A 56,190-nucleotide genomic window follows, 5' to 3' on the forward strand; every position below is an offset into this window, starting at 1 on the left:
AGCATCCACGTCTTGTGATGCTCGGCAATCGCGGTGTCGCAGGACTCGCAGATGTAGGCTGCGGTTTCCGGTTGCCCCTTGTCCCAGCGCAGTTGCTCGAAGCGCAACCACTGCGGGTGGTTGCAGTGCGGGCACGGCACGAAGTAGCGGCGCTGATCGCTGGCCTCGTACTCGCGCTCGATGGCCGAAGCCCCCGAGATGGTGGGCGTCGAGACGATGAAGATCTTGCGCCGCGCGAAGGTGCGCGTGCGCGCCTCGGCCAGCGAGATCGCATCGCCTTCACCTTCGACGTCCAGCGGATAGCCGTCGACCTCGTCGAGGAACAGGTAGCGCACCGGCATCGAGCGCAAGCCCACCGCGCTGTTCGCCCCGGTCATCACCAGCACGCCGCCCCGGAACTCCTTGGCCAGGATGGTGTTGCCCGAGTCGCGCGAGCGCGCCGGGGCAATCAGTTCGGCCAAAGCCGACGACTCCTCGATCAGCGGGTCAATCCGCTGCTTGGAGTTGCGCTTGGCCATCTCCACCGTAGGCCAGACGGCCATCATCGGCCCCGGCGCGTGGTGGATGACGTAGCCGATCCAGTTCGAGCCCATCTCGGTCGCACCGAGTTGTGCGGCCTTCATGAACACCACCCGCTCGACCGGAGAGGTAGGCGACAGACAGTCCATGATCGCCCTCAGGTACGGCGTGCGGCTGGTACGCCAGCGCCCCGGCTCGGCAGACGCCTTGCTGGAGAGCATCCGGTGGCGATCTGACCATTCCGATACCGTGAGCAGCGGGTCGGGAGTGAGTCCATCGCGCCACGCCCGTTCGATTTCCTGGGCGCCTTCGTAGTCCATGGTGATCAATCCCCAGTCAATCAACTCTGGGGCGCAACTCGCCCAACTCAATCAAGTGCTCGCGCACGGCAGCTTCGAGCGCCACGTGCATCTGGTGCGCGTCGATGCCAAGCGTGGACGCCATCTGGCCGGAAACCCGCGCAGGCCAGTTCAACCACGCGTCACGCTCGATGCGTGCAAGGTGAAACACGTGGGCAATAGCCTGCGCACGGTCGACCACTTCTCTCTTTTTCTGGGCCAACACCAAGTTGGCGAGCTTTGCCTTGAGAACTTCGTTGACCGTGCGCGCCTGCAAGAGCGAGGTGCCGCTCGCCGACATCGGCGCTGTGCTGGCGTCGACAGCATCGCGCTGCGTTGCTGGTTCGTCCGTAGCGGCCACGCGCCGCACCCTCGCGGGGCTGACCTTCGCTGGCGCAGCGGCTCCGCGTGGCTGCAATGTGTTCTGTGCCCACTGAGCGTCCGCCGCGTCCGGATCAATCGTGCCGTCAGACAGCGGCGTGATCCGTCCGGTGTCGATGGCCTTTTTCACGGCCACGTGCGACACGCCACGGTGGCGCGCGTAGGCGCGAATCGAGAGTCCGTTCATGGCCTTCAGGGTCACCTTTACTCATTTGTTCGCCAATTTTTCAAATTCGTCCGCAGATTGAGCTTGGCTTCCATCGGGAACAGCGCGTTCATCACGTCAGGCAATCACCCACCCGAAAGGAACACGCCATGAGCCAGATCGACACCATCCTGACCCTGATCGCCCAGAAGCATCTCGGCATCGAAACCCTGGAAACACGCCGCTCGGACCGCCTGGACTTCCACGACACGGCGGTGTGGTGCCTCAAGGACGCGCTGGCAGCGGCCTTCCAGGCGGGCGTCGAGCATGCAAAGAAGACAAGGAACGCCAAGAAGTCGGTACCGGCCAAAAGCTGATCAAAAACCATCGAAGCCAAGCCGAAAGCGCTTGGCTTCACTCCTGAACAGCGCGTTCATCACATCGTCATCACCACCCCGAAGGAGCAGCAAATGACCACCACCCAACTCACCCCGGCCCAACACGCCATCCTTGCCTACGCCATCAACCACACCGCGGGCAAGATCGACTGGTTCCCCGAAAACATCAAAGGCGGCGCGCGCAAGAAGGTGCTCGACGGGATGTTCAACCGCGCCCTGATAACGCCCGATGGCGAGGGCTGGTGCGTCGCCGCCGAGGGCTACGACGCCTTGGGAATGAAGCGCCCCAAGATCCCGCAGCCGAAGCCGGAAGTCGATACCGAACTGGAGCAGGCTGTTGCCGCAGCCGAAGCGACGTGGACGCAAGCGCCGACACAGGCCAAGCCGCGCACGCGCGACAACAGCAAGCAGGCCGACGTGATCCGGATGCTGCAACGCCCCGAGGGGGCGACCATCGGCCAGATCTGCACCGCCACCGGCTGGCAGGCGCACACGGTGCGCGGTACCTTCGCCGGAGCATTCAAGAAAAAATTGGGCCTGACCATCGTCTCGGACAAGCCGCAGGGCGGCGAGCGGGTCTACCGCATCGCCTGATCAGAAAGATCGAGAAAGAGGCCAAGCGGCGCTTGGCTTCTCAATCGAACAGCGCGTTACTACCGGTGTCGAAACGATCAACCTCAAGGAGGGCCACAATGACCACCAACCAAATCCCTGCCACCCAGAACGAAGCCTGGGGCTTTTGGGGCACGATGAACGAGAACGCCAGCGCTGCGTGGCCGCTTGCCATGAACGCCATATCGGACGCCACCGGCCAGCCCCTGGAGTCGGTGCGGATTTTTCTTGACAGTTGCCACGGACGCCACTTTGCCGACGACGTCCAGAACGGGCTTTACGAGGGCAAGGCACTGGCGGACGCGATCAATGCCGCCACCCAACGCTGGATGGGCTGGACGATTGGCCGCCAGACCAGCAAGCAATACGGCATCCCGCGCGGTATGGCCTACCTCACGGGCTTCGTGATCCACTGCGCAATCATCGATGAGAGGGAAGCCGCCTGAACCCGCGACGCACTGATTTCCCTGCTCTGACTACACAGGCAGGACACAAACTCAGAACAGCCCTGGTAGTGTTCGGCCTTAGTACGAAGATCGTCTGAGAGAATGAGCACTGGACACTAACCAGAGAAGCAGGAGGGCGAGTGGCAATTGAACTGTGCCTGTTTGACTTGGACAACACACTGTTGCGAACGAGCGACTTGGAGCCTTTTAGAGGTAGAGACAACGTGGGCGTGACTTCCGCTGTGTACACCCAGAAATTGCGTGAGGCAGCATTTGGCCCGAATGCATCCAAGCGCCACCTCTATACAGCGGAACAACTGATTGCTCTTAGAACTCGGTTTCCTGGAATGCGTTGGGGAGTGTTTACACGATCACCCCGGCACTACGCAAACACCTTGCTGGACTTCGGATACCCAGAAATCAAATGGGACATTGTTATTGGCTACGAGGATGTCAGAAATACGAAACCGCATCCGGATGGAATCTGGATTGCAGCACGAGAGACTGATGTCGATTCTGTAGACAAGATTGCACTCATTGGTGATGAGAAAGTTGACGTCGTTTGTGCGTTTAGGGCAGGGTGTTGGTCATTCATCGATCAAACCACTTGGGAGCCGCGAACTAGCGAGCACTGGTGGGCTCTGGAGCGAGTGCCAGATGCTTTATTTAGAGGGGCAGACGAACTTGCCAACCTACTGGAAGCGCCCCTACTTGGCGCTCCGGAGCTTGAGTACCTTCTTGCGAATGAGGAGCTTGATGGACGACGGCAGCGGATCGACCAGATTAACCATTTTTTTCCAAGGTTCCTCGGAGGAGGATACGTTCCCATTAAAATAATGGGGCGTCTGTTCGGGGATCACGTGGATATCCAGCATAGGCGGAACTCGCATTTGCTGACCCAACAAATTCACGCCCTTAAGGAAGCCGCGACCTTTCCAGAGATTTGGGTAAAAGCCATCCAGCGTTTTTTAAATGCGGAGACGAGAGCGGGTGGCGAAGTGCTTGTGACCGTCATACCATTCAAGCCGGGGAGAAAGCCACGGCTCGAGTCTTTGCTAGCTCAGGTCGAAAAATCCTACCGTCCACCTGAAATCAGCTTCCGCCGACCTGCGACGGTTGAGTTTCTCGCTGATGTTCTGGCTTTCCGAAATGGCGCGGTATCCAGCCACGGCCACCACCTCAATGCTGACGAACGTTTCGCCAATGTGGGAGAAAATCTATACGTTAAGCGCCCCCTAGACATCAAGGGTAAGCATGTCATCGTGATCGATGATGTAGTTACCTCGGGTGCCACCCTCCTTTGGGCCAATCGCTATCTGATTCAAGCTGGTGCAAAGAGGGTCAGCTGCATGTCTCTATCTAAAGCCATAGGACCAAATTGAAAGAAATATCTGACGCCACTGGAAAGCTACTTGCGATGTCCATGTTGCCGGGGGTTGGTCCGGCCACGCTTCGAACCGCCTCGCAGGTATTTGGCTTCCATACTAAAACCGTTGCGCAAATAGCTTCGGAAGTACCTCGACTGCAATCTGCGATGTCGAGCAGTGCCTGGAGCGATGCGCTGGATAAGGCAGGTGAGCAAGCTGAGCTGGCTGAGCGAGAAGGATGCCAGATCTATTCGCCACTTGATGCGGAATACCCGGGACTTCTTGCGGCATCCAAGGATGACCCATTCCTCATATGGGTTCGCGGAACGCTTTCACCCACGCCGGAGAAGTCTGTCGCCATCATTGGCACTCGTGAACCTACAGATCATGGAAGGTTAATCACTCAACGAATTACCCGTTACTTCGTCGAACAAGGATGGAGCGTCGTCAGCGGCCTGGCTATTGGGTGTGATGGCATTGCTCATCAGGAAGCGTTGAATGCAGGAGGTCACACCGTAGCGATCCTAGCTCATGGGCTGCAGACCATTTCTCCTTCGAAAAATCGAAAATTAGCAGAAGATATTCTTAATGCTGGCGGCGCTTTACTCAGCCAATATCCGATTGGCCGCGAGGCGATTCCTCAACAATTCGTCCAGCGAGACAAGACGCAAGCTGGTATGGCTCAAGGCGTTGTGATGATCCAGTCCGATTTGCAGGGAGGTAGCCTTCACGCCTCGCGGGCTGCTTTGTCATATGGACGGTGGCTGGCAGTCCCATACCCCACCGAACAGGACCGCGCGAAAAACGAACCCAAGATTCAGGCCAACCTGCTGTTGGCTGATGGTACCGTGGGGGAGCGAGGAGAATTGCTGCGACTAAAAAATGGCGGTGGCTTAGACCGTGTACTCATTCTGCGCAGCAAGGAAGACTACACGCGCTGTCTGTTGTCCAACACAACGCCGAAACTCGAATTGCCGACTTCTCAGGGCAGTATATTTTAGCGAGCGAGAATTGCAGCATCACCAGTCATTTGGTTCTGCGAAGATCTTTCCATTTTCCTTTCGGGATGCCTGCTTTCCAGTCCAGTCTTGCCAGCGGCGCACGATCACGTCGACGTACTTGGGGTCGAGTTCGATCAGCCGCGCAATGCGGCCTGACTTCTCAGCGGCGATCAGCGTTGTTCCAGAGCCACCGAACGGGTCGAGAACCACGTTGCCAGGGCGGCTCGAATTGCGCATCGCGCGCTCGACCAACTCCACCGGCTTCATCGTCGGGTGCAAGTCGTTCTTCTGCGGCTTCTTGATGTTCCAGACGTCCCCCTGGTCGCGATCACCACACCAGTGGCGTGTCGCCCCCTCGGGCCATCCGTAGAGGATCGGCTCGTATTGGCGCTGGTAATCGGCACGACCCAACGTGAAGGTGTTCTTGGCCCAGATGATGAAAGTCGACCATTTGCCACCGGCGGCGCGGAAGGCAGCCTGCAGCACATCCAGTTCGCTGGAGGACATCGCCACGTAGATACCGCCCCGGCAATGGGCCACGGTGGGCGTCAGTGCCGCCAGCAGGAAGTCGTAGAACCCATCACCCAGGTTGTCGTTCAGGATCGCGCGATCCTTGCCGCGCATCTTGTCCTTGGCGCTGTTGGCGTAGTTCACGTTGTACGGCGGGTCGGTGAAGACCATGTCCGCCACGTCGCCCTGCATCAGCCGGTCGTAGCTCTCGGCCACGGTCGAGTCTCCGCATAGCAGTCGGTGCTGGCCCATGATCCAGACATCGCCCGGACGCGAGAAGGGTGTCTCGCTGACCTCGGGCACCGCATCCTCATCGGTCTGGCCTTCGTTGTCCTGCTCGTCGCCCGCGATCAGTTCGGCCAGCGCGTCGGCGTCAAACCCGGTGATGTCCAGATCGAAGCCTTCGAGCTGCAAGGCTTCCAGTTCGATCAGCAGCATCGCGTCATCCCAGCCCGCGTTCTCGGCGATGCGATTGTCTGCAATGACCAGGGCGCGGCGCTGGGTCGACGTCAGGTGATCGAGCACGACCACCGGTACCCGTTCCAGACCCAGCCTCTGGGCGGCGGCGAGACGACCGTGGCCAGCGACGATGATGCCGTCGCTGCCCGCCAGGATCGGATTGGTGAATCCGAACTCCGCGATGCTGGCGGCGATCTGCGCCACCTGCTCCTTGGAATGGGTACGCGCGTTGCGGGCGTAGGGCAGCAACTTGGCGGTCGGCCACTGTTCAATCTTGTCGGCCAGCCAGTTCATGCCACCACCTCGGCATCCGGGGTGGTGGCGCGCTCAGCGACTACCTGCTCGAAGGACTGACCGGTGGCGATCAAGCTGACCGGCACACCGGGGTGGTTCTGCTGGAAGCGTTTGATGGCGACGTCCACGTACTCCGCCGCGATTTCCACGCTGCGGCAGACGCGACCCGTGCGCTCGGCCGCCAGCATCGTGGTGCCGCTGCCGCCGAAGGGTTCGAACACGATGTCGCCAGCGTCGCTGTAGGCCTCGATCACGAACTCCGGCAGCGCCACCGGGAACACGGCGGGGTGGTCGATGTCCTGGCCGATCTTCCCCTTATGGCGCATCACGCGGATCACGCTGTCGGGGATGCGGGTGTCCTGTGTCGGCTGCCCCTTGTGCGTCCAGCCACCCACTTCGCCGTCCTTGCCACGCATTGCCGTGGACGAGCCATCGGCACGCAGGTGGGACTCTTGACCCGCATGTTTGCATGGGACGATCTTGTTGGGCTTGCGGCTTTCACGGTTGAAGTGAAAGACGAACTCAAAGCTCGGTGCCAGTCGGCCCTGCCAGTCGCCGGGCATCCCTGGCCCCTGATCCCAGACGTACCAGGCAAAGCGCCTCCACCCCTGCTGGCGCATCCAACCGAGCCAGGCGTCCCAATACGGGATCACCTCGTTGTCGCGGTGGATCAGGCCCAGGTTGACCAGCACCTGACCGTCGCCTGCCATCGGCAGGTGCGCGAACACGCCACGCATCAGGCCGTCCCAATCGGAGATGCCGCCGGAGTTGTAGTCGCGCTGGTTGCCGTAGGGTGGCGAGGTGAAGCACAGGCGAGAGAGGTCACCCTGCATCAGCGCAGCGACCACGTCCCGGTCGGTGGCGTCGCCACAGATCAGCCGGTGCGACCCGATGACCCAGACATCGCCGGGACGGGACACCGCCACGACAGGGGCATCCGGTACGTCGTCCGCCGCATCCGGTTCGTCGGCATCAGGCTCCGGGTCGGTACCGGCGTCGGTCACCTCACCCGTGAGCAGCGCCTCAATCTCAGCATCCTCGAAACCGGTCAGGGCAAGGTCGTACCCCGCGTCGGACAGCTCGGCGAGCTCCAAGGCCAGCATCTCTTCGTCCCAGCCGGCATCCAGCGCCAGCCGGTTATCGGCGATCACCAGCGCGCGCTTCTGCGCGACAGTCAGATGAGCCAGTTCGATCACCGGCACCTGATCCAGCCCCAGCTTGCGGGCAGCGGCCAGACGCCCGTGCCCAGCGATGATGCCGTTGTCGCCGTCGACGAGGATCGGGTTCGTCCAGCCGTACTCGACGATGCTGGCCGCGATCTTGGCGATCTGGCTCTCGGCGTGCGTGCGCGGATTGCGGGCGTAGGGAATCAGCGCCTCGACCTTGCGGTACTCGACGTTGAGCGTGTTCAAAGTAGAAGTCCCAAAAGCAAAACCCGCCGAGCGTTGCCGCCGGGCGGTTTGAGTGAATGAAGATTCTGGTGGGGTGGTAACTGCGCATGGGGGGTGGTAACCGGGGCCGGTAACCTAGCCGACTGGTAACCTTGCCCGAGCCCTGACGCTAAAAAAGCGTCGCGCTCGCGCCCCCCGCATTGGATTTTGGCGAGGAAGGACCCCTTTTTCCTCGGGGACCATCCCTCGGTCACGCAACTGTTGCGACCATAGCCGTGACTCTAGGTCAATTCAGGGTGAAATGGGACACCCCCTCAACGGCTGAGATTTGTCATCCCTCCGCAGCCGCATGCACCCGGCATCAAGGTCCTGCAACCTCGCTCAACTCCCCTACAGCTTGCCCTGTTCGTTGAGATGTTCTGCCAGTGTCTGCAGGGCACGTTGCCACTGACGATGTGCGGTCTTGGTGCAACAGGCAAAGCGAATACTGATCTCTCGCCAGCCATAGCGCTTGGCTCGCATCCACACCAGGTGGCGCTGCTCGACCTCCAGCCATTGCACCCAACGCATCGTCTCCAGCATCTGGTCGATGGCTTCGGGGCTCGGAGGGAAAGGTCGGTACACCTTTTCGTCGGCAGCAAAGGCTTCCCATTCGGTACGGACAAAGGCCGGCCAGCAGTTGAAGTAGCCCTGCACTCGGACCGGAGGCAATCGCCGTCCGGTCGTGGCTGCATCCTCCAGACGCGCCGCCACGTCCTCAATGGTCCAAGGGGTACGACGGTCAGCCATGGCGTGGCCCTCCATAGAGGCGTTCGCCGATGCGACGCACCACCTCCCTCTCGATGAAGTCCAAGCGCTCGTCAGACGCGTTGACGACCAGGATGTGTTGGTCACGCCAGCCACGCTCCTTGATGGCATCCAGATCGGTGGCTTGGGGCTGCAGGCTTCCAAGTGGGCAGCGGTAGTGGGGTGTTGGAACTTTCATGTCACACCTCCTGGGTTTCGATGGCCCAGTGCAGGATCGCCAGGGCATCGGCCTCGTTGTCGTCAACAGGGGCATGACCAAGCCGGCGCGCGGCAGCGACCATGTCGTCCTTGCTCGCGTTGCCCTTGCCGGTGGCGTGCTTCTTGATCGTGCCGACCGGCACTCCCTGGTACGGGATCTGGTGGTGTTCGCACCAGGCGGTCAGGTGTGCCATGAACCCACCGTATGCGTGAGCAGCATCAACACCAGCATGGCGTCGCACCTCTTCAAAGAACACCGCGTTCAATCCATCGGCCGACTGCTTGACCTCTGTGATCCAGCGCTTGAACCGCAGGTAACGCATTCCACCGCCCTCAAAGCGCTGCGGCTTGAAGAGCTCGGATCCGCTGGTGATACATCCATCACGGCCGAGCAGCGCCCAACCGGTCTGGGTTCCAAGGTCCAAGGCCAGGATTGAAGCGCCACCCACAGCGTGGGCAACACCGTCTCGACCGCCTGGACAACCTCCACGTAGGACAGAGGGAACCGCAGTTCCCTCTCCTACGTAGTAGGAGGGGGAGTTTTCGCCAACTGGAAATGGGGGAGAAACCCAACAACGGCGCGGGTTTGCGCCAGTTGGCAAGTTGGCAGCGTTGCCAACTTGCCAATTTGCCGACAACGTTGCAAGACGTTGATTTGAAACGGATTGAAGTTGGCAGGCCTTTGCCAACTTGCCGAAGTTGGCAAAAATCGAGGGGAAGTTGGCAACGTTTTTGCCAACTTGTCGGTGCGTGTTCATGCGGGCTCCTAAAGGTTGTTGATGTCGTCTTGGTAAACCCACACATCGGGGTTCTCGACCGGCAAAGCGGCCCCCGATTGCGGGCATTTGTAATGGGTGGGTTGGACGGTGAACTCGCGCAGTGGCACCTCGCCGGTATCGGGATCGGGCTCACCGGCGACCGTGCGCAGGACCATGGCTTCCACGCAGAGGTAGCCAAACTTGGTGCGGGCGGATGGCAGTTCGTAGTCCGAGGCGTTGCGGAAATACTTGATGTAGCCCTGCGTAGAGAGCGCTGACAAACGCTCACGGATCGTTCGCTCGCCACCCAGGCCCGCTTTCCCCTCGAACCCTTCGGCGAACTGGTTGGCCGTGTAACAGCGTCCCTGAGCGGCCTCATCAAACAGGATTTGCAGGATCACATCGCGTTTGCGACGGCGTTCTGCATCCAGGCGTTCGCCGTAGTCCTTCATCACGAGGCGGTCGTTGGCGTCGACCTCCCGCCACTCGCCGCTGATCTTGTCGACGTGTTTGAGCGGAATACCGGCGCCGTTGCGCAGCTCGAAGATGAGCTGGCGTGTCGTACGGGTCTCGTCGGGCCGGAACAGCAGCATCCCGGTCGAGTAGTAGCCGCGCAGGCTGCCGGCGCCCGCCAGAGCCTGGAACGGGTCTTCCTCGAACTGCTTCTTGCCGAGTTTCTTGGTGTGGTGGGCCAGGATCACCCCGGCATCTGGGTTGACCGCCTGACGAATTCGGTCAACACGTTGCGAGAGGAAGAACAGCATCGCGCCGTTGTCGTTTTCGCCACCGGCGTCGCCACCATCGAACACATTGCGGATGGGATCGATGGCGATGATGTCCGGAGGCTCGCCGCCAAACGCATTCGCAATGGCCGGAATGACCTGCGCGAGGCCAGCGTCGTCCAGCACGAGGCGCAGTTGGGGCGTGGCCACGAAATTCGAGCGGGCATCCAAGAGCCGGCTGGCCGGGATGCGCACCTCTTTGACCCGCTCACGCAGGTAGTGGTACTGCACCTCGGCCTGCAGGTAGAACACGCGCAGGGGTCGCGGTGGATGCATCCCGAGAAAGGCTGCGCCAGCAGCCATATGGGTCAGCCAAGCCAGCAGAAAGTCGCTCTTGCCAACCTTCGGCGCGCCGCCAAAGACCAGCATCCCTGCCGGCGTGAGCACGCGCGGAGAGATGAGATCAGGCGGCAGTGGGGAGTCGTCATCCAGCAACGCACCCAGCGTGAAGGTCGGCAGCATCGGCGACGCCGCCTTGACCACCCGCCGCTCGCCCTGCGCAATGAACTCGGAGCAGTCGAATCCCTCGGCAGCAGCATCGGCAGCGTCCCACTTGTCGGGCTTGTCCCATGGCGGCACCAGGATCGAAACGGAAGCACAGCCCGCCGCTACGCAAGCGCGTGCCGCGTTCTCGGCATAGTCCAAGCCTGGCGCATCGCGATCCGGCCAGATCAGCACGGAGCGTCGAGCCAGCGGACGCCAGTCGGTCTTGTCGATCGGCGCCTTCGCGCCGTTCATCGCGGTGGTCGCCGGGATGCCGCAAGCAATCAAGGCATCGGCGCACTTTTCGCCCTCGACCAAGACGACCAGTGAGGACTTGGTGATCGCCGGCAGGTTGTACAGAGGTCGCGGATCAGGCGCCCGCCACATCCGAGCTCGCACATCCCAAGGGCGGTACTCCTTGCCAGTCGGCGGGTCGTAGCGGTAGACGCAGGCGATCAGATCGCCATCTGGTGTCAGGTAGTCCCACTTTGCTGTGTAGGGACCAAGCTCATCGACGGCAACGGTGCGGACGGCGTGACGCGCCACGGACTGCGCAGGTAGGGCGATACCCAGCCATTGCCGGAGTTCTGTCGCCAGCCTCGGGAAGTCGTGTCGGGCGGAGAGTCCCTGGGAGCGTGCCCAAAGGTCGATGACATCACCGCCCTCGTCTGTGGCAAAGTCCTTCCACAGACCGCGACGGGGACCCTCGAGCTCGACAACCAGGCTCTTGCCAGGCGAGCCGTCGGCGTCGCCCACATAGAACTTGCCGCCCCGGATGCGGCCTTGCGGGAACAGGTAGTGCAAGACCGCTTCCAGCCGATCCAGCAGGCCGGTGCGCAGTGCCTCGGTGTCACTGATCAGATCCTCGCGCGGTTCGGCAGCGTCGTTGAAGTCCAGCCACACGATGTTGTTGCCCATCACGTCGCCCTCCAGCAACGGTCCTGCCAAAAGCAGAACTTGCATTCGACGTGGGTCGGTGTGGTGGCGTGGCGCGGCAGCAGCTCACCGGACTCGGATGCCGAGATCACCCGGACAGCCCGATCCGACATGCGCTGCGCCAGTCCACCGTCAAACGGCACCAGCTCGAACCAGATCTCCTGAGAATCCTTGTTGATGGCGGTGAACAGCGCAGGATTACGAGAGATGCCCGGAACCGTCGCTTCCATGTAGGCCTGGTAGATCGCCATCTGGGCGGCATAGACGGGCTTGGAACGAGCGACACCGTGCCTGACCGTATCGCGCCAAGACTTGTCGTTCATGGTCTTGCATTCCCACAGCGACGGGCACTGGAGCCCGAGATCACTGGGGGCGGCGTTGATCACGCCATCGACATGGCCCTGGATGCGGCCGCCTGCCACTGAGAAGCCAAACTGGCCGCCGTTGGCTTTGCGCGTGTACAGGTCGAACCCAGCCAAGCGCAACCAGCGAATGGCGACGTCTTCAAGTGCATGCCCAACTTCGAATACACGCAGGATGCGGCCCGGGATCTCTCGGCCAGGATCAACCGGGGTTCTCAGGTACTCGTACTGGAGCGCCCGCTCACAGGCGACACCGAGTCTCGACGCGCCGAGGTAGGTGCGTGATGCCTGGCCCTCACGATCCTTGGCAAGGGCGGCATCGATCAGGTCACTGATCTGTTCATGGACCTTGGGGCGGTGGTTGAAGTCCAGCATCAGAGCGGCACCCCCTTCGGAGATGTCTGGCCCTGGCGTGCCAGGCGTTCCTCCAGGAAAGCACGGTCCTTTGCGGCCATGCGCTCGTGCTCTTCGATCATCTGGTCCTGATATGCCGTGACCACGACGTCGATGAGGGTCAGTACCTCCTCTCGGGTGTAGTCCGCCAGCGGGCGCTCCATACCGATCGAGCCCACGTATTCACCCAGCGGCGACAAGCACGCGCGCATCGCGGCCAGCTCCATGTCACTCGGATCGATCATGCGAGCCTCCGTCTTGGTCATGAGCAGACAGAACGCGTCCTGACAACGGCGCGAACAGAACACCCACTTGTTTGAGTAGCGATTCGGGTCGCTCGGCTTGATCCGAGGGTTGAACCAGCCGTACCCCTTGGCCTTGCGGTAGCAGATCGCGCATTTCAAGCTGCCTCCCGCTGACCGTCGTTGGCCGCGACGACCAGACGCTGGATCGACGACTTGTTGAACTGGAAGGCCAACAGGGCCGATGCCTGGTAGCGGGTCATGCCGAAGTCCGCACGCATCTGCTCGGGGATGTAGCGCAACTGCTTTTCCGTGGGCGGCTCGTTGAGCCAGCGCCGGGTCTTGTAGGCGGAGTCGGCGGACTCGTGGTCGTTGAGCCAGTCGTCGGCCTTGGCCATGCAAACCGTGCGCTCGCCGACGGCCAGCAGGTGCGGCCTCAAGTCCTTCCCGCCACCGACGGCGTGCCAACGGCCATTGAGAAAGAAGATGCCGCCCCATGCGTTGAAGCCGGTGGCCATGAGCGCGTCGTCATGCCCGAACAGGTCGCACCAGCGGAAGTTGGAGCGTTTGAGCAGATCGATCTCGCTCATGACGAAGTCCGCCAGCACGCCCAGTTCCTGCGGCGCCCGCTCCCACACATGCCCACAGAGCGGGCACTCCATGCAGGCCAGCGGAACGATGGCGCCGCAATCTGGGCAGTCCTTGGTTGGCGCCTCACCTTCGCTCTGATGGCCGTCGAGGTTGATCTCTTGTTCGATCGAACCGTGCATCAAGCTGGCTGTGCCGAAGTCCAGGACAATGCACTCGGTCTTGATCACGCCCGGAAATTCCTCAGGGTCGACAGTGCGCAGCCCGCGACCGACCATCTGGATGAAGGTGGACTTGTAGGAGCTGGGCCGCAGCAGAACGACGCAGCTGGTGGGCGTGTAGTCGTAGCCTTCGGTGAGCACCGCCACGTTGACAACGACCTGAGCACGCCCGGTCTCGTAGTCCGCCAGGCGCGCTTTGCGATCCGAATCGGACAACTCGCCATGGACGAGCACGGCGTGCACGCCTGCGTCGACAAATGCATCGCAGACGTTTTGCGCATGGGCAACCGTCGAGCAGAAGACGATGGTCTTGCGCGACGACGCGTTCGCCTTCCAGTGTTTGATCACCGCTTCCGTGATCAGCCGCTTGTCGAGAATGGATGCGACTTCGTCCATGTCGAAGTCCATCGCGGTGCGGCGGACGTGGCGCAGTGCGTCCTGCACGCCGACGTCGATCACGAAGGTCCGCGGCGGAACAAGGTGCCCGGCCGCGATCATCTCGCCCAGCGTGATCTGATCGGCGACGTTGGAAAAGACCTCGCGCAGGCCCTTCCCGTCACCGCGATTCGGCGTGGCCGTCAGACCGCAGATGCCAGCGCGAGGATTGCGGGCCAGCACTGAGTCAATGACTGCACGGTAGGTCGGCGATGACGCATGGTGCGCTTCGTCGATCACGAGCAGATCCAAGGTGGGCATCTGGTCGAGATGAGCCTGACGCGACAGGGTCTGCACCATCGCGAACGTCGCCTGACCGCGCCAGGACTTCTCGTTGGCATCAAACACGGACGTGCTCATGCCAGGATTCACCCGCGCGAACTTCTCTCGGTTCTGGCCGGTCAGCTCGGTACGGTGGGCAAGGATGCAGGCTTTCGCATCGGGCTCGACCAACACCCTGCCGGTGACAGCCGACAGCATGATGGTCTTGCCCGATCCAGTCGGCGCAACAGCCAATGTGTTCCCATGCTCGTCAAGCGCAGCCAGGGTGCGCTCGACCAGGAGGGATTGACGGGGACGGAGCATCATGACCGTTGCCCTCCGTCACTGCGCCCAGCTGGGACGGCCCGGTGTGGGTGCCCGGCCGGTGGCCTGCGCGTAGGCGTTGCGTGCGCTGGGCGCCTGGGGAGCAGGTGCGGGCTGACGCGCTCCGCCCATCAGCGCCGCGTAGTCCTTGTGGTCCGGCGTGATGGCCGCCTTGATGACGCTCTTGTCCTGGCCGTTCTGGTCCTTGTCCCAGTCGACCTTGCCCAGGAACTCGATCCCATCGAGGTCGGCGAATCCGCTGATGCGTCGGGCGTTCTGCGCCGCCGGGCTGTTGTCGCCGGGATGGACGCCGCGCGCCGAGTTGAGGATCGCCTTGACGAAGGTGCGACCCATGTTGGCCCACTCCGGGCCCTTGGGGCTGTGCAGGCCGATCAGCGACCACATCTTGCGGCGGGCGAACTCACCCTCCATGACGACGAACTCGCAGTTCAGGTAGACCGAGCCGGTGTTGTCGTTGCGGGTGGCGTAGCCGCCAGTCCATCCTTGGGACGCGTCATCGAAGCCACCCGGGCGAATGGTCATGCGCACGCGGACCACGGTGCCCTTGGGGATCAGGTCGAAGGACGTCTGCTCTGAAGCGGAATTGAAGTCGAAGTAGGTCATGATCAGGACTCCTGAGTCGAAGTGGATTCGGGGGTGGAAGCGGCGTTGGGGCGAGCGAAATCGAGTCGCTCGATGGCGGGTTTGGCCGGGCCAGCGATCTTTTCCATCAGGCGGCCGAGATGCGGCTCCTCGATGGCGTCAAGCCGACCGGAACGGTCCTTCGCCGGGTAGTTCCATGGGTTCAGCGTGTGGCAGACGAATGCCCGGTAGCCACTGCCGTCGTCGGCCTTGAGTTCGGCCAGGGTCACGACCTCGTCGACGATCCCAGGCAGCTCGAGCCCGGTCTTGGAGCCGTCGATCTGCAGCGAGAAGATGCGGCGGTTGAAGTCGTCCAGGGCCTCATTCAGGATGCCGACGAACCACACGTTCTTGCGGCGCGTGTGCTGCAAGTGCGTGAGCCAGCCGATCATTTCCTGGCCCATCAAGCCGTAGGCGCCACGGCTGTCGGGCTTGCCGGTCTTCTCCGAGTAGGCTTGCGGCTGCCCCTTGCACCACTGCAGGCACAAACGTCCAGCCACGGTGATCGAGTCGACGAAAACGGTCTCGTACTTGTCCAGGACCGACGGATCGCCGAAGCGCGCGCACACGGCGTCGAAGTGGGCCTGGCTGTAGGGCTGGTCTTCGCGCAGTGCCGGGTTCGGGCCACCGATGAAGACCGCGAAGTCACGGCACTCCTGCCAAGTGCGGGGGCGGATCGTGTCGCCGGCCCAACCTTCGACTGCGAGATCGCCAGCCTCGAGGTCGAAGAACAAGGTGGCGGTGGGCTTCAGTGTCCAGAGCTGGGAGGTCTTGCCGATGCCGCTCTTGCCAACGAGTACGCCCTTGACGCCACGGCGTTCAGCCAGGCGCTGGTCGGCGGTGATGATGGGCAGGCTCATTTCCCGCCCCCTTCACCGCCCAGATCGGCAAATGCAGCGGCCACCGTGGTGACACCCAGCGCGCCGCGCTTACGGGCCAGGTCGTAGAGATCGCGCAGACCTTGGAGGCGGCGGTGGTGCATGCGGGACTCGGCTTCTATGCCCTGAATCGCGAAGGCCAGGTCGTCGACGGTCGCATCCTCCAACGGGCGCACCACTTCATCGGCACGATTGCCATCGAGGGCCGGAATGCGGATCGTCTCCGGCAGGTCCCGCAGGTACATCTCGGACTGCTTGAGCAGCAGCTCGATCAACGTGGATTTGGTTTTCATGGTGATCACTCCTGAATCAGTGAGAGGCGGAACCCGGGCCTGCCGGTCTTGAGCGTTCGCGCCGGGGCAAACGCGCTCTTCAGCGTCTCGGGCCAAGCGTTGAACTTGGTCTCGGAGATGCGGTAGCTGATCTCGACGTACTCGGCGGGGTCTTCGCCGTTGGCGGCGATGCGGCGGGTGATGTCGTTCAGCTTGGCTTGGTCCCACTCGACCTTCTTGGGCAGGTCGGCGGTGATGCGCACGTGGCCATCATCGAAATGCACGACACCGGTGTCCTTGCCGGCCGCCAGGCGCAGTTGGTGGGCACGCTGGGCGTACCGCAGATCCAGAGCGCGATCGACGTGTTCGACGATGGCCTTGGCGGCAGCCAGCAGATCGGCCGCATCGTTCTTCAGTTGGAACAGCGAATCGCTGGACCGCTCGGCGAGCTCGCCGGCTGGCGTGGCCAGCACTTGATCGGGGGTGAGGTGGCTCATGTCGCACCTCCCGCATCGGCGCGCTCGGACGTGCTCTTGCGCAGGCTGTCGGACTCGAAGGCCTCGACGTCCTCAAGGCGATAGAGAACTCGCCCCTGCAGTTTCAAAAAGACCGGACCGATTCCTTCGGACCGCCAGCGTTCCAGTGTGGCTTCGCTGACGTCCCAACGGTCCGCCAGTTGGCGTTGGTTGAGGTGTTTGACACTCACGTTTTTCTCCTTTCGGGTGGTTACGAAAACGTGAGGTCATCTTCAAATTCGGCATGTACGGGCGTCTGCCGCCGCCATGTACGGGCTGATGTGCGGGCACGGCCGCAGCGCGAGAAAGCGAGCCGCAGAAAGCAAAAAACCGCCCGAAGGCGGCTGTGCGTGGGGCGTCTGGCAGGTGCTGGTCAGTCCAGGTTGAATCCGTAGTGGCCGGCGCCGTCACCAGCGATGTAGTCCTCCCAGATCGAGTTTCCACTGAAGATGTTCTGGATGCGCTGGCTGCGACCGGACTTCTTCGTCCCGTACACCGCGCCCAAGATTTCATGGGCGGGAACCCAACGCCGCCCGTTTTCGAACTGCTCGAACAGATAGCTGACGACCGCAATCTGCCTGGGGCCCTTGATCGCCCAGGGCTTGTCGGACTTGGTGGCGATGACCAGCGAGTTGGTGTAGCGGTCGAATCTGACCGGCAGAGACTTTTCCAGCTTGCTGCCCGATGGGGCTAGCAGCAGCCGGTGGATCAGGTCGATGTCGAAGTGCGGCTTGAGGGCATGGTCGACCAGTGCACTCGCTATTGGGACGATGCGGTAAGCACGTGGCGGCGCAACGATGTCGGGCAGTGACTGACCGGTGGTGAAGATCAACCCCTGGTCGGGGAGCGACGCAGCACGGAAGTGCTGAAACACCGTGTCGGTCGATGACGAGAGACCTCGGACCAGCCAGGCGTCGACATGCGTGTCTGCTACGCGCATCTTGCCGAGGCGCCACAGGACACCGTCGATCGTCGGGGCCGTGATACCGCTTCGTTGCACCTGTGGAACGCCGAGCAGGTCCGCCAGGTACGTGAGCAGCTTCACGGCATCGACCGCATGGACGGCGACCAGATCAGCAGAGACGTACTTGGTGCGGAATGTCTCGGGGCACCGATAGCGATACTGCCCCGGATCATCGTCTTCCTCGATATCGACCGGAACGCACTCATCACCGCTGGCGGCCAGGTAGGTGCCTGCAAAGCCAATGCGCTCGGTCCATGCTGCGAGATCGCGCTTGGACAGCGCCGCCCGACGCGAGAGCTCCCAGCCAGGCATGCCATGCAGCCTCTGGCCACCGCCATCGGCAACGGCGTGGATCGATCGTTCGAACAGATCGATCTGCTCAAGCAGCGAGCGCGTCGACAGGTTCTTCTGCGACATCGCTGATCTCCTTCACCAGATTCCATTTCGCCAGCAGCCTGTCGCACAAGGCACGGTCCTTTTCGCGTTTGGTCTTGACGTTGCACTTGTTGTCGTCGCGCAGGATCACGGCAATCGTGCGTGCCCGTTCCTTGCCGACCTTCTTGATACGGATGGAAAGCTTCGCGTAGTTGATGTGGTGGTTGCGGAAGTCGAACGACAGAGAAATCAGGGAACGTGCGGCGGTGTAGATGTCGTCGACGTCCTTGGCCCAGATCTTCACCAGCAAAGAGCGATGGTTGGCGGTTGTGTAGCCGAGTTCGATCACCTTGACCGATGCCACGTCCTCGCCAACCAGATTGAAGCTGCGGGGCGCGGCAAGGCTCTGGTAGTCGTACTGCTTCAGCGGGATCTTGTCGCCGGTGAGGGGCGACTTCAGCAGCGAGGCCGCCACGATGCGCGCCAGCGCCTCGCGGCCGTCGGTGTCTTTGGACAAGACCTCCAGGTGGCCATTGGCGGGCTCGTAGGTGATGTGCGAGGACACAGCGCGAATCACCTCCTGCGGCACCAGTTCGCTGGCCTGGACCCGATCGATGATCTCGGGCGGGCGGTTGTGATGCACGCTGACCTGGTACAGATCGACGTCTTCGCCGGTGAGTGTGTCGGGGCGAAGCCGCTTGAAGATCTGGACGGCAACGGTGTCCGCTGCACAGCCAAGTTGATGGGCAACGGCCTGGTGGAAGACCTGGCGAGCCGCCGCGTCATCCAGGACCGTCAGGTCCTTGGGAGCCACATAGCCAGAGTAGCAGGAGGCGCTCTGGCGAAAGACGTCCGCCTGGCGGGCATTCAACGCTTCCTCGAACAGCGCGGGCGTGTTGATGTACAGCCACAGCGCGCGTTCGTACTGGTTAGGGATGGCTGCGAAGGCCGCCTTGGCATCGTCGCCGACGATGTCCTGGCTGATGCCCGCGATGACGTCCTGCCCTGCGCCGTCTGAGAGCAGCACGATGCGTTCAGCCACCTCCTCGATCTTCCGCCGCGCACTCAGGTCCTGGGCCGACAGGACGGACTCCATGACGGCGCGCTGTTCCTGCTTGCCCTGCTTCTTGTCCAGATCCGGCATTGCCAGACCGAACTCCCCCACCATGAATTCTCGGAAGACCGCCGGCGGCAGGTGGCCGAGCAGCTTGGACAGGTTTTCAGCATCGTTCATTGACATTCCCCCTTAGCAAGGTGTTGATTGGGTTGGCACCAGCCCGAGCCGCCCCATCTTGTTCTTGGGGGTTTCAGACCGTTTTTGTTCGGTGTACCGAACGATTGAGATTATTTCTGGTCGGATAAGGGTTTGTCAAGCAGGTACGTTTTCGTTCGGTATGGTGGTATTATTTTCGGCTTGGAGCAGACCAATTAGGAGCAATCGGTGCCATCACCCCTGGGCGACAAGATCCGCGCACTGCGGAAGCAGAAGAAGCTCAGCCTTGAACAACTGGCGGAGCTGACCGAATCCAGCAAGAGCTACATCTGGGAGCTGGAGAACAAGGACGACCCGAAGCCGTCAGCGGAGAAGATCGGCAAGATCGCCACAGTGCTAGAGGTCACGACCGAGTTCCTGCTCACCGAGTCGACGACGCCTCCTGGTGAAGAGGTCATCGACGAGGCCTTCTTCCGCAAGTACAAGAGCATGCCGGACGACACCAAAAAGCGGCTGCGCAAAATCCTCGACGCCTGGGACGACGACGAGTGACCGACCGCAAGCAGCCTATGGCGGAGGCCAACCGCATCTCGTCCATGCTCAACATGGTGCTGGGAGCGAACCGCTTCCCGGTCAAGGTCGACGAGGTCGCTCTGGAGTATTCCCGACAGTGCTTTGCCGACTCGCCCGTGGACAAGGTTCACGGTGAGGATCTGGACGGCATGGAGGGGATGCTTGCCACCAACAAGACGCGCTCGAAGTGGTTGATTGTCTACAACAGCTCCGTCCGGTCCGAGGGACGCAAACGTTTCACGATCGCGCACGAGTTCGGTCACTACATCCTGCACCGTCACGGCCAGGATCGGTTCCAGTGCGGTGATGACGACATCGAGACGGGTGATGGCAACGACCGGGACATTGAAACCGAGGCTGACAAGTTCGCGTCGACCCTGCTGATGCCACTGGACGATTTCCGCAAGCAAGTCGATGGCCAACCCGTCAGCTTCGACCTGCTGGGTCACTGCGCTGAACGCTATGGCGTGTCGCTGACGGCCGCCGCACTTAGGTGGACGGAGATCGCCGAGAAGCGCGCAGTCCTCGTGGCAAGCCGTGACGACCACCTCCTGTGGTCAAAGTCGAACCAGGCCGCCTTCAAGTCCGGCGCCTACTTCGCAACGCGCAAGAACACCATCGAGCTGCCTCAGGACGCTTTGGCGCACAGCAATAACCTCTTGGATGTGGGTGCTCAGACCCAATCGACGCGGGCGCAGACATGGTTCCCGCGCGAGCCAGCGTCCATGCCACTGACCGAAATGACCAGGGTCGCGGGCCAATACGACTACTCGCTGACGCTGCTGTTGATGCCGGACGCTGAGTGGCAGCGGCCACAGCATGACGATGGCGAACCCGAGGAGGACACCTTCGATCGGTTCATCCGAAACGGCCAGCACCCCGTTCGGTAGTCCATGGACGATCACTCATGACCACGCACAAGTGGCAATTCAGCACCCGCTTCCGCCGTCACGCCTTTGGCTGGCGATCAGACACGCCGATCCAGCGAATCAAAGAAGCGCTCGCTGAAGTCAAGGCGGTCGCGCGTAAGGAACCGGCGATCGCGGCCGAGGGTGCCGTGACCCTGCTAGAGAAGCTGTCGCCAGCGCTGGAGCAGGTCGACAGCTCTTCCGGGGCCCTGGGCACCGCAGTGAACCGGGCCATTGAAACCTTGGTGCCCATCATCGCCAAAGCCGATGTCGATCGGCGCGTTCGACAGCGTTGGCTGGAACGCCTGTGGCAGGCCTTGCAGGACGACGAGATCCCCTACATCGAATCCCTCGGCGAGCACTGGGGCGAGCTGTGCGGCACCCCGGAACTGGCCGTGGTGTGGATCGACGAATTCCTGCCTCTTGTCGAACACGTCTGGAGCCCTCGATCCACCGGTCACGGGTTCTTCAAGGGGACGAGCGCATGCCTTGCGTCGCTGTATGCCGCTGGTCGCCACGATCAACTGCTCGCGCTGCTGGAGAGGGCGCCGTTTAAGTGGTGGCACGACCGCAAGTGGGGCGTCAAAGCACTGGTGGCGACGGGCAAAAAAGCGGAGGCGATTCGTTACGCCGAGCAATCGCGCAGCCTGAACGATCCGATCTGGCAGATCGCCGAGGCGTGCGAGGACATCCTGCTGTCGTCGGGACTGGCCGACGATGCATACCGGCGCTACGCGATCGAAGCCAACCAAGGTACGACCAACCTGGCCACCTTCCGGGCCATCGCCAAGAAGTACCCGAGCACGCCACCAGAGCAGATCTTGCGCGACTTGGTTGCCAGCAGGCCAGGCGCCGAAGGCAAGTGGTTCGCGGCCGCCAAGGATGCCGGACTGTTCAACGTCGCTATCGAGCTGGCGACCACCAGCCCTACCGATCCGCGCACGCTGGCCCGAGCGGCCAGAGACTTTGCCGAGAGCCAGCCTGAGTTTGCAGTTGCTGCCGGCCTTGCTTCGCTGCGTTGGATCGCGCTCGGGCACGGCTTCGAAATCACCGAGGCCGATGTGCTCGACCCCTACTCGGCCGTCATGAGGGCGGCATCAACTGCAGGCTTGGACGCGCAGCAGATCAAGACTCGGATCAGGGATCTGCTGGCCTCAACGCCCACCGGCAACCAGCTCATTAAGTCCGTCCTGGCCAATCACCTGGCCACCTGATTCGGTCTCGTTTTCGTAGGAGCCAGCGCCAGCACGCAGGCGCTCGAAACTCCCTCATGGTGTCGGTGAGGGTTCGTCCGGAAAATTTCGCTATTCAAGCGAGTTTGATGGACAGGACCGATACCGATGCATGAAATCAACCAAATACCCCCCGACCGGATGACCCCTGAGCAGCGTCGGCGCGAGATCGCGTCGCTGCTCGCCAATGGGCTCGTCCGCCTTCGCAGCGCCGACGCTCGCCCGTCCACAGAGACGGCCACTGAGAGCGAGTTTGAGCTTGGCTTTTCTGGCCACCAGCGCGTTCATACAGACCCCGTCAACAACACCAAAACGGAGTCCTGATGAGCACGCCTGCAAAACCCAACACCAGCAACTTCATAGCGCCACCATCGGTGGCCTCACAGATCGCGCAATTGCCCGAGCTGCCCATGCCGGAAATCAAATCGCTCTGGCAAAGGCTCTTCGGCAACAACGTGCCCAACCACAACCGGCAGTTCTTGGAGCGGCGAATTGCCTACCGCCTCCAAGAGGTCGAATTCCGCAAGTTCGACGCCGCCCTGCTAGATCGCAACAAACGCCGCATCGCATCCTTGCTCGAGACCGGCAAGATCAAGAAACGCGACCGTGACTACCGGCCGCCAGCGGGCACTTTGCTCACCCGTGAGTACCAGGGTATCGAACACCGCGTCATCGTGACCCAGGACGGACAGTACGACTTCCAGGGCAGGATGTACCCGAGCCTGTCGATGATCGCTCGGGAGATCACTGGCACCCGGTGGTCTGGGCCCCTGTTCTTCGGTTTGAAGGCATTGGCATCTCCCAAGACAGCAGCCAGGAGAGGGGCACAGCGATGAGCGAAGTTCTGAAACGCCGCTTGCGCTGCGCCGTTTACACGCGCAAGTCCACCGACGAGGGGCTGGACCAGGAATACAACTCGATCGACGCACAGCGCGATGCGGGGCACGCCTATATCGCCAGCCAGCGCGCCGAGGGCTGGATTCCGGTCGCAGACGACTACGATGACCCGGCCTTCTCGGGCGGCAACATGGAGCGCCCAGCACTTCGACGGATGATGGCCGACATCGAGGCAGGCAAGATCGATGTGGTCGTCATCTACAAGATCGACCGTCTGACGCGGAGCCTCGCGGACTTCTCCAAGATGGTCGAGGTGTTCGAGCGCTACGGCGTCTCCTTCGTGTCCGTCACCCAGCAGTTCAACACCACCACGTCGATGGGGCGGTTGATGCTGAACATCCTGCTGTCCTTTGCGCAGTTCGAGAGGGAGGTCACTGGCGAACGGATCCGCGACAAGATCGCCGCCAGCAAGCGCAAGGGCATGTGGATGGGCGGCGTGCCTCCCATTGGATATGACGTCGAGAACCGGCGTCTGGTGCCCAACGAACGCGAGGCCAAGCTGATCCGGCACATCTTTCAGCGCTTCGTTGAACTGGGCTCTGGCACTATGTTGGTCAAGGAGTTGAAGCTCGATGGCGTGACGTCCAAGGCGTGGACAACGCAGGACGGCAAGACCCGCGATGGCAAGCCGATCGACAAGGGGCTGATCTACAAGCTGCTCAACAACCGGACGTACCTGGGCGAGCTGCGCCACAAGGAGCAGTGGTACCAGGCCGAGCATCCACCGATCATCGACCGTGAGCTGTGGGACCAGGTGCACGCCATCCTTGCCACCAATGGTCGGGTTCGCGGCAACGCGACGCGGGCCACCGTGCCGTACCTGCTCAAGGGCATCGTGTTCGGCAACGACGGCCGCGCCTTGTCGCCGTTTCACACCACCAAGAAGAACGGCCGCCGCTACCGCTACTACGTGCCGCAGCGCGAGAACAAGGAACACGCGGGCGCGTCTGGACTGCCACGGCTGCCGGCAGGAGAACTCGAGTCCGCCGTGATGGACCAATTGCGCGCGGTCCTGCGCTCACCCAATCTCCTGGGCGATGTCCTGCCACGCGCGATCAAACTCGACCCCAGCCTTGATGAGGCCAAGGTCACTGTCGCGATGACGCGGCTCGATGCCATCTGGGACCAGCTTTTCCCGGCCGAGCAGACGCGCATCGTCAAGCTGTTGGTGGAGAAGGTGATCGTCTCACCCAACGACCTGGAGGTGCGACTGCGCGCAAATGGCATCGAACGTTTGGTGCTGGAACTCAAGCCTGCGGCCGCGCCCAATACCGAGGAGGCATTGGCATGAGTGAGATACGCATCCACAGGACAGGCACACCGGATGTCATCGAGGCCAGCGACGGTCGGTTGACCTTATCGGTACCAATCCGGATCAAGCGGCGCAGCGGGCGAAAGTTGGTCACACTGCCGATCGACCCGGCGACGGGCGAACCCGCCAAGGCCAGGCCCTGGGACACGGCCACCACGCCGTTGCAGTTGGCACTGGCCAGGGGGCACCGCTGGCTGGCCATGCTGGAGTCGGGCGAGGCCAAGTCGCTCAAGGAGATCGCCGCCAGGGAAGGGATCGACAACAGCTACGTCAGCCGGATGGTCAACCTGACCACGCTGGCGCCGGACATCGTGGCCGCCATCCTGGACGACGGGATGCCCAACCATGTGACGCTGTTTGACCTAGCGGTCGATCCGCCTGCACTGTGGGACAAGCAGAGAGAAAAACTCAACGCGACCCAGCGATAGCCACACTGTCATAGGACCCTTCGATCACCTACAGCCGCAAGCCAGGCAAGAACTCGACGCCGGTTCGCTGGACCAACTCTCGGTAACTGATAGGCCGGCCAACCCTCTCGCCTTCTCGGTTCTCCTGCCAGTGCGCCCAGGCTCGGTTGGTGGTCTGGTCGTACACCAACTTGAAGAGGTAGGTCGGCACCCGAACACCGTTTTGTCCGATTTTTGGGCTCTCAGGGGTGAACACAGGCCCGGTGATGACAAACACATCGCCCTTGGCCCGACGTACATAGTGCCGCGTGTCCTGCTCGATCTTTGCCCAGGCACCGCCATTGTGCTGAATGTCCTGGGGCACCATGTTGGCCAGACTGAAACTCTGCGCCATGGCGGTCGGCGTGGGCATGTCTCCGGCAGGTGCCATGTGACCCCGGGAATAGCCTGAACGCTTGTAGTCCTCCAGTTCTGCACGCTCAGCGCTCGGGAGTCGGGCGTCGGCGAAGAATTTGGTTGCACGCTTTTCGTCAGCGTCCTCGATGCTGCGACGGTTCAGGCGCTGCGCCACATAGACCGGTGTCTTGGTCTCCCCGCTGTGCAGAATGGCAAACGCCTCGTAGCAGAGCTCCCTTAACTTCGGGCGTGGAGCCACGGCAGGCGCATTGCCGTTGACAAAGAACTGCGGGCACTGGGCAAAGCTGGTCGGGTGTCCCGATGCGCTATCCAGGGCTTCAAATACAGTGACTCGGGCATGAGCAGTGGTAGCCAAGCACAATGCGAGGCTGGCGGCCAGCCGCAGCATGTGCGACCAATATGTGTGATGTTTCGCTTCGTTCATTCGGTCTATCGAGAGCCGGGGACATCAGATGTCGACATAGGCTGGGTGGAGGATGTAAATTCTCCCGAAACATCGAGTCATGATCTATGCCAAAGTTCTTTGCGCCACGCCAGTACGAAAATCCTCTGACAGAACAGGGCCGCGCTCGGACAATTGCCGCGTTTCATGTAGCCCAGGGGAACGCCGATACCCTCACCGAGGCAGAAATGAGGCGCGATCTCCTGAACAAGCTTATGAGTCCCCGGGCCGTTGGCTACTGGCTCAACGATAAAGAATGGCTGCGGTCCAGTAGAAAAGTTGGACGCATCGAACTGCTTTGCCTCACAGACGATGGGCTCCGCACCTGTGCCAATAGCGTCGCAGGCGGTAGTGAGGTACCAACTACCCCAGAGTTGGTTTCGAACCGCCGTCAGCTAATGGTTGCCGGTGGTGCTGGGCACGATGAGATTTCGCTTCCACCGATCCCCGATCAAGTCAGTTAGCTACCGATCTTTGAAACTGGCAAGACTCGATGACAAGTAGGAGGCATCCAGCGGCCAGAGGCGGCGCGGCTTCTATCCCCTGCCAATGCCAAAAAATAACCACTCGATTCGTCCACGGGTAAGTTCTTGATTTTTATGGCTCTGAACCGGTACCTCTGTGGACTTCGGGCCTTTCAAAGAGAGCGGAGCCGGGGAGAAGAATGACCCAGAGAGAGCGAAACGGGGCCTGTAAAAGGTGACTAGGCTGAGTGGCGAAGTCCGTAAGTTTCCGCAGGAACCCGCGCAAACACGCGGGTTCTGGCGCGATCAGGCAAGAAAAAACCCCAACCGAGAACGGTTGGGGTTTCATGATTGGTGGTGCTGAGGCGACGCCACGCGGCCTATCACGGCTGCCATGAGCCCCTATGAGCACCAATCAACAATGATTGTAGGCCGATCCCGCCAGAAGCTGCAAATCCCACCTCGTGCAACGCGAGACTTGCGGACGCCGGTTCAATCCCCAAACGCGGAATCGAACTCACGCCCGATCCCAGCAATTACCGTCTGGCTCACCCTATGAGCCTGTCATCTTGGAAAATTCTTCGTAAATCAGCCATCTGCGGTTGTTGCCTTGAAAATTTTGCACTATCCTGTCGTGGTTTGCTCCAAATTGGCGATTACTATGTCTAAAAGTACCAGCGAGGGCGAGATCCTCACCATCAAGCAGGTCGCCGACTACCTGAAGGTCACGGAGCGGACGATCTACAGGTTGGCAGCCGCCAAGCAGATCCCTGCCTTCAAGGTTGGTGGGAGCTGGCGGTTCTCACGAGCAGACATCGATAGCTGGATCAAGCAGCAGTCGATGGAGGGGCTCGAAACCAGCCGTGAACAAGATGGCGACGCCACTGGCCAACCGAACAATGGGGAGCGAAAGTAATGCTTGGACTGACTCTACGAGAAGAATTTCGAGGCAAACGCCTCAAAGGGACAGCCATTGAGCTCTCCAACGACACGAACACCGGCGCGACTCAGATCGCAGCCCAGGAGTTTTTGGAGATCACGTATCCGACCCACGATCTGCTGAAAGGAATCGAGGCGGTCGGCCCGAACCAAGGGCGTCCGGTCGTGGTGATCGGCGAGCGGGGCCTCGGTAAGTCTCACTTGATGGCCGCGCTGTACCACGCAGTCAACGATGCGACCTCGACGGGTGCATGGCTGAACTCCTGGGCCACCACCTTAGGTGATCCGCAGATCAGCAAAATCGGGCTGCGCAGCGGAATGACGGTGATCGGCGAGAGCCTTCACCGGCAGCGCTTCAAGTTTCTTTGGGACTTGCTGTTCGAGCGCCATCCCCACGGCACATACATCAAGGGCAAGTGGGAGGGCATGGGCGCGGCCAAAACCGACATCCCGTCTGACAAGCTGATCCTCGAGCTGTTGCAGCACACGCCGACGATGCTGCTGCTGGACGAATTCCAGACTTGGTACGACGGCCTGACCAACACCAAGCAGTACCCCTGGAAGAACTGGGCGTTCAACTTCATCCAGATCCTGTCCGAGATCGCCAAGGAGCATCCGGAACTGCTGGTGCTCGTGATTTCGGTTCGCAACGGTGGCAGCGACGCTTACCAGCAAGTGCATCGCGTCAATCCGGTCGCCATCGACTTCATGGCGGGCGGCAACCCCGAGCGGGTCCAGCAGGACCGACGCCGGATGCTGCTGCACCGCCTGTTCACCAACCGGCTACAGATCACCAAGCCCCAGATCGCTTCGCTCATTGAATCTCACGTGACGGAGAGCTTGCGCTTGATGGAGGTGCCCACCGCTGAGCACGAGCGAAAGCGCAAGGAATTCTTGGTCTCCTGGCCGTTTGCCCCGCATCTGCTGCGCCTGCTTGAAGAACAGGTACTCATTGCCACCGACGCGCAGGAAACGCGCGACATGATTCGCATCCTCGCCAACCTCTACAAGAGTCGTGGCGAAGCGGCTCCGGTGCTCACGGCTGCGGACTTCCGTCTTGATGACGATGCTTCGGGTATCGGCGCGCTGCTCGACTCCGTCTCCAACGAGCACCACCGCACGCTGCGCGCCAAGGCCCAGCAGAACATCATTTCGGTCACCGAGGCTGTGTCCGACCACGCCAACCTTGCCCCGCACCTCCAGGAGATCGTGGGCGCTTTGTGGCTGCGATCCATTGCTGTCGGCAACTTGGCTGGTGCCGAACCGGCAATGCTGCAGGTGGACATCACACGCACCAAAGCCGTCGATGACAACGCGTTCCAGGTCGAGCTGGCGACTATCGTCGAGAACAGCTTCAACATCCACCAAGACGGCCCCCGGCTGGTCTTCAAGGAGGAAGAAAACCCTCGGGCCAAGCTGATGGCTTGTGCTCGCAACGACAAGCTGTTCACCGATGGCTCTGACCAAGCCCAACTTGCCAAGCAGGTTCGTTACGTGATTGGGGGCACCGACGAGGTCGCCAAGACCTTCCGTGTGATCGCGCTGCCGAAGGCTTGGCAGACCGATCCTTGGGTCAGTCTGGATGAAGCTGAGCAACCGGAGCGCTGGGACGACCGCCTGCCTGTTCTGGTGCTGCCAGAGGAACCGGACAACATCGACCAGCGCCTGGGCCGCTGGATCAAAGATCATCTGCAGAAGCGCCGCAACACCATCCGCTTCCTGCTGCCGCGATCCGGCTCCACCAATGCCTTCCAGGATCGCGACCTGCTGATCCTCGCGCGTGCCGAGATGAAGGCGCAGGAATGGAGCGGCCAGAACCCCGAGTACAAGAAGCTGCACACCGAATACCAGGGTGCGCTGCGCGACATCCTGAAAAAGCGCTTCGACCGTTTCGCGGTGCTGCATCGCTGGAATTTCGCCGATCCGAGCCAGTGCGTATTCAGCGTCGAGAGCCTGAAAAAGCAAGGTGCTCAGATCCCCGAAGGCATCGAGGAGGCGCTGATCAACGACCTGTTCGTGCCCGAAGACTTTGAAGACCTTGTGCTCGAAGCTGCGGCAGACAACTCGGCCGTTGGCAAGCTGCTGCGCGAGCTGCAAGAACCACGTCCTGCTGGCCAAGACTGCATCCCTTGGCTTGGCGAAACCGCAATGAAGGAACGCATCCTGCGGCTGTGTGCGCGGGGCAAGATCGCCATCAACTTGCGCGGCCTTGAGTACCTGCAGACCCAGCCGGGCGAGGACGAAGATTCAGCCTGGAAACGCCTGCGCCCCAAGCTGTCGTATACCGGCCGCCAGCTCGATGAAGTGTTCCTGATGGAGCCCTCGGCGGTACCGACTACGGGTGGCACAACGCCCCCCGCGCCTCAACCAACGCCAACTGGCGGCGGCGAAGGCGGTGGCCTGTGGGGTGGTGGCACAACGCCACCGCCGCCCCCACCGGGCGGTGAAACGACACCGGGAGGTGGCACGCCTCCGCCGGGTGGCGGAATCTTCGGCGGTGGCTCTACCACTGGCGGCAAGCCCCGTATTCCGCTGAGCAACCCTGCAACCTCTCCCTTGAATCTGATCGGCAAGCTTGAGGGCTGGGGCATTGGCCCGGCCACCCCCGTCGCCGAAGTCTCGATCAAGGTGTCGGCAGCGACCGGGGCGCAACTCAAGGAACTGCTCAAGAAGCTGCCTGACGGCATGACCTTTGAGCTCAGCCTTGAGAAAGAGGACAAGTGATGGCACTCGACGTCGGGGTATTGAACAGCCTGACTAAAGGCTCTGCCGAGGACGCGTGGCGCGTCATCATCAACAACGCGGTCGAGATCGCGTCCAAGCCGCTGGCTCCAGGCAATGCACCCAGTGAGGTCATCAAGCGCGACCGCGAAATCGGCACTCTTGACCACTTCCTGTCCTCCACCGGCTGGGACTTGTGGCAAACCTTCGGCGACACCGTCGAGCGCACCTCGGATCGACTGGCACGCTGGTGGACAGAGCCCTACAGCGCCAAAGCGGTGTTGGTGCTCGATGGTCTGTCTCTGCGTGAACTACCTTGGCTTTTGCAGGGTGCCAAGGAGCGCGGCTTCACGCTGCACGAGGTGTCCGCCAACGCATCCGAACTGCCTGGTGAAACCAACCAATTCGCGCAGGCGTTGGGCTTCGGCAGCCGCAGCCAACTTCAGAACAACGGCGGCGGACTTGCCCATAAGCTGCAACCGACGCACACCGAGTGTGTCGATATGCCGTGGAAGGATTGCGAGAGCCTGATCAACGGCTCGCCGAACTGGGTGTTCTGGCACCACTGGCCCGATAGCAAGGTCCACGATGGATCAGGAGCTGGCCAGGGCCTCGACACGCTGACCCGCGACGCCGCCGACCAACTTGGCAGCGATGACTTCTGGGCTTTCGTCGAGCGCTTGGCCACCGGTCGGCGTCTGGTCATCACATCCGACCACGGCTACGCAGCCACAGGCTACTTCCCTGACGCAGATGGCGAGGTCGGTCAGTTCCTCAAGAAAACATTCGCCAGCGGGCGCAGCGCCAAGGGCACCGGTGAGACCGGCCCCTTCGTGCCACCCGTGGCACTGCAAATCAACAGCCCGCACGGCGCTCACCTCCTAGCCGTCGGACGCTGGAAGTGGAAAAGCCAAGGCGGCTACCCGACGTTGACGCACGGCGGCCTCTCATTGCTCGAGGTGCTGTCGCCCTTCGTCGAGCTCACAAAATAAGGAAACCGCTGTATGGCCACCAAAAAAGAACAATTTGCGCAAGAAGTCGCCAAGGCCGTAGGTGCTGGCAAGTCGATTGCATTTGAAACTGTCGACTTTAATGACCCGAACCGTCCAAAGACCTGCATTGAGGTCGATTTCCCAATACTTCCAATAAACCAGATCGCTGCTGTTGAGTCTTCATCCGGTGCTGCGACGAAGCCGATCTACCAAATGTCAAAGTGGTGGGCGCGCAGACCGTCAAGTGTTTTCAGATCAATGCTTTTGGCTGCAGCCACAAAAGCGCCGGACGACGCCCTGCAAACCTCAAAGCTGGTTTGGGAAAATTATTATTCAAACATTCAGAAGAAGAACTCGTTCAAAGACTTGAAGGTAGTCGATATCTTCATGGGAGGCGGAACTACCCTAGTCGAGGGAGCCCGTCTCGGAATGCAAATGATCGGAAATGACTTGAACCCCGTCGCGTGGTTCGTGGTCAAGCAAGAGCTCGCAAATGTCAATCTGGATGAAGTTAAGAGACTGCTTGCGGATATAGAGGCAGAAGTCAAGCCGCAGATCATGCCGTACTACTATTGCGACGGCCCGAACGGTGAAAAAGGCAAGTGGACACACTTGCCTACAAAACGCGTGATGGCCCTCGATTTCGATCCTCTTAGTCTCTCTCAAGAGCAGCGCGGCGAATACAGCTACGACGGCCCAGAAATCATTTACACGTTTTGGGCCAAGCACGGCCCATGTCAGGTGACAGGTTGCGGCCACCGCACTCCGATCATGACAAGCCCAGTAATGGCGGTGAAAACGCTAACCGTTAAGCACTGGGAGCATACCTGCGGCAAGTGTGGGGGCGAATTTCACGTCGAGGAAGATGCAACTCGCATGGCACCCGATGTGCCTCTGTATGTTGCCCCGTCGGAATATCCATTCACAGTGCTAGACCGAAGAAAAGGTGTTGAATGCCCGCATTGCGGCCACACCGCATTGGTAAATCTTGGGAAGGGAAAGAATAAGAAGGTCGAACTCAGCCTGCTCGTACATCCGCAATGGCTGGCAGGCAGTCCCAAACAAGATTCCAAAGGTCAATTGTTCGGAGGGTCTATTCAGGATGATGCGCCATCTTCATCACGGTGGAATGCGGAGCGATCTTCGAAGATCCGCCTCTTGGAGGTGCGAGGTGTATTGCCCGAAACTGTCACTTGTCCCGAGACCAAGGTAACGTTCCAAAGTGGCAAGGACGGAGGGACCGTACCTCGTAAGTCCCACTATGCCTGCGGCGCTTGCGGAACAGTCCAAGACGTTCTGGAGACAGTGAAAGCATCGGGGAAGACCGGGCCAGCTGCGGGTTACGCGATACAGGCCTACTCACGTTCACGCGATTCAAGTGGTGTCCCTTATGGCGGACGGTTTTTCGCGCCATTCACCAACTTGCAGGCGCGACAGAATGATGCTGTATTGACGGAATGGGAATCCAGAAAGGATGCAGATCTCGCGCCCTATTGGCCGAAGTCTGAACTTCCCTACGGCTTTATGACCCATCACCTTCAAGGAGGTGTTCCCAATCATGGATTCACTCACTGGTGGACGATGTTTAACCAACGTCAACTGCTAGTGCATGCGCTGCTTCTAAAGGCAATTCATAAAGCAGGCGGTGACACCCACAAGTGGGAAACCCGAGAATTTGTGCTCGGTGCATTCCAGCAGTTCTTAAGATTTAACTGCATGTTCACCGTTTATCACCCTAACAATGATCAGGCAACTAAACATTTCGCAAACAATAACTTCCACCCAAGAAATACATTGTTGGAAGTATCTGTGTTCGCGCCCATTGGTGACGGGCGATGGACATCTGCGGGAGATGCCATCATTGACGGTGCTGCTTGGAGGCACGATCCCTGGGATCTCGTACCAGCCGCTCAATTAGCCAGCAAGGGGATTGAGATCTCCGGCAAGACTGAAAAGGTTTTTCCTAACGATCCACCGGTTCAAAAGAATGTATCCCTGAGCTGCGGCACTTCGAGTGATCTGCAACAAATCGGTACAAGTTCGATCGACTTGGTGATAACCGACCCTCCCTTCGGAGGACTCGTCCACTATTCCGAGTTATCGGATTTCTTTTATGTCTGGCTGCGATTGCTCCTCAAGGACAAGTATCCAGATATATTTTCCAATGAATACACTCCAAAATCGCTTGAAGCGGTCACAAATCCAGCTCGCGAACCTGAAGACCCTGACGCTTTCTATCAACGCCTTCTGACGCAATGTTGGCGTGAAGCTCATCGCATCTTAAAACCTGGCGGAATACTAGCGTTCACGTTTCACCACAGCGAAGATGAGCCTTGGGTTGCTGTGCTTGAGTCTCTCTTCGATGCTGGCTATTACCTTGAAGCGACTTATCCGATTAGGGCAGATACCGCAATGGACTCTGGCCAATTTGGATCGAAGACCATTGAGTACGACATTATCCACGTGTGCCGCAAACGCACGGAAGAGCCTAAGCCGGTAAGTTGGGGCCGAATGCGCCGCGAGGTGATGGCAGATGTGCGTCAGTTGCAGGGAATGTTAGAAAACCACGCCAAGGAAGGTTTACCCGCCGCCGACATTCAGGTGATCCGGCGCGGCAAGGCCCTCGAATACTTTTCTCGGCATTACGGCAAAGTCTACGTAGACGAGGGACGGACTATCTCCGTCAAGGATGCTCTAGTTGGTATCAATCAGCTGATTGACGAGGACGCTGATAAGGGCAAGGAGCCCCCGCCTGTAAATGCGGAGCCGATCACGCGCCAATTTCTGAGAATCTTCAAGGGACAGACAAGTGTTGATCGCGACCAGATGCAAAAGCTCATGCGCGGTTCTGGCATCGCCCCTGACGAATTTGAACAGCGAGGCTGGTGCGCGGAAAAGAGCAAAGTTTTCACAAGGGTCAATCCACTGGACTTCGCGCGCGAATGGTCTGGCAAACACAAGCGCCGCTTGACCTCAGACCTGGATCAGGCACTGGTGCTTATTGGAGCTTGTTTCGATAGCAGCGGTATCAATGCCTCCGATACCTTCGCGTTCAGCGATCTCGGTACCGCTGGCCACCGCACCGCTGTCGATCAGTTGTTGCCAATAGATGCCGCGCCCCAGGGCCTTGAGCAGGGGTTGATCCTGTTCGGGGGCGAGCACCGGCGTTTCAGTGACGGCGACTGGCTGGCTGACCCCGTCCGGGGCCACGATCACTTTCTTAATGCCCCGCTTCTTGAAATGAAACGGCACAAAGGTGGTGATCCGAACGCCGCCACCTTCCAACGGATGGCGGCGCTCATGGGGTTGTCCATCACCAACCAGCCTCTTGGACGAGCGGTTCACGACACCACCTCCATTTCCTGCATCTCGCCACCGATGCTGCCCGGGCTCAGTTCACCGGCCAACTCCCGCCAGCCGGACTCGCGCCAGACGATGTCGACGCCGTCGGAGAGAAGCTGGACGCGTTCGATCAGCAGGGCGACCAATCGCACCTGCTCGGCAGGAAACAGTTGCTTCCAGACATCGCCGAGGCGGCGCATCGCCAGCACGGTGGTCGGCTCGTCGATCTCCGGGTATTGGCTGCGCACCGTGTTCCAGACCCCCTGGATGCTCTCGGGCGACTGGAGCGCCCCCACCAGCAGGTTCACCACCACTTCCTCGATCTGGTCGGCCGGAATCATCCCGGTGGCGCTGCTGCGATAGCCATACCGGTTATCCGCCTTAGGGATGTAGTACCGATACTTCTTGCCCGACGGCTTCTTGCTGTAGGTGATGTGGTACTTGCCGCCATCGGGGCCGTACATCAGGCCACGCAACAGCGCATCGGTCTTGTGCCGGGTCTGGGTTTTGCCCATGCGCTGGTGAGAATCCTCGGCGAGGATGGCTTGCACCCGATCCCAAAGCTGGCGAGTGATGATCGGTTCGTGCTGACCTGCGAAAACCGTGTCCTTGTGGCGTATCTCGCCAATGTAGATGGGGTTGCGCAGGAGCTTGGAGAGGTACTTTTTGTCCATTGGCGTGCCGTTGCGCACGCGGCCGTCCTTCAGGCGGTTGGGCTTGGTCGTGATGCCCTCCAGCGACATCTCTCGCACGATCTCGGTGATGGACTGAATCTCCGTGAAGCGCGTGAAAATGCGCCGGATGGTTTCCGCATCTTTTTCCTCGATGACCAGCTTTCGATCCTTCGCCTCATAGCCCAGCGGCGTATAGCCGCCCATCCACAGGCCCTTGCGCTTGCTGGCGGCGATCTTGTCGCGGATACGCTCGCCGGTAACCTCCCGCTCGAACTGGGCGAAAGACAGCAAGATGTTGAGCATCAGCCGCCCCATCGACGTGGTGGTATTGAACTGCTGGGTTACCGATACGAACGACACCTTGTGCCGCTCGAACACCTCCACCAGCTTGGAAAAATCGGTCAGGCTGCGCGTCAGGCGGTCAATTTTGTAGACCACCACGATGTCGATCTGATCGGCAATGATGTCGGCCATCAGGCGTTTCAAAGCCGGGCGTTCCGTGTTGCCGCCCGAGTAGCCGCCGTCGTCATAGTCGTCGCCCACCGGCAACCAGCCCTCGGCGCGCTGACTGACGATGTAGGCTTGGCCCGCCTCGCGCTGGGCATCGAGGGAGTTGAAGGACTGGTCGAGGCGTTCGTCAGTGGAGACGCGGGTGTAGACGGCACAGCGTTTTTTGGTCACGACGGCGTTCATTTGTCACCTCGCTTCGCCTTGTTCTTGGTGATTCCGAAAAACAGCGGCCCCGACCACTGGGTGCCCGTGATGTGGCGTGCCACGGCAGACAGGCTCTTGTAGCGGCGACCCTCGTATTCAAAGGTGCCGTCGGCCTGCGCAGTGACGCGGTGCTCTCGGCGGTCGAATTCGCGCACCAGTACCGTGCCGGGTACGACCTGGACTTCGACCCCGCGCTGGGTCTTTATGCGAGATTGCGCTTCGCCGATCCGGGCCATCTGGGTCTGGACGACCAGCTTGGTACCAAAGGCTTCTTCTTGGATCTTGTAGGCGACGCGGCCTTCGACATAAGCCCGGTTGTTATGAGGGGGGCGACGCGGGAAATACTTGTCCCAAATTGTCCATAAATCATTCATTGCCAACTTGGGCAAATTGGTAATTTGCGCCGCCAGGGATGGGGCGACTGTCGATGCATTCATTTGCAAACTCCTTCTGTAGACGGGTTTGTATGAACGCGCTCGGGTGCCGAGAAGCCAAGAGAAATATCGCTTTCTCGGGGCAGAGTTGAATGCAATCGCGCGATGGCGGCCGCGATAATTTCTGCGGCTTCACGCGCTCTTTGGCGTGGTGACATCAAGTCAGGGAGTGTTTGTTCGACGATCATTTCGGTAACCAGTAAAGTTGTCAGACCGTCGGTAAGAATATGCACACAAGGCGGTCGGGGTATCCCGTTTCGGCGTGCATCAGATAGGGAGAGCGAGATTTCGATCAGATTCTTTGGGGCGGCATTGATCGTCCTGGCGGCGTGCAGCGCCAGCGCCGAAACCATCTCGGGCCGAGTAGTCGGCGTGACCGACGGCGACACCATCACCGTGCTGGATGGCGACAAGACACAGCACAAGATCCGCGTTGCGGGCATCGATGCCCCAGAGAAGGCACAACCCTTCGGCCAGCGTTCGAAGGCATCAATGTCCACCTTGGTATTTGGCAAAGACGTCGAAGTGGTGGCTGGCAAACACGACCGCTACGGACGCACCGTTGGGAAGGTGCTGGTGGCTGACCCAAGCTGCCAATCGAGTACGTGCGCCAAGACACTGGATGCAGGCCATGCACTGATCACGATGGGGTTGGCGTGGTGGTACCGGAAGTACGCACGCGAACAATCGGCGTCGGATGCCAATCTCTATGAACTGGCCGAGAACGAGGCCCAGGCAAAGCGCGTGGGACTGTGGGCCGATGCGCATCCATCGCCCCCTTGGGATTGGCGACACACATCCCACCGATAGCGGCCCCAGAGAGCATTTCTGTTCCGGGTCGCCTCAATTGACCTGATGTTTATCAGGTCATATACTGCAGCACGTTGGCGTGGAGAAATGCCATGAGCAAAAAAAAGACCGAGGGCATCACCGAGCCGCAGGCAAAGACACTGCGGATGATCTGTGAAATTCTGGATGCCAATGGTCTGCCCCCGACCGTCAAGGAATTGGCGGACGCGTTGGGCATCAGCCATGCCAGTGCCCACGAACAGATCGCGCAATTGGTGCGCAAAGAGTATTTGAGGAAAGAAGAACGAAAAGCACGAAGCATCGTCGTCATCAAACGCCTGGACTGATGGCAGCGAGTTAATGCCATAGGCAAGGGGGAGTCTGCATGGGTCATGTTCGACTTGGACTGCTGCCAAGGTCGAAAGCGTGGAAGGAAGTGGTCGGCTTGATTGCCGCCGGAGCCGACGTTTCCCAAGTGGCCAACGCCACCATCACCGCTGCCGAGAACGCCTTCTCCTTTGTCATGAACGACATCGGGTACACCGAGGCCGTCTGGCTGATGACGCAACTTGCTATTGCGGCCAAGAAGACAGACATCCTGGCCCACCTCGACTCCGTGGGCATCTCGTTGCCCAGTGATGCCACCCTGACTGATGTGACAACGTCCATTTCAGAGGCACTTGATCGAGCCACGGATGCTTCAGGCAAAAGATCAGACCTCGGCGAGTTGGCGGGACGTGCACTGGTCGGGGCGGTGGCCGATGCTTTATCCCCCAAGCTGCACACCCTGTTTCCATCCGACCCGGACACGATGCGGGCTGCGCTTTCGACCTTGGGCAAGCAAAAGGAGTTCGGGGAGCTCTCGCGGAGTTTCTTTGCCCGACTGGCCAACGAGAGCCTGCAGTATTTCCTAAGCAAGAACCTGAATACCAATCTCGGCGAGGGTATGCGCTTTGCGACGATGAATCAAAAGGCGCAATTTGATTCCGCGTTAACGACCCACACCCGAGAAGCGTCATTGATCGTGGAGACGTTTTCCGCTGGTTGGTTTTCCAAGCACCGCTTCGAGGAAAGCGGGGTCATTTCAAGAAAATCGTCTGATGGATTCGCAGGCTACGCGCTGAAGAAGATGACAGATGAACTGAAAGCGGGAGCGCGCAGCGATGCAAGATAAGCGGTACATCATTTGTGGCAACGCTTCGGCCAAAGGCATCAGCGACGATCCCAAGCGCGACCTGCGTCTGCGGCTTTCTGGCAAGGACGGGCAAGGCAATATCACGCTGCGCATCGAGGACATCCACAGCAAGATGGTTCGGAGCGTCCCGACCCAATTTCACGATCTGCTGGAGATTGCCACCTATGTCTACAGTGCCGACCAGGCTATCAAGCGTGGTGCGGACGATGTCGACAACTTCGGTGACGGCTGGCGGCGTGACCTTCACTTTGTAGTGCCGGTTCGCAATCTTGAGTTCTGGCGCTCAGCGAATGTCCTTGCAACATTGCGGTCGACCTTGGGCTTCTTGTCCGACGACAACTACCAGTTCGACTTCGTCCAGATGGATCAGGATCACACGATCCAGGAATACCTTGAATTCAACGACACCCAGCAGTTATTCGGGCGTCCCGAGCAGGTGGTGATGTTCTCCGGTGGCCTGGACTCCCTGGGCGGGGCAATTGAGGAAATCCTGACGCAGAAGCGCCGGGTGGTGCTGGTGACGCACAAGTCGACACCGAAACTCAACAACCGCCACCGAAATATGGAAACCCTGCTGGCAGCGAAGGCCGGGGACAACGCGCCACACCACATCAGCGTCCGTGTCCACAAGACCAAAGGACTGAACCACGAGTACACCCAGCGCAGCCGATCTTTCCTGTACATGTCGATTGGCGCGACCATCGCCAAGATGCTCGGCCTCAAGAGCGTGCGCTTCTACGAAAACGGGGTCATCAGCCTGAATCTGCCGGTGTGCGCCCAAGTCGCCGGTGGCCGCGCCACGCGAACGACGCACCCCAAGGTCATGAAGGGCTTCCAAGAGATCATCTCCCTGGTGGCGGGCGAGCCCTTCACCATCGAGAACCCGTTCATCTGGAAGACCAAGGCAGATGTCGTCGAGGTCATCACCAAGGCAGGATGCGCCGATCTGATCGCGCACTCGATGACCTGCACCCACACCTGGGAGATGACGAACCAGCACACCCATTGCGGCGGCTGCTCGCAGTGCATCGACCGCCGGTTTGCCGTGGTCGCGGCAAAGGCCGACCAGTACGACCCTGCTGACCACTACAAGGTCGACGTTTTCACTCAGAGTCGCAACAAGGGCGACGACAAGATCATGGCGGCTGCCTACCTCGAACGGGCCAATCAGGTGAAGTCGCTGACCGATGTGACCCAGTTCATCAGCAGCTACGCCGAGGTGAGTCGGGTTTTCCGGTACCTCGAAGGAAGCACGGCTCAGGCGGCGCAACGGGTGTTCGACCTGTACAAGCGGCACGCCACCGAGGTGACCGGGGCTCTTGATGAGTTGGTTTCACGGAACATCACCGCGATTCGAGAACGCACGCTCCCGGGTGACTGCCTGCTTCGGACGGTCTACGAGTCAGGTTCTGTGATCTCGGTACCCGCCGTCGCGTCGGCAGAGAAGATGCCGGACAACATCTTCCGAAAGCGCGGCAACGTTTGGGAGGCACGTTTCCAAGGGCGTGGGCGACACCCCATCCTGATCCAGGGCGTGGACAAAGGGGCCGAGTACATCAACCTGTTGCTTGCACATCCCGGCCGAGAGACCTCGGTTTTTGAGGTCGTTTGCGGGAGCGAAATCGGGATCATTGAGTCCGCTGCGAACACCGGACTGGATCACGACGACATCGAAGAGGGGTATCAAGTCTCTGTCGGGGTGCCGCTGGGTGATGCTGGCGTGGTGGCCGACAGAAAGGCGATCCAGCAGTACCGTGCCCGATACAACGATCTGGTCAGTGAAAGAGAGGATGCGGAGGCCGACGGCGACCATGAGCGGCTCGAGGAAATCCAGATCGAAATGGCCCAACTCGTGGCGGCTGTGACGGGAGCCCAAGGCAAAGGAGGCAAGCTGCGCAAGGTCGCCGACAGGAGAAAAAACGTCCGCGACGCGTTCCGCAACGCCGTCGACCGGGCCATCAAGCAGATCGACAAGTACGACAAGCCGCTGGCCCAACACTTGAAGGACTCCATCAAGCACGGCAACGAGGCGGTCTACCGACCGGAGATCGCTGTCACCTGGGAGGTTCGTCCCATCGTGAATGGGTAGCGCGGTCTGGGGTCGAGTCGCCAGCGTGAAGGCGGTTTTCGTGACGAACAAGCAGCCGGAAACCCGCGCCAATGCGGGAGCGGACGCGACGGCGTCCTTCGCAGAAACAGAGAATGGGTGGGTTCTGAGAACGGAAAACGGCCCGGAACCGGGTTGTCCGGGGCAGCGGCGTCCGTCGCAGCGAGGCCCGAACCCGCGCCAGCACTGGGGGAAACGGGCAAAAAAAAACCAACCGAGAGTGGTTGGTTTTTTGAATAGTGGTGGAGCTGGGGGGAATTGAACCCCCGTCCGCAAGCCTTCTTCGAGCAGTTCTACATGTGTAGCCGTCTGTTTTGGATCTCGCTTCCCACGCCGCGCAGTGGCACGCTGCGTGGGACGCCAGCAACCTTGAGTCTCGACCGACGGCAAGTTGCCCGACGCCAGTCCAGCCAAATGAAATTACCCCGCAGCCTGGACTGTGTTGCCTTGCGGCACCACAACCCTTGCCCAGCCTATTGGCTTGCTGTTGCGAGGCTCACGCGCAATTAAGCGGCGAGTGCGAAACGTTCGTCGTTTGCAGTTGGTTTTTTTCTGCTGATTAACGAGGTGACAGAACCTCGACATGCCCTGCTGCGCGTCCGAACCCACGTCGAAACCAGTGCAGCCCCTGAGACCCTTAGTTTAAGCCATACCCAACAATTTCAAGAGCTCGTCGGGCCGGGCGATGACAGCGTCTGCATTCCAAGCCGCCACATCGGCCGCTGCACCGAGGTAGCCGTACCGGGCGGCCACCGTTGGCATGCCAGCCGCACGCCCAGCCAGGATGTCGCGCTCGTCATCGCCCACATAGACACATTCGGCAGCATCCAGCCCCATGCGGCGCGCTGCTTCAAGCAATGGCGCCGGGTGGGGTTTGGGGTGGGGCGTGGTGTCGCCACAGACCACAGCACCGGCCGTCGCAAATAGCGGCATGGCCGCGGTGAGGGGCAAGGTGAAGCGCTCGGCCTTGTTGGTGACCACGCCCCAGGGCAACCCGGCGGCCTGCAATTCGGCCAGCATCTCGGGCACTTGGCCAAAAGGTCGCGTGAGGCGGGTCATACGGGCCTCGTAGTTGGCAAAAAACTCCTGCCGCAAGGCCTCGAATTCCGGGTGGTCGGTGCCGCGCCCAAAAGCCACGGCAATCATGCCGCGGGCACCCGAGCCAGCCATAGGCCGGTAGTTTTCAAGCGGCAAAGAGGCCATGCCCCGCGCCACGCGCATTTGATCGGCAGCAGCGCCCAGGTCAGGGGCACTGTCGATCAGCGTGCCGTCCAGGTCGAACAGCACAGCCCGCACGCCAGCAAATCGGCTCACACAGCCACCTTGCGCGTAGCGATGAGGTAGTTGACGCTGGTGTCCTGGTTGAGCCAGTACCGGCGGGTCAGCGGGTTGTAGGCCATGCCCTTGCTGTGTTCAAGCGTGAGATCGGCGCGGCGGCAGTAACCCGCCAGCTCGCTGGGGCGGATGAATTTGGCGTACTCGTGGGTGCCACGCGGCAACAGGTTGAGCACGTATTCGGCGCCGACGATGGCGAACATGAAGGATTTGGGGTTGCGGTTGAGGGTGGAAAAAAACACCCAGCCGCCAGGCTTGACCAAGGTGCTGCAGGCCGCCACCACCGACGCGGGATCGGGCACGTGCTCCAGCATTTCCATACAGGTCACCACGTCGAACCGCGCTGGGCTCTCGGCGGCCAGTGCTTCGGCGGCCACTTCACGGTAGGTGACGCCTTGGGTTTGCGCTTCCAGTGCGTGCAACTGTGCCACGCGCAAGGCCTTGGTGGCCAGATCGATACCCAACACCTCGGCGCCTTTGCGCGCCATCGAATCGGCCAGGATGCCACCGCCGCAGCCCACATCCAACACCTGTTTGCCGGCCAGGCCACCGGCAAGCTGTTCGATCCACGCCAGCCGCAGGGGGTTGATCTGGTGCAAGGGCCGAAATTCACTTTCGGGGTCCCACCAACGGTGGGCCAGGTCGGAAAACTTGGCCAGTTCGGCCGGGTCGGCATTCACAGTTGCATTCATTCGGGAATTATCCCTTGCGCCATAAAAAAACCGCGCCAAGGCGCGGTTTTTTCGGAGCAATCCAGGGGATTACTTGTTGGCGCGGGTGCCGACCACTTCGATTTCCACGCGACGGTTCTTCGCACGGCCTTCTTTGGTCTTGTTGTCAGCCACGGGCTGGGCTTCGCCCTTGCCTTCGGTGTAGACGCGGTTGGTTTCGATGCCCTTGGACACCAGGTAGGCCTTCACAGCTTCAGCGCGCTTGACCGACAGCTTCTGGTTGTAAGCATCGCCACCCACGGAGTCGGTGTGACCCACAGCGATGATGACTTCCAGGTTGATGCCCTTGACCTTGGAGGTCAGGTCGTCCAGCTTGGCCTTGCCTTCGGGCTTGAGCACAGCCTTGTCGAAGTCGAAGAAGGCGTCAGCGGCGTAGGTCACCTTGGAGGCGGCAGCCGGTGCAGCGGGAGCGGCCGCAGCAGGAGCAGGTGCGGGGGCAGGAGCCGGAGCGGCTGCAGGAGCAGGGGCGGGAGCCGGAGCAGCGGGCACGATGGCGCCGTCGCAACCTTGAGCGGCGGTGGCAGGGGTCCAGGAGGCGTCGCGCCAGCACAGTTCGTTCGTGCCGTTTTTCCACACCAGTTCGCTGGTGCCGTTGCGCCAGTTGTCGACGGTCTGTGCACCTGCAGCAGTTGCCAGCGCAGCCGTTGCGAACAGCATTGCCACTTTGTTCAGTTTTTGCATGTTTTCCTCTGATTGAAGGCGCAGGGCTTCTGCGATGAATGACGACGCTCCAAGTGACCACCACTCAAAACGTTGAGATTTATTTTGCCACAAGCCCGCAGCCGTTCCGAACTGGCTGGCGGCGTGAAACTTACTTGAGGATTGAAGTGCGTAATTTGTTGCGAACGCACCACACTGGGGCTGAGATCGGCGCAGGTTTGGGGCCATCGGTCAGCCCACTAGAATGGTGGATTGCGCCCGCACACCGAGTTCGCCCCATATGACCCAGTTCGCCAAAGAGACCCTGCCGATCAGTTTAGAAGAAGAAATGCGGCGCAGCTACCTCGATTACGCGATGAGCGTGATCGTGGGACGTGCGCTGCCCGATGCGCGCGACGGCTTGAAACCGGTGCACCGCCGGGTGCTGTTCGCGATGCACGAACTCAACAACGACTGGAACCGGCCGTACAAAAAATCGGCGCGTATCGTCGGTGACGTCATCGGTAAGTACCACCCCCACGGCGACAGCGCGGTGTACGACACCATCGTGCGCATGGCGCAGGACTTTTCGCTGCGCCACATGCTGGTGGACGGCCAGGGCAACTTCGGTTCGGTGGACGGCGACAGTGCCGCCGCCATGCGTTACACCGAAATCCGCCTGGCCAAGATCGCCCACGAAATGCTGGCAGACATCGACAAGGAAACCGTCGATTTCGGGCCCAACTACGACGGCAGCGAAAAAGAACCGCTGGTGTTGCCCACGCGCCTGCCCAACCTGCTGGTCAACGGTTCGGCCGGCATTGCGGTGGGCATGGCCACCAACATTCCGCCGCACAACCTCAACGAGGTGGTGGACGCCTGCCTGCACCTGCTCAAACACCCCGAGGCCTCCATCGACGACCTGATGGAGATCATCCCGGCGCCCGACTTCCCCACGGCCGGCATCATCTACGGCATCAACGGCGTGAAGGACGGCTACCGCACCGGCCGTGGCCGTGTGGTCATGCGCGCCAAGTGCCACTTCGAGGACATCGACAAGGGCCAGCGCCAAGCCATCATCGTCGATGAAATTCCGTACCAGGTGAACAAAAAGACGCTGCTGGAGCGCATTGCCGAACTGGTGCACGAGAAGAAGATCGAGGGCATCAGCCACATCCAGGACGAGTCCGACAAAGACGGCATGCGGGTGGTGATCGAGCTCAAGCGCGGCGAAGTGCCCGAGGTGGTGCTCAACAACCTGTACAAGCAGACGCAGCTGCAAGACACCTTCGGCATCAACATGGTGGCGCTGATCGACGGTCAGCCCCGCCTGTGCAACCTCAAGGACCTGATCCAGGTTTACCTGGAGCACCGCCGCGAAGTGGTGACCCGCCGCACGGTATTCAACCTGCGCAAGGCGCGCGAACGCGGCCACGTGCTGGAAGGCCTGGCGGTGGCGCTGGCCAACATCGACGAGTTCATCCGCATCATCCGCGAATCGCCCACCCCGCCGGTGGCCAAGGCCGAGCTGATGACCCGGGCTTGGGACAGCCAGTTGGTGCGCGAAATGCTCACCCGCGCCAAGGCCGATGGCAGCGTCATCAACGCCGACGACTACCGCCCCGAGAGCCTGGACCGCAGTTTTGGCATGGGTGGTGATGGCCTGTACCGCCTGTCCGAAACGCAGGCGCAGGAAATCCTGCAAATGCGCCTGCAGCGCCTGACCGGCCTGGAGCAGGACAAGATCGTGGCGGAATACAAAGAGGTGATGGCCGAGATCGACGACCTGCTGGACATCCTGGCGCGTCCTGAGCGCGTGTCCACCATCATCGGCGACGAGCTGGCCGACATCCGCAAGGAATTTGGCCAGACCAAGCTGGGCGCGCGCCGCAGCCTGATCGAGCACAGCGCCCAGGACCTCAGCACCGAAGACCTGATCACGCCCACCGACATGGTGGTCACGCTCTCGCACTCGGGCTACATCAAAAGCCAGCCGCTGAGCGAATACCGCGCACAGAAGCGCGGCGGGCGCGGCAAACAGGCCACCGCCACCAAAGAAGACGACTGGATCGACCAGCTCTTCATCGCCAACACACACGACTACATCCTGTGTTTCTCCAACCGGGGCCGGCTGTACTGGCTCAAAGTGTGGGAGGTGCCCTCAGGCTCGCGCGGTTCGCGTGGCCGGCCCATCGTCAACATGTTCCCGCTGCAAGAGGGCGAGAAGATCAACGTGGTGCTGCCGCTGACCGGCGAGATGCGCAGCTTCCCCGACAACCGCTACGTGTTCATGGCGACAAGCATGGGCACGGTGAAGAAAACGGCGCTGGACGAATTCAGCAACCCGCGCAAGGCCGGCATCATTGCCGTGGACCTGGACGAGGGTGACTTCCTGATCGGTGCTGCCTTGACCGACGGCCAACACGACGTGATGTTGTTCAGCGATGGCGGCAAAGCCGTGCGTTTTGACGAGAACGACGTGCGCCCCATGGGCCGCAACGCGCGCGGCGTGCGGGGCATGATGATCGAAGACGGCCAAAGCGTGATCGCCATGCTGGTGGCCGAGGACGAGCAGCAAAGCGTGTTGACCGCCACCGTCAACGGCTACGGCAAACGCACCCCGATTGGCGAGTACACGCGCCACGGCCGGGGCACCAAAGGCATGATCGCCATCCAGCAGAGCGAGCGCAACGGCAAGGTCGTGGCCGCCACGCTGGTGCATGCGGACGATGAAATCATGCTGATCACCGACAAGGGTGTGCTGGTGCGTACCCGGGTGAGCGAAATCCGAGAACTGGGCCGCGCCACCCAGGGCGTGACGCTGATCGCGCTGGACGAGGGCTCGTCGCTCAGTGGTTTGCAGCGCATTGTGGAAAACGACGCCAACGTGCGCGATGACACCGCGCCCGAAGAAGGCGGCAGCGACGACGATGCCGCTGCCACGCCGGAGGCCTGAGATGACGCGCCCCTACAACTTCTCGGCCGGCCCGGCCGCCATGCCTGAGGCCGTGCTGCGCACCGCCGCCGCCGAAATGCTGGATTGGCATGGCAGCGGCATGGGCGTGATGGAGATGAGCCACCGCGGCAAAGAATTTGGTGCCATCTACGCGCAGGCCGAAGCCGACCTGCGCGAGCTGCTGGCGGTGCCGACTCATTTCAAAATTCTGTTCATGCAGGGCGGTGGTCTGGCCGAAAACGCCATCGTGCCGCTCAACCTGTCGCGCGGCGGCGCGGTGGACTTTGTGCTCACGGGCAGCTGGAGCCAGAAATCGGCCAAGGAAGCGCAGCGTTATTGCCAGGCGCATGTGGCCGCCAGCGCTCAGGACAGCCACTTCACCACCTTGCCCGATCCGGCCACCTGGCAACTGCGCCGTGACGCCAGCTACGTGCACCTGTGCAGCAACGAGACCATCCATGGTGTCGAATTCCACAGCCTGCCCGAGCTGAAAGCCCTGGGCAGCGACGCGCCACTGGTGATCGACTTCTCCTCGCACGTCTTGTCGCGTCCCGTCGACTGGAGCCGCGTGGGTCTGGCTTTCGGCGGCGCGCAAAAGAACGTGGGCCCCGCCGGCGTGACACTGGTGGTGGTGCGCGAAGACCTGTTGGGCCATGCCCTGCCCGCCTGCCCCAGTGCGTTCGACTACAAGACGGTGGCCGACAACGGCTCCATGTACAACACCCCGCCCACCTACGCCATCTACATGGCCGGCCTCACCTTCCAGTGGCTCAAGGCGCAGGGCGGCGTGGTCGCGATGGAGCGGCGCAACGTCGCCAAAGCCGAGTTGCTCTACGGCTTTCTCGACGCCTCGTCGTTCTACGTGAACAAGGTGGACAAGACCTGCCGTTCCCGCATGAACGTGCCGTTTTTCTTGCGCGATGAAAGCCGCAATGAGGCCTTTCTGACCGGGGCCAAGGCACGTGGGCTGCTGCAACTCAAGGGCCACAAGTCGGTGGGCGGCATGCGCGCCAGCATTTACAACGCCATGCCCATAGAAGGCGTTCAGGCGCTGGTGGACTACCTGCGCGATTTCGAAAAAGAACAGGCTTGACCGAGACACTGCCATGAGCCAACCCATCCAGTCCGAAGCGCTGGGCGCCCTGCGCGTGCAAATCGACAGCATCGACAAACAGCTGCTGAGCCTGCTCAACCAGCGCGCCCACGTGGCCGAGCAGGTGGGTGAAATCAAAAAGGCCGAGGGTTCCCCTTTCTTCCGCCCCGACCGCGTGGCGCAGGTCATCGACAAGATACAGAACGCCAACCAGGGCCCGCTGCTCAACCAGCATGTGGCCGCCATCTGGCGCGAAATCATGTCGGCCTGCCTCGCACTCGAAGCACCGCAGCGTGTGGCCGTGCTGGGGCCGGAAGGCACCTTCACCGAACAGGCCGCCATCGAATTTTTTGGCAGCGCGGCCAACATGATCTACTGCGCCAACTTCGACGAGGTGTTCCACGCCACGGCGGCCGGTACCGCGCAGTACGGCGTGGTGGGCATGGAAAACTCCACCGAAGGGGTGGTGGCGCGCTCGCTGGACCTGTTCCTGCGCTCGCCCGTGCATGTGGTGGGCGAAGTCAGTCTGCTGATCCGCCACAACCTGCTGCGCCAAGTCAACAGCCTGGACGGCATCGAGGTCGTGATGGCCCACCCGCAGGCGCTGGCGCAGTGCCAGGGCTGGTTGTCGCAGCACCTGCCACATGCCGAGCGCCGCGCGGTGTCGAGCAACGCCGAAGGTGCGCGCCTGGCCGCCACCAACCCGGCGTGGGCCGGTCTGGCCAGCGAACGCGCCGCCGCCCAGTTTGGGCTGCACATCGTCGCCCATGCCATCCAGGACGAGGCCTACAACCGCACCCGTTTTGCCATCATCTGCCTGCCGCAGACGCTGGCCATGCCACCCGCCTCGGGCAAAGACTGCACCAGCTTGGTGGTGTCGGTGCCCAACCGCCCGGGCGCCGTGCACGATCTGCTGGTGCCGCTCAAGAACAACGGCGTGTCCATGACCCGTTTCGAGTCGCGCCCGGCCAAATCCGGCCAGTGGGAGTACTACTTCTACATCGACATCGCTGGCCACCCGTCGCAGCCCAATGTGGCGGCGGCGCTGGCCGAATTGAAGGGCCTGTGCGCCTTCTACAAGGTGCTCGGGGCCTACCCGGTGCAAGACTGAACATGTTTGAACAGCTGGGCCTGATCGGCTGCGGCCTGATGGGCGGCTCGTTCGCCCTGGCACTGAAACGGGCCGGCCTGGTCAAGCAGGTCGTGGGCTACAGCAAGTCGCCTACCACCACAGCCAAGGCCCGGCAACTGGGCGTGATCGACGTGGAGGCACCGTCGGCGTTGCTGGCGGTGTCGGGCGCCGACATCGTGCTGGTGGCCGTGCCGGTGGCCGCCACCGAAGACACCTTCAAGGCCATACGCCACCTGCTCACACCCCAGACACTGCTGATGGACGTGGGCTCGACCAAAAGCGACGTGGTCGCGGCCGCCCAACGCGTGCTGCGCGACCACCTGACGGGCTTTGTGCCCGCCCACCCGATTGCGGGCAAGGAAGTGGCCGGCGTCGAACATGCCGACGCCGACCTGTACGTGAATCGCCAGGTCATCCTCACCCCCACCGAACACACCAGCCCAACACACGCCGACCGGGCAGAACAGCTGTGGCGCGCCTTGGGGGCGCAGGTGTTGCGCATGAGCCCGCAGCAGCACGACGCCACCTACGCGGCGGTGAGCCACCTGCCCCACCTGCTGGCCTTTGCCTACATCAATGGCCTGGCCTCGCAACCGCAGGGCCAGCAGTTCATGGCCATGGCAGGGCCAGGCTTTCGGGATTTCAGCCGCATAGCCGCCAGCGACCCCAGCGTGTGGCGTGACATTTTGCTGGCCAACCGCGACGAGGTGTTGGCCCAGAGCCGCCACTTCCGCGCCGCACTCGAGGTGCTGGAGCAGGCGGTGAGCGAACAACGTGCCGACCTGCTGGTGCCCCTGATCGAACAGGCCCGAGCGCTGCGCAGCCCGTGGCAGATGCCAGCCACAAAGAACACCGACGACTGATGTACGACATACCGTTCCTTGACCTGCCGCCCCTGCAAAGTGCCGCTGGCACCGTGAGCCTGCCCGGCTCCAAAAGCATTTCCAACCGCGTGCTGCTGCTGGCCGCTTTGAGCGAAGGCCGCACCGTCGTGCACGACCTGCTGGACTCGGACGACACCCAGGTGATGCTGACGGCCCTGCGCACCCTGGGCTGCGGCGTGGACGCACAAGCCGACGGCACGCTGGCCATCACCGGCCTGGGCGGCAGCTTGCCCCAGCCCAACGCCGATTTGTTTTTGGGCAACGCCGGCACCGCCATGCGCCCGCTGTGCGCCGCACTGGCTTTGCTGGCCACCCAGCACGGGGGTCAGTTCGATCTGCGCGGCGTGCCCCGCATGCACGAACGCCCCATCGGTGACCTGGTGGACGCACTGCGCCAACTGGGCTGCCCGGTGGACTACCTCGGCAACGAGGGCTACCCACCGCTGCGCCTGGGCACAGGCCAGGCGGGAACGCTTCAGTTGGGTCAAGCCATCCGCGTGCGCGGCGACGTGTCCAGCCAGTTCCTGACCGCCCTCTTGCTGGCGCTTCCGCTGGTGGCCAGCAAGGATGTGGTGATCGACGTCGTTGGCGAACTGATCTCCAAGCCCTACATCGACATCACGCTCAAGCTGCTCGCGCAATTTGGCGTGGCGGTGCAGCGCGACGGATGGCAGCGCTTTACCATCCCGGCCGGCAGCCGCTACCGCTCACCGGGCGACGTGTTCGTGGAAGGCGACGCGTCGTCGGCCAGTTACTTCATCGGCCTGGGCGCGATCGCCAGCGACACCGGCATCACCGTGCAAGGCGTGGGCTTGGCGTCCATCCAGGGCGACATCCGTTTTGTGGAAGCCGCACAGGCCATGGGCGCACAGATCACGGGCGGCCCCAACCACCTGCACATCCGGCGCGGTGCGTGGCCCTTGAAGGCCATCGACCTCGACTGCAACCACATCCCCGACGCCGCCATGACGTTGGCCGTGATGGCGCTCTACGCCGACGGCCCGACCCGGTTGCGCAACATCGCCAGCTGGCGCGTGAAAGAAACCGACCGCATCGCCGCCATGGCCACCGAGCTGCGCAAGCTGGGCGCCACGGTGGAAGAAGGTGCGGATTTCATCCGCATTGAACCGCTGGCGGCGGGCGGCTGGAAACCCGCATCCATCCACACCTACGACGACCACCGCGTGGCCATGTGCTTCTCGCTCGCCACCTTCAACCCCGACCGGGTGCCGGTGCGAATCGAAGACCCCAAATGCGTGGCCAAGACCTTCCCCGACTACTTTGAAACCCTGTTCGAGGTGGTCACACCGGTGGTGCAGCAGGTGCCGGTGATCTGCATCGACGGGCCCACCGCGTCGGGCAAAGGCACGTTGGGCGCCGCCGTGGCACAGGCCCTGGGTTACCACCTGCTGGACTCGGGCGCGCTGTACCGCCTGGTGGGCCTGGCCGCCGAACGCGCCGGCCTCTCCACCGCCAGCGAAGACCTGGCCCACCCCGAACACGGCGCCCGCATGGGCGCCCTGGCGCAGGCACTTCAGGTGCGGTTTGATGGCGATAGCATCTGGCTGGACGGCGACAACGTCACCGACGCCCTGCGCACCGAGGCCGCCGGCATGGCCGCATCGCGCGTGTCGGCCGTACCGGCCGTGCGCCAGGCCTTGCTGGCCCTGCAACACGGTTTTGCGCGTCTGCCCGGCCTGGTGGCCGACGGCCGCGACATGGGCACGGTGATCTTCCCCCAGGCGCCGCTCAAGGTCTTCCTCACGGCCAGCGCCGAGCAACGTGCCGACAGGCGCCATAAGCAGTTGATTTCCAAGGGGATTCCGGCTACACTCGACAGTCTTTTGGCAGACCTGAAAGCGCGCGACCTACGGGACAGCACCCGCAAAGACGCCCCCCTCAAGCCCGCCGAAGATGCCAAGCTGCTGGACAACTCCAGCCTGGACGTCGAGCAATCGGTGGCGCAGGTGCTGTTGTGGTGGCAAGGCACGCGGCCTTTTAACTTGCAAAAGTAAGGGCCGCACCGGCCCAGAAAGCCCCGCCGGGTATTCACACCGCCCGCAGGCCCGATGGTTCATTCAACCAACCCGCGCATCCCGCGCATTTGTCAACGCTGCATCCGGTCACCCCGGCACCTCAAAAACGCTGGCCCGTCTGCAGATTAGGAAACCCCATGTCTGAATCTTTTGCCGCCCTGTTTGAAGAATCCCTCAAGCGCGCCGAAATGCGCTCCGGTGAGGTCATCACCGCCGAGGTGGTTCGCATCGAACACAGCCACGTGGTCGTCAACGCTGGCCTGAAGTCGGAAGCCTATGTTCCGCTCGCCGAGTTCAAGAACGACCAGGGCGAACTCGAAGTCCAAGTGGGCGACTTCGTGTCCGTGGCCATCGACTCCGTTGAAAACGGCTTTGGTGACACCCTGCTGAGCCGCGACAAGGCCAAGCGTCTGGCCTCCTGGATGGCCCTGGAAAAGGCCCTGGAATCCGGCGAATTCGTCACCGGCACCACCTCCAGCAAGGTCAAGGGCGGCCTCAAGGTCATGGTCAACGGCATCAGCGCCTTCCTGCCGGGCTCGCTGGTGGACAGCCGTCCGACCAAGGACCTGACCCCCTACGAAAACAAGACCCTGGAATTCAAGGTCATCAAGCTGGACCGCAAGCGCAACAACGTGGTGCTGAGCCGCCGCGCCGTGGTGGAAGCCTCCATGGGCGAAGAGCGCGCCAAGCTGATGGAAACCCTGCGCGAAGGCGCGATTGTCCAGGGCGTTGTCAAGAACATCACCGAATACGGTGCCTTTGTGGACCTGGGCGGCATCGACGGCCTGCTGCACATCACCGACATGGCATGGCGCCGTGTCCGCCACCCGAGCGAAGTCGTTCAGGCCGGCCAGGAAATCACCGCCAAGATCCTCAAGTTCGACACCGAGAAGCACCGCGTCTCGCTGGGCCTCAAGCAGATGGGCGACGACCCGTGGATGGGCGTTTCGCGCCGCTACCCGCAAGGCACCCGCATGTTCGGCAAGATCACCAACATCGCCGACTACGGCGCGTTTGTCGAGCTGGAGCCGGGCATCGAAGGTCTGGTGCACGTGTCCGAAATGGACTGGACCAACAAGAACGTTGCGCCTTCCAAGCTGGTCTCGCTGGGTGACGAAGTCGAAGTCATGGTCCTGGAGATCGACGAAGACAAGCGCCGCATCTCGCTGGGCATGAAGCAGTGCCGTGCCAACCCCTGGCACGAGTTTGCCGAAGCCACCAAGCGCGGTGACCGCGTCAAGGGCCCGATCAAGTCCATCACCGACTTCGGCGTGTTCGTCGGCCTGGCCGCTGGCATCGACGGTCTGGTGCACCTGTCCGATCTGTCGTGGAACGAGCCCGGCGAAACCGCCGTGCGCAACTACAAGAAGGGCCAGGAAGTCGAAGCCATCGTGTTGGCCGTGGACGTCGAGCGCGAGCGCATCAGCCTGGGCATCAAGCAGCTGGACAGCGACCCCTTCACCACCTTCGTGTCGATCAACGACAAGGGTGCCGTGGTGACCGGCAAGGTCAAGACCGTGGATGCCAAGGGCGCCGAGATCGATCTGGGCGAAGACATCCTGGGCTACCTGCGCGCCTCCGAAATCAGCCGCGACCGTGTGGAAGACGCACGCAACGTGCTGAAAGAAGGCGACGAAGTGACCGCTGTGGTGGTCAACATCGACCGCAAGACCCGCAACATCCAGCTGTCGATCAAGGCCAAGGACCAAGCCGACCAGCAAGAAGCCATGGCCACCCTGAGCCAGTCTTCGGGCAACGCCGGCACCACCAGCCTGGGCGCCCTGCTGCGCGCCAAACTGGACAACAACGAGAAGTGATGACAGCGTGACCCGGCCGCCTTTGTGCGGCCGGTCACCTGCTACCTAGCCCATCTCATGACCCGAAGTGACCTTGTGGAAGCCCTGGCCGACCGTTTTGGCCAGCTGACCCAGCGCGATGCGGAATTCGCCGTCAAGTCCATCCTGGACGCGATGAGCGAGGCCCTCGTCAACGGCCACCGCATAGAGATCCGTGGCTTCGGCAGCTTTTCGGTCAACCACCGCTCGCCTCGCATGGGCCGCAACCCACGCTCGGGCGAGAAGGTGGCCATCCCCGAAAAACGTGTGCCCCATTTCAAACCCGGCAAAGCCTTGCGCGAGCAAGTCGATGCCCGGACGTCGGCCATGCTGAACACCGTCGCAGACACGACCCTGGTGAACGCCTGACGACTACAATCATCCCGCCACGAAAGGGATGACTTGAAATACCTCATGTGGCTGCTCAAGGCAGCCATTTTTTTTGCCCTCTTCGCCTTTGCGCTGAACAACCAGGCGCCGGTGCATGTGCATCTGTTCTTTGGTGCCTACTGGCAGGCGCCACTGGTGCTGGTACTGCTCATTGCTCTGGTGCTCGGTGTGGCTTTGGGCGTGCTGGTGATGCTGCCCGTCTGGCTGCAGGCCCGGCGCACCCGAACGGCCCCACCTCCCGCCAAGCCGCTCCATGGATCTTGATCTGACCTGGCTCCTGTGGGGCCTGCCCCTGGCCTTTGCCGCCGGCTGGCTGGCCTCGCGTTTTGACTTGCACCAGTGGCGGCTGGAGGGCAGGCGTGCCCCCAAGGCGGTTTTTCGCGGGCTCAACCAACTGCTCAACGAGCAACAAGACCGCGCCATCGACTCCTTCATCGAAGCGGTACAAAACGACCCCGACACTTCCGAACTGCACTTTGCGCTGGGCAACCTCTTCCGCCGCCGAGGCGATTACGACCGCGCGGTGCGCGTGCACGAACACCTGCTGGCACGGGGTGACCTGTCCCAAAAAGACCGCGACCGCGCCCAGCACGCGCTGGCGCTGGACTTCCTCAAAGCCGGCCTGCTGGACCGCGCCGAAGCCGCCCTGCGTCAACTGGAACATTCCGCCTTCGCTGACGAAGCGCGACAGGCGCTGCTGGGCATCTTCGAGCGCGCACGCGACTGGCCACAGGCCATCGCCATGGCCGAACAACTCGACAAGGAACACACCGGCGCCTACCAACTGCGCCTGAGCCATTTTTTGTGTGAAATGGCCGCGGCAGCCAGCAAACGCCAAGCCACGGATGAGGCGATGCAACTGCTGGCGCAGGCCCGCACACGCGCGCCCGATGCGCCCCGCCCCCATGTGGAAATCGCCGCGCTGCAGCAATCGCAACAACAACCGGATGCGGCGCTGGACACGCTGTTGGCCCTGGCCGCCACCCACCCTCAAACCCTGCCCTTGGTGGCCCATCCCATGGCCCAACTGGCGCAGCAGACCGGGCGAAGCGAGGCTGTGCGGGCGCGGCTCGAACAGCTGCAACCCACGCCACCGTCCATTGATGTCACCGAGGCCATTGCCGGCCTCAGCACCGACCCCACCATCGCACGCGGCACCTACCTGCGCCATCTCGAAAGCGAAGCTTCGTTGGTGATGGCGGCGCGCTGGCTGGCGGGCGAATCGCTGGGCGGCACCCAGCAGCAAGCCTTGGTGTTGCGCGCGCTCGACCACGCCACCCAACCCCTCAAACGTTACCGCTGCGCCGCCTGTGGGTTTGAGGCCAAGCAATATTTCTGGCAATGCCCCGGGTGCCAGAACTGGGACAGTTACCCCACCCGCCGGGTGGAAGAACTGTGAGGTAACCGCCCCCCGCGCCGCCTTCGGCGTCACCCCCCAGGGGGCGATGCCTACCGACTGGCAAAGCCAGATCGGCGGCATCCCCGGCCGTAACACAACGCTCCGTGTGCTGGGTGAGAAAGCAAAAAAAAACCGCTGCGATGCAGCGGATTTTTCTGAGGACCGGGTTGCTTACGCGCCCAGCTTTTCCTTGATACGGGCCGACTTGCCGCTGCGATCGCGCAGGTAGTACAGCTTGGCGCGGCGCACATCACCGCGGCGCTTGACTTCGATCTTGGCAATGCGAGGGCTGTACAGCGGGAAGGTGCGTTCCACACCTTCGCCGTTGGAGATCTTGCGGACGATGAAGCTGGAGTTCAGGCCACGGTTGCGGCGAGCGATCACCACACCTTCGTAAGCCTGCAAACGCTTGCGGGTGCCTTCAACCACGCTCACGCTGACGATCACGGTGTCGCCAGGCGCAAAAGTGGGGATTTCCTTGTTCAGGCGAGCAATTTCTTCTTGCTCAAGGGTCTGGATGAGGTTCATGGTTTCCTGTTGATGGTCATGCACGCGCTGCACAAAAGGCCCCAAATCCAACGCCATGCAAGATGGACAACGGTCGGGGCGGCCGAGCAGAGGACCGCAGAGCCCGCGATTATAGCTTGTCGGGCGAGTGCCTGGCAAGCCACAACTCGTCGGCTTTGCTCAGCCCACCTTGGGCACGAACGGCCGCCAGCACATCGGGCCGCGCCTCAGCGGTCACCGCCAAGCTGGCTTCGCGACGAAAACGTTCGATGCGGGCATGGTGCCCCGAGAGCAAGACCTCGGGCACGGCCTGCGCGCCATGAGGCCCTTGCCACACCTCGGGCCGGGTGTAGTGGGGGCAGTCGAGCAAGCCGTTCAAGGCTGGGTTGAAGCTGTCCTGCTGGTGGCTGCCGGCATCGCCCAGCACGCCGGGCAACAGGCGGGCCACCGCGTCCAACAAAGCCAGCGCGGCGATCTCGCCCCCCGATAAAACGAAATCCCCCAGGCTCATTTGGTGCGTGACATAGGTGTCGATGAAACGCTGGTCCAAGCCCTCGTAGCGGCCACACACCAAAACAGCCCCCCGCCCCTCGGCCCAACGCGCCACCTGCGGGTGATCAAGGCGTTGGCCCGCCGGTGAAAAGAGGACCACGGGCGCCGGCGCATCGGACGGTTCAGCCTCGGCTGCTTGGCGCGCCATGCGGATGGCGTCCAGGCAGCGCGACAAGGGCTCGACCATCATCACCATGCCGGGGCCGCCGCCAAATGGGCGGTCGTCCACGCGGCGGTACTGCCCATCGGCAAAATCGCGCGGGTTCCAGAAGTGCACCTCCACCTGGCCTGACTCGAACGCACGGCGGTTGATGCCGTTGTGCAGAAACGGCGTGAACAGTTCGGGAAACAGGGTGAGGATGTCGAAGCGCATGGCGCGTTCCAACCTCAGTAGTCGGTCTGCCAATCGACCGTGATGCAGCGCGCGGCGAGGTCGACCTTGTCGACGTAAACCGACACAAAAGGAATCAAACGCTCGGCAGGTTTGCCGGCGTCCTCGCCCGCGTCAGGGCCTTGTGTGTAGTCCAGGCACAAGACGGAATGAGGGCCTGTGGGCATGAGGTCTTTGACCACCCCCATGTGCACCCCTTCACGGTTCACCACGTCCAGCCCCAACAAATCGACCCAGTAGT

The 56,190-nt window shown here is 61.6% G+C and carries 56 protein-coding genes and 1 other RNA gene (2 of these 57 running past the window's edge); 28 read left to right on the forward strand and 29 right to left on the reverse strand.

Annotation, left to right across the window (positions count from 1 at the left end; all coding sequences use genetic code 11):
- Both ACFQU0_RS02055 and ACFQU0_RS02060 read right to left on the reverse strand, forming a co-directional pair.
- Positions 1 to 845, reverse strand: partial view of a phage terminase large subunit family protein gene (locus ACFQU0_RS02055; protein WP_382198546.1) — the beginning only. 1,126 nt of this gene lie to the left of the window's left edge; the window shows 845 of its 1,971 coding nt (coding positions 1-845); the start codon lies at positions 843 to 845; its stop codon lies beyond the left edge, outside the window.
- A 10-nt stretch (positions 846 to 855) separates the two neighbouring features.
- Positions 856 to 1,425, reverse strand: a complete 570-nt coding sequence (locus ACFQU0_RS02060) for an elements of external origin (RefSeq protein WP_382198547.1) — start codon at positions 1,423 to 1,425, stop codon at positions 856 to 858.
- Positions 1,426 to 1,553: 128 nt separating this feature from the next.
- Between ACFQU0_RS02060 and ACFQU0_RS02065 the strand changes: the two genes are divergently transcribed.
- The 5 genes from ACFQU0_RS02065 (at position 1,554) to ACFQU0_RS02085 (ending at position 5,207) form a co-directional block, all read left to right on the forward strand.
- Positions 1,554 to 1,760: a DUF6900 domain-containing protein gene (locus ACFQU0_RS02065; RefSeq protein ID WP_382198371.1), complete on the forward strand. Its 207-nt coding sequence runs from the start codon at positions 1,554 to 1,556 to the stop codon at positions 1,758 to 1,760.
- Positions 1,761 to 1,853: 93 nt separating this feature from the next.
- The gene (locus tag ACFQU0_RS02070) at positions 1,854 to 2,375 is read left to right on the forward strand and encodes a DUF3489 domain-containing protein (RefSeq protein WP_382198373.1); all 522 of its coding nucleotides are present in this window, start codon (positions 1,854 to 1,856) and stop codon (positions 2,373 to 2,375) included.
- Between the two features lie 98 nt (positions 2,376 to 2,473).
- Positions 2,474 to 2,839, forward strand: a complete 366-nt coding sequence (locus ACFQU0_RS02075; RefSeq protein WP_382198375.1) for a hypothetical protein — start codon at positions 2,474 to 2,476, stop codon at positions 2,837 to 2,839.
- Between the two features lie 140 nt (positions 2,840 to 2,979).
- A complete protein-coding gene (locus ACFQU0_RS02080; protein WP_382198377.1) occupies positions 2,980 to 4,221 on the forward strand; it encodes an HAD hydrolase-like protein in 1,242 nt (413 codons plus the stop codon).
- Between the two features lie 35 nt (positions 4,222 to 4,256).
- On the forward strand, positions 4,257 to 5,207 hold the full coding sequence (locus ACFQU0_RS02085; protein WP_382198379.1) for a DNA-processing protein DprA: 951 nt from the start codon (positions 4,257 to 4,259) through the stop codon (positions 5,205 to 5,207).
- 18 nt (positions 5,208 to 5,225) lie between these two features.
- Here ACFQU0_RS02085 and ACFQU0_RS02090 read toward each other — a convergent pair whose 3' ends face one another.
- The 16 genes from ACFQU0_RS02090 to ACFQU0_RS02165 form a co-directional block, all read right to left on the reverse strand.
- Positions 5,226 to 6,470: a site-specific DNA-methyltransferase gene (locus ACFQU0_RS02090; protein ID WP_382198381.1), complete on the reverse strand. Its 1,245-nt coding sequence runs from the start codon at positions 6,468 to 6,470 to the stop codon at positions 5,226 to 5,228.
- Positions 6,467 to 7,882 carry a site-specific DNA-methyltransferase gene (locus ACFQU0_RS02095; RefSeq protein WP_382198383.1) on the reverse strand — a complete coding sequence of 472 codons (1,416 nt, stop codon included), beginning with the start codon at positions 7,880 to 7,882 and terminating at the stop codon, positions 6,467 to 6,469. Before ACFQU0_RS02095 ends, ACFQU0_RS02090 begins: the two co-directional genes overlap by 4 nt.
- A 369-nt stretch (positions 7,883 to 8,251) precedes the next feature.
- Positions 8,252 to 8,650, reverse strand: a complete 399-nt coding sequence (locus tag ACFQU0_RS02100) for a DUF6362 family protein (RefSeq protein WP_382198385.1) — start codon at positions 8,648 to 8,650, stop codon at positions 8,252 to 8,254.
- Positions 8,643 to 8,846: a hypothetical protein gene (locus ACFQU0_RS02105; protein ID WP_382198387.1), complete on the reverse strand. Its 204-nt coding sequence runs from the start codon at positions 8,844 to 8,846 to the stop codon at positions 8,643 to 8,645. Before ACFQU0_RS02105 ends, ACFQU0_RS02100 begins: the two co-directional genes overlap by 8 nt.
- Position 8,847: 1 nt before the next feature.
- A complete protein-coding gene (locus ACFQU0_RS02110; RefSeq protein WP_382198548.1) occupies positions 8,848 to 9,315 on the reverse strand; it encodes a crossover junction endodeoxyribonuclease RuvC in 468 nt (155 codons plus the stop codon).
- A 317-nt stretch (positions 9,316 to 9,632) separates the two neighbouring features.
- Complete coding sequence (locus ACFQU0_RS02115; protein WP_382198389.1) at positions 9,633 to 11,852, reverse strand: AAA family ATPase; 2,220 nt, start codon at positions 11,850 to 11,852, stop codon at positions 9,633 to 9,635.
- Entirely contained in the window at positions 11,807 to 12,562 is a 756-nt protein-coding gene (locus ACFQU0_RS02120) for a hypothetical protein (protein WP_382198391.1), read from the reverse strand. Before ACFQU0_RS02120 ends, ACFQU0_RS02115 begins: the two co-directional genes overlap by 46 nt.
- A complete protein-coding gene (locus tag ACFQU0_RS02125; protein ID WP_382198393.1) occupies positions 12,562 to 12,984 on the reverse strand; it encodes a DUF6511 domain-containing protein in 423 nt (140 codons plus the stop codon). The genes ACFQU0_RS02120 and ACFQU0_RS02125 overlap by 1 nt, the downstream gene beginning before the upstream one ends.
- The gene (locus ACFQU0_RS02130) at positions 12,981 to 14,654 is read right to left on the reverse strand and encodes a DEAD/DEAH box helicase (protein WP_382198395.1); all 1,674 of its coding nucleotides are present in this window, start codon (positions 14,652 to 14,654) and stop codon (positions 12,981 to 12,983) included. The genes ACFQU0_RS02125 and ACFQU0_RS02130 overlap by 4 nt, the downstream gene beginning before the upstream one ends.
- Before the next feature lie 15 nt (positions 14,655 to 14,669).
- Positions 14,670 to 15,275 (reverse strand): hypothetical protein, encoded by a 606-nt coding sequence (locus tag ACFQU0_RS02135; protein ID WP_382198397.1) that lies wholly within the window; start codon positions 15,273 to 15,275, stop codon positions 14,670 to 14,672.
- Positions 15,276 to 15,277: 2 nt separating this feature from the next.
- Positions 15,278 to 16,153 carry an ATP-binding protein gene (locus ACFQU0_RS02140; RefSeq protein ID WP_382198399.1) on the reverse strand — a complete coding sequence of 292 codons (876 nt, stop codon included), beginning with the start codon at positions 16,151 to 16,153 and terminating at the stop codon, positions 15,278 to 15,280.
- Positions 16,150 to 16,464 (reverse strand): hypothetical protein, encoded by a 315-nt coding sequence (locus ACFQU0_RS02145; protein WP_382198401.1) that lies wholly within the window; start codon positions 16,462 to 16,464, stop codon positions 16,150 to 16,152. The genes ACFQU0_RS02140 and ACFQU0_RS02145 overlap by 4 nt, the downstream gene beginning before the upstream one ends.
- Positions 16,465 to 16,469: 5 nt before the next feature.
- Positions 16,470 to 16,940 carry a hypothetical protein gene (locus ACFQU0_RS02150; protein WP_382198403.1) on the reverse strand — a complete coding sequence of 157 codons (471 nt, stop codon included), beginning with the start codon at positions 16,938 to 16,940 and terminating at the stop codon, positions 16,470 to 16,472.
- Positions 16,937 to 17,149, reverse strand: coding sequence for a helix-turn-helix domain-containing protein (locus tag ACFQU0_RS02155; protein ID WP_382198405.1), 213 nt, complete (start codon positions 17,147 to 17,149; stop codon positions 16,937 to 16,939). The genes ACFQU0_RS02150 and ACFQU0_RS02155 overlap by 4 nt, the downstream gene beginning before the upstream one ends.
- 182 nt (positions 17,150 to 17,331) lie before the next feature.
- Positions 17,332 to 18,339 (reverse strand): hypothetical protein, encoded by a 1,008-nt coding sequence (locus ACFQU0_RS02160; protein ID WP_382198407.1) that lies wholly within the window; start codon positions 18,337 to 18,339, stop codon positions 17,332 to 17,334.
- Positions 18,302 to 19,531, reverse strand: a complete 1,230-nt coding sequence (locus ACFQU0_RS02165; RefSeq protein ID WP_382198409.1) for a hypothetical protein — start codon at positions 19,529 to 19,531, stop codon at positions 18,302 to 18,304. The genes ACFQU0_RS02160 and ACFQU0_RS02165 overlap by 38 nt, the downstream gene beginning before the upstream one ends.
- 207 nt (positions 19,532 to 19,738) lie before the next feature.
- On the opposite strand from ACFQU0_RS02165, the gene ACFQU0_RS02170 reads away from it, so the two are divergent.
- The 7 genes from ACFQU0_RS02170 (at position 19,739) to ACFQU0_RS02200 (ending at position 24,860) form a co-directional block, all read left to right on the forward strand.
- Positions 19,739 to 20,062, forward strand: coding sequence for a helix-turn-helix domain-containing protein (locus ACFQU0_RS02170; RefSeq protein ID WP_382198411.1), 324 nt, complete (start codon positions 19,739 to 19,741; stop codon positions 20,060 to 20,062).
- Positions 20,059 to 20,973, forward strand: a complete 915-nt coding sequence (locus tag ACFQU0_RS02175; protein WP_382198413.1) for an ImmA/IrrE family metallo-endopeptidase — start codon at positions 20,059 to 20,061, stop codon at positions 20,971 to 20,973. The genes ACFQU0_RS02170 and ACFQU0_RS02175 overlap by 4 nt, the downstream gene beginning before the upstream one ends.
- A 17-nt stretch (positions 20,974 to 20,990) precedes the next feature.
- Positions 20,991 to 22,205 carry a hypothetical protein gene (locus ACFQU0_RS02180; RefSeq protein WP_382198415.1) on the forward strand — a complete coding sequence of 405 codons (1,215 nt, stop codon included), beginning with the start codon at positions 20,991 to 20,993 and terminating at the stop codon, positions 22,203 to 22,205.
- 126 nt (positions 22,206 to 22,331) lie between these two features.
- Positions 22,332 to 22,547, forward strand: a complete 216-nt coding sequence (locus tag ACFQU0_RS02185; protein ID WP_382198417.1) for a hypothetical protein — start codon at positions 22,332 to 22,334, stop codon at positions 22,545 to 22,547.
- Complete coding sequence (locus tag ACFQU0_RS02190; protein WP_382198419.1) at positions 22,547 to 23,059, forward strand: DUF2924 domain-containing protein; 513 nt, start codon at positions 22,547 to 22,549, stop codon at positions 23,057 to 23,059. The genes ACFQU0_RS02185 and ACFQU0_RS02190 overlap by 1 nt, the downstream gene beginning before the upstream one ends.
- On the forward strand, positions 23,056 to 24,411 hold the full coding sequence (locus tag ACFQU0_RS02195) for a recombinase family protein (RefSeq protein WP_382198421.1): 1,356 nt from the start codon (positions 23,056 to 23,058) through the stop codon (positions 24,409 to 24,411). Before ACFQU0_RS02190 ends, ACFQU0_RS02195 begins: the two co-directional genes overlap by 4 nt.
- Positions 24,408 to 24,860 carry a LacI family transcriptional regulator gene (locus ACFQU0_RS02200; RefSeq protein WP_382198423.1) on the forward strand — a complete coding sequence of 151 codons (453 nt, stop codon included), beginning with the start codon at positions 24,408 to 24,410 and terminating at the stop codon, positions 24,858 to 24,860. The genes ACFQU0_RS02195 and ACFQU0_RS02200 overlap by 4 nt, the downstream gene beginning before the upstream one ends.
- Before the next feature lie 28 nt (positions 24,861 to 24,888).
- Here the strand turns inward: ACFQU0_RS02200 and ACFQU0_RS02205 are convergent, their stop codons facing one another.
- The gene (locus ACFQU0_RS02205; protein ID WP_382198425.1) at positions 24,889 to 25,680 is read right to left on the reverse strand and encodes a DNA/RNA non-specific endonuclease; all 792 of its coding nucleotides are present in this window, start codon (positions 25,678 to 25,680) and stop codon (positions 24,889 to 24,891) included.
- 1,092 nt (positions 25,681 to 26,772) lie between these two features.
- Here ACFQU0_RS02205 and mads1 point away from each other — a divergent pair.
- Genes mads1 through ACFQU0_RS02220 form a run of 3 tightly spaced genes read left to right on the forward strand, consistent with a single transcriptional unit; the run spans position 26,773 to position 30,814 of the window.
- Positions 26,773 to 27,078 carry a methylation-associated defense system helix-turn-helix domain-containing protein MAD1 gene (mads1, locus tag ACFQU0_RS02210; protein WP_382198427.1) on the forward strand — a complete coding sequence of 102 codons (306 nt, stop codon included), beginning with the start codon at positions 26,773 to 26,775 and terminating at the stop codon, positions 27,076 to 27,078.
- Positions 27,078 to 29,825, forward strand: a complete 2,748-nt coding sequence (locus ACFQU0_RS02215; protein WP_382198429.1) for a DUF499 domain-containing protein — start codon at positions 27,078 to 27,080, stop codon at positions 29,823 to 29,825. Before mads1 ends, ACFQU0_RS02215 begins: the two co-directional genes overlap by 1 nt.
- On the forward strand, positions 29,825 to 30,814 hold the full coding sequence (locus ACFQU0_RS02220) for a hypothetical protein (RefSeq protein ID WP_382198431.1): 990 nt from the start codon (positions 29,825 to 29,827) through the stop codon (positions 30,812 to 30,814). The genes ACFQU0_RS02215 and ACFQU0_RS02220 overlap by 1 nt, the downstream gene beginning before the upstream one ends.
- A gap of 3,341 nt (positions 30,815 to 34,155) precedes the next feature.
- Here ACFQU0_RS02220 and ACFQU0_RS02225 read toward each other — a convergent pair.
- Genes ACFQU0_RS02225 through ACFQU0_RS02235 form a run of 3 tightly spaced genes read right to left on the reverse strand, consistent with a single transcriptional unit; the run spans position 34,156 to position 36,331 of the window.
- On the reverse strand, positions 34,156 to 35,523 hold the full coding sequence (locus ACFQU0_RS02225) for a recombinase family protein (protein ID WP_382198433.1): 1,368 nt from the start codon (positions 35,521 to 35,523) through the stop codon (positions 34,156 to 34,158).
- Positions 35,520 to 35,981 (reverse strand): DUF2924 domain-containing protein, encoded by a 462-nt coding sequence (locus ACFQU0_RS02230; protein WP_382198435.1) that lies wholly within the window; start codon positions 35,979 to 35,981, stop codon positions 35,520 to 35,522. Before ACFQU0_RS02230 ends, ACFQU0_RS02225 begins: the two co-directional genes overlap by 4 nt.
- Complete coding sequence (locus ACFQU0_RS02235; RefSeq protein ID WP_382198437.1) at positions 35,978 to 36,331, reverse strand: hypothetical protein; 354 nt, start codon at positions 36,329 to 36,331, stop codon at positions 35,978 to 35,980. The genes ACFQU0_RS02230 and ACFQU0_RS02235 overlap by 4 nt, the downstream gene beginning before the upstream one ends.
- A 19-nt stretch (positions 36,332 to 36,350) precedes the next feature.
- Between ACFQU0_RS02235 and ACFQU0_RS02240 the strand changes: the two genes are divergently transcribed.
- The 4 genes from ACFQU0_RS02240 to ACFQU0_RS02255 all read left to right on the forward strand — a co-directional run bounded on the left by ACFQU0_RS02240 (position 36,351) and on the right by ACFQU0_RS02255 (position 40,051).
- On the forward strand, positions 36,351 to 36,788 hold the full coding sequence (locus ACFQU0_RS02240) for a thermonuclease family protein (protein WP_382198439.1): 438 nt from the start codon (positions 36,351 to 36,353) through the stop codon (positions 36,786 to 36,788).
- Positions 36,789 to 36,880: 92 nt separating this feature from the next.
- Positions 36,881 to 37,114: a LexA family protein gene (locus ACFQU0_RS02245; protein ID WP_382198441.1), complete on the forward strand. Its 234-nt coding sequence runs from the start codon at positions 36,881 to 36,883 to the stop codon at positions 37,112 to 37,114.
- Positions 37,115 to 37,152: 38 nt separating this feature from the next.
- A complete protein-coding gene (locus ACFQU0_RS02250; protein ID WP_382198443.1) occupies positions 37,153 to 37,941 on the forward strand; it encodes a hypothetical protein in 789 nt (262 codons plus the stop codon).
- Positions 37,931 to 40,051, forward strand: coding sequence for a 7-cyano-7-deazaguanine synthase (locus ACFQU0_RS02255; protein ID WP_382198444.1), 2,121 nt, complete (start codon positions 37,931 to 37,933; stop codon positions 40,049 to 40,051). Before ACFQU0_RS02250 ends, ACFQU0_RS02255 begins: the two co-directional genes overlap by 11 nt.
- A 258-nt stretch (positions 40,052 to 40,309) precedes the next feature.
- Here the strand turns inward: ACFQU0_RS02255 and ssrA are convergent.
- The 4 genes from ssrA to ompA all read right to left on the reverse strand — a co-directional run bounded on the left by ssrA (position 40,310) and on the right by ompA (position 42,816).
- Positions 40,310 to 40,698: a transfer-messenger RNA gene (gene ssrA / locus ACFQU0_RS02260) on the reverse strand.
- Between the two features lie 13 nt (positions 40,699 to 40,711).
- Positions 40,712 to 41,383 (reverse strand): phosphoglycolate phosphatase, encoded by a 672-nt coding sequence (gene gph, locus ACFQU0_RS02265; protein WP_382198446.1) that lies wholly within the window; start codon positions 41,381 to 41,383, stop codon positions 40,712 to 40,714.
- Positions 41,380 to 42,096, reverse strand: a complete 717-nt coding sequence (gene ubiG, locus ACFQU0_RS02270) for a bifunctional 2-polyprenyl-6-hydroxyphenol methylase/3-demethylubiquinol 3-O-methyltransferase UbiG (RefSeq protein ID WP_382198448.1) — start codon at positions 42,094 to 42,096, stop codon at positions 41,380 to 41,382. Before ubiG ends, gph begins: the two co-directional genes overlap by 4 nt.
- Before the next feature lie 69 nt (positions 42,097 to 42,165).
- Complete coding sequence (gene ompA, locus ACFQU0_RS02275; protein ID WP_382198450.1) at positions 42,166 to 42,816, reverse strand: outer membrane protein OmpA; 651 nt, start codon at positions 42,814 to 42,816, stop codon at positions 42,166 to 42,168.
- A 259-nt stretch (positions 42,817 to 43,075) separates the two neighbouring features.
- Here ompA and gyrA point away from each other — a divergent pair, with 259 nt between their 5' ends.
- The 9 genes from gyrA (at position 43,076) to lapB (ending at position 54,499) form a co-directional block, all read left to right on the forward strand.
- A complete protein-coding gene (gene gyrA / locus ACFQU0_RS02280; protein ID WP_382198452.1) occupies positions 43,076 to 45,730 on the forward strand; it encodes a DNA gyrase subunit A in 2,655 nt (884 codons plus the stop codon).
- A 1-nt stretch (position 45,731) separates the two neighbouring features.
- The gene (gene serC, locus ACFQU0_RS02285; RefSeq protein WP_382198454.1) at positions 45,732 to 46,823 is read left to right on the forward strand and encodes a 3-phosphoserine/phosphohydroxythreonine transaminase; all 1,092 of its coding nucleotides are present in this window, start codon (positions 45,732 to 45,734) and stop codon (positions 46,821 to 46,823) included.
- Positions 46,824 to 46,836: 13 nt separating this feature from the next.
- Entirely contained in the window at positions 46,837 to 47,934 is a 1,098-nt protein-coding gene (gene pheA / locus ACFQU0_RS02290) for a prephenate dehydratase (protein WP_382198456.1), read from the forward strand.
- 2 nt (positions 47,935 to 47,936) lie between these two features.
- Positions 47,937 to 48,818 carry a prephenate dehydrogenase gene (locus tag ACFQU0_RS02295; protein ID WP_382198458.1) on the forward strand — a complete coding sequence of 294 codons (882 nt, stop codon included), beginning with the start codon at positions 47,937 to 47,939 and terminating at the stop codon, positions 48,816 to 48,818.
- Positions 48,818 to 50,854 carry a bifunctional 3-phosphoshikimate 1-carboxyvinyltransferase/cytidylate kinase gene (locus ACFQU0_RS02300; protein WP_382198460.1) on the forward strand — a complete coding sequence of 679 codons (2,037 nt, stop codon included), beginning with the start codon at positions 48,818 to 48,820 and terminating at the stop codon, positions 50,852 to 50,854. Before ACFQU0_RS02295 ends, ACFQU0_RS02300 begins: the two co-directional genes overlap by 1 nt.
- A 158-nt stretch (positions 50,855 to 51,012) precedes the next feature.
- Positions 51,013 to 52,692, forward strand: coding sequence for a 30S ribosomal protein S1 (gene rpsA, locus ACFQU0_RS02305; protein WP_382198462.1), 1,680 nt, complete (start codon positions 51,013 to 51,015; stop codon positions 52,690 to 52,692).
- Between the two features lie 57 nt (positions 52,693 to 52,749).
- Positions 52,750 to 53,079: an integration host factor subunit beta gene (locus tag ACFQU0_RS02310; RefSeq protein WP_382198464.1), complete on the forward strand. Its 330-nt coding sequence runs from the start codon at positions 52,750 to 52,752 to the stop codon at positions 53,077 to 53,079.
- A 33-nt stretch (positions 53,080 to 53,112) separates the two neighbouring features.
- Positions 53,113 to 53,364, forward strand: coding sequence for a lipopolysaccharide assembly protein LapA domain-containing protein (locus tag ACFQU0_RS02315; protein WP_382198466.1), 252 nt, complete (start codon positions 53,113 to 53,115; stop codon positions 53,362 to 53,364).
- Positions 53,354 to 54,499 carry a lipopolysaccharide assembly protein LapB gene (gene lapB, locus ACFQU0_RS02320; RefSeq protein ID WP_382198468.1) on the forward strand — a complete coding sequence of 382 codons (1,146 nt, stop codon included), beginning with the start codon at positions 53,354 to 53,356 and terminating at the stop codon, positions 54,497 to 54,499. Before ACFQU0_RS02315 ends, lapB begins: the two co-directional genes overlap by 11 nt.
- 171 nt (positions 54,500 to 54,670) lie before the next feature.
- On the opposite strand, the gene rplS is transcribed toward lapB, so the two are convergent.
- The 3 genes from rplS to rimM all read right to left on the reverse strand — a co-directional run.
- Positions 54,671 to 55,027, reverse strand: a complete 357-nt coding sequence (rplS, locus tag ACFQU0_RS02325) for a 50S ribosomal protein L19 (protein ID WP_382198469.1) — start codon at positions 55,025 to 55,027, stop codon at positions 54,671 to 54,673.
- A gap of 109 nt (positions 55,028 to 55,136) precedes the next feature.
- Positions 55,137 to 55,931: a tRNA (guanosine(37)-N1)-methyltransferase TrmD gene (trmD, locus tag ACFQU0_RS02330; RefSeq protein ID WP_382198471.1), complete on the reverse strand. Its 795-nt coding sequence runs from the start codon at positions 55,929 to 55,931 to the stop codon at positions 55,137 to 55,139.
- 14 nt (positions 55,932 to 55,945) lie between these two features.
- Positions 55,946 to 56,190 carry the end of a ribosome maturation factor RimM gene (gene rimM / locus ACFQU0_RS02335; RefSeq protein ID WP_382198473.1) on the reverse strand. It continues 352 nt past the right edge of the window, so only the last 245 of its 597 coding nucleotides appear in the window; its start codon lies beyond the right edge, outside the window; the stop codon is at positions 55,946 to 55,948.

The sequence above is a fragment of the Hydrogenophaga defluvii genome, from assembly GCF_042665235.1.
Lineage (GTDB): Bacteria > Pseudomonadota > Gammaproteobacteria > Burkholderiales > Burkholderiaceae_C > Hydrogenophaga > Hydrogenophaga defluvii_A.

Bases quoted from the DNA above. Each gene is read 5' to 3' on its own strand.
- ACFQU0_RS02060 (WP_382198547.1), bottom strand. From the start codon at position 1,425: ATGAACGGACTCTCGATTCGCGCCTACGCGCGCCACCGTGGCGTGTCG.
- ACFQU0_RS02065 (WP_382198371.1), top strand. From the start codon at position 1,554: ATGAGCCAGATCGACACCATCCTGACCCTGATCGCCCAGAAGCATCTC.
- ACFQU0_RS02070 (WP_382198373.1), top strand. From the start codon at position 1,854: ATGACCACCACCCAACTCACCCCGGCCCAACACGCCATCCTTGCCTAC.
- ACFQU0_RS02075 (WP_382198375.1), top strand. From the start codon at position 2,474: ATGACCACCAACCAAATCCCTGCCACCCAGAACGAAGCCTGGGGCTTT.
- ACFQU0_RS02085 (WP_382198379.1), top strand. From the start codon at position 4,257: ATGTCCATGTTGCCGGGGGTTGGTCCGGCCACGCTTCGAACCGCCTCG.
- ACFQU0_RS02090 (WP_382198381.1), bottom strand. From the start codon at position 6,470: ATGAACTGGCTGGCCGACAAGATTGAACAGTGGCCGACCGCCAAGTTG.
- ACFQU0_RS02100 (WP_382198385.1), bottom strand. From the start codon at position 8,650: ATGGCTGACCGTCGTACCCCTTGGACCATTGAGGACGTGGCGGCGCGT.
- ACFQU0_RS02105 (WP_382198387.1), bottom strand. From the start codon at position 8,846: ATGAAAGTTCCAACACCCCACTACCGCTGCCCACTTGGAAGCCTGCAG.
- ACFQU0_RS02115 (WP_382198389.1), bottom strand. From the start codon at position 11,852: ATGCAAGTTCTGCTTTTGGCAGGACCGTTGCTGGAGGGCGACGTGATG.
- ACFQU0_RS02120 (WP_382198391.1), bottom strand. From the start codon at position 12,562: ATGCTGGACTTCAACCACCGCCCCAAGGTCCATGAACAGATCAGTGAC.
- ACFQU0_RS02130 (WP_382198395.1), bottom strand. From the start codon at position 14,654: ATGATGCTCCGTCCCCGTCAATCCCTCCTGGTCGAGCGCACCCTGGCT.
- ACFQU0_RS02135 (WP_382198397.1), bottom strand. From the start codon at position 15,275: ATGACCTACTTCGACTTCAATTCCGCTTCAGAGCAGACGTCCTTCGAC.
- ACFQU0_RS02140 (WP_382198399.1), bottom strand. From the start codon at position 16,153: ATGAGCCTGCCCATCATCACCGCCGACCAGCGCCTGGCTGAACGCCGT.
- ACFQU0_RS02145 (WP_382198401.1), bottom strand. From the start codon at position 16,464: ATGAAAACCAAATCCACGTTGATCGAGCTGCTGCTCAAGCAGTCCGAG.
- ACFQU0_RS02150 (WP_382198403.1), bottom strand. From the start codon at position 16,940: ATGAGCCACCTCACCCCCGATCAAGTGCTGGCCACGCCAGCCGGCGAG.
- ACFQU0_RS02160 (WP_382198407.1), bottom strand. From the start codon at position 18,339: ATGTCGCAGAAGAACCTGTCGACGCGCTCGCTGCTTGAGCAGATCGAT.
- ACFQU0_RS02165 (WP_382198409.1), bottom strand. From the start codon at position 19,531: ATGAACGATGCTGAAAACCTGTCCAAGCTGCTCGGCCACCTGCCGCCG.
- ACFQU0_RS02180 (WP_382198415.1), top strand. From the start codon at position 20,991: ATGACCACGCACAAGTGGCAATTCAGCACCCGCTTCCGCCGTCACGCC.
- ACFQU0_RS02185 (WP_382198417.1), top strand. From the start codon at position 22,332: ATGCATGAAATCAACCAAATACCCCCCGACCGGATGACCCCTGAGCAG.
- ACFQU0_RS02190 (WP_382198419.1), top strand. From the start codon at position 22,547: ATGAGCACGCCTGCAAAACCCAACACCAGCAACTTCATAGCGCCACCA.
- ACFQU0_RS02195 (WP_382198421.1), top strand. From the start codon at position 23,056: ATGAGCGAAGTTCTGAAACGCCGCTTGCGCTGCGCCGTTTACACGCGC.
- ACFQU0_RS02200 (WP_382198423.1), top strand. From the start codon at position 24,408: ATGAGTGAGATACGCATCCACAGGACAGGCACACCGGATGTCATCGAG.
- ACFQU0_RS02205 (WP_382198425.1), bottom strand. From the start codon at position 25,680: ATGAACGAAGCGAAACATCACACATATTGGTCGCACATGCTGCGGCTG.
- ACFQU0_RS02215 (WP_382198429.1), top strand. From the start codon at position 27,078: ATGCTTGGACTGACTCTACGAGAAGAATTTCGAGGCAAACGCCTCAAA.
- ACFQU0_RS02220 (WP_382198431.1), top strand. From the start codon at position 29,825: ATGGCACTCGACGTCGGGGTATTGAACAGCCTGACTAAAGGCTCTGCC.
- ACFQU0_RS02225 (WP_382198433.1), bottom strand. From the start codon at position 35,523: ATGAACGCCGTCGTGACCAAAAAACGCTGTGCCGTCTACACCCGCGTC.
- ACFQU0_RS02230 (WP_382198435.1), bottom strand. From the start codon at position 35,981: ATGAATGCATCGACAGTCGCCCCATCCCTGGCGGCGCAAATTACCAAT.
- ACFQU0_RS02235 (WP_382198437.1), bottom strand. From the start codon at position 36,331: ATGGTTTCGGCGCTGGCGCTGCACGCCGCCAGGACGATCAATGCCGCC.
- ACFQU0_RS02245 (WP_382198441.1), top strand. From the start codon at position 36,881: ATGAGCAAAAAAAAGACCGAGGGCATCACCGAGCCGCAGGCAAAGACA.
- ACFQU0_RS02250 (WP_382198443.1), top strand. From the start codon at position 37,153: ATGGGTCATGTTCGACTTGGACTGCTGCCAAGGTCGAAAGCGTGGAAG.
- ACFQU0_RS02255 (WP_382198444.1), top strand. From the start codon at position 37,931: ATGCAAGATAAGCGGTACATCATTTGTGGCAACGCTTCGGCCAAAGGC.
- ubiG (WP_382198448.1), bottom strand. From the start codon at position 42,096: ATGAATGCAACTGTGAATGCCGACCCGGCCGAACTGGCCAAGTTTTCC.
- ompA (WP_382198450.1), bottom strand. From the start codon at position 42,816: ATGCAAAAACTGAACAAAGTGGCAATGCTGTTCGCAACGGCTGCGCTG.
- gyrA (WP_382198452.1), top strand. From the start codon at position 43,076: ATGACCCAGTTCGCCAAAGAGACCCTGCCGATCAGTTTAGAAGAAGAA.
- serC (WP_382198454.1), top strand. From the start codon at position 45,732: ATGACGCGCCCCTACAACTTCTCGGCCGGCCCGGCCGCCATGCCTGAG.
- pheA (WP_382198456.1), top strand. From the start codon at position 46,837: ATGAGCCAACCCATCCAGTCCGAAGCGCTGGGCGCCCTGCGCGTGCAA.
- ACFQU0_RS02295 (WP_382198458.1), top strand. From the start codon at position 47,937: ATGTTTGAACAGCTGGGCCTGATCGGCTGCGGCCTGATGGGCGGCTCG.
- ACFQU0_RS02300 (WP_382198460.1), top strand. From the start codon at position 48,818: ATGTACGACATACCGTTCCTTGACCTGCCGCCCCTGCAAAGTGCCGCT.
- rpsA (WP_382198462.1), top strand. From the start codon at position 51,013: ATGTCTGAATCTTTTGCCGCCCTGTTTGAAGAATCCCTCAAGCGCGCC.
- ACFQU0_RS02310 (WP_382198464.1), top strand. From the start codon at position 52,750: ATGACCCGAAGTGACCTTGTGGAAGCCCTGGCCGACCGTTTTGGCCAG.
- lapB (WP_382198468.1), top strand. From the start codon at position 53,354: ATGGATCTTGATCTGACCTGGCTCCTGTGGGGCCTGCCCCTGGCCTTT.
- rplS (WP_382198469.1), bottom strand. From the start codon at position 55,027: ATGAACCTCATCCAGACCCTTGAGCAAGAAGAAATTGCTCGCCTGAAC.
- trmD (WP_382198471.1), bottom strand. From the start codon at position 55,931: ATGCGCTTCGACATCCTCACCCTGTTTCCCGAACTGTTCACGCCGTTT.